49 protein-coding genes (1 of these 49 cut by a window edge) are annotated in these 57671 nt (G+C 66.7%); 25 read left to right on the top strand and 24 right to left on the bottom strand.

What is annotated here, in order from left to right; genetic code table 11:
- Positions 1-291: the 5' end (the start) of an ArsR/SmtB family transcription factor gene (locus ACW11F_RS03560; RefSeq protein ID WP_456995533.1), read on the bottom strand. Its footprint begins 642 nt before the window's first position; only the first 291 of its 933 coding nucleotides appear in the window; the start codon lies at positions 289-291; its stop codon lies off the left edge, out of view.
- Positions 292-383: 92 nt separating this feature from the next.
- Here ACW11F_RS03560 and ACW11F_RS03555 point away from each other — a divergent pair, with 92 nt between their 5' ends.
- The 4 genes from ACW11F_RS03555 to ACW11F_RS03540 all read left to right on the top strand — a co-directional run bounded on the left by ACW11F_RS03555 (position 384) and on the right by ACW11F_RS03540 (position 8541).
- Positions 384-1562, top strand: a complete 1179-nt coding sequence (locus ACW11F_RS03555; protein WP_456995532.1) for an acyl-CoA dehydrogenase family protein — start codon at positions 384-386, stop codon at positions 1560-1562.
- Between the two features lie 229 nt (positions 1563-1791).
- Complete coding sequence (locus ACW11F_RS03550) at positions 1792-6696, top strand: NAD-glutamate dehydrogenase (RefSeq protein ID WP_456995531.1); 4905 nt, start codon at positions 1792-1794, stop codon at positions 6694-6696.
- A gap of 107 nt (positions 6697-6803) precedes the next feature.
- On the top strand, positions 6804-7565 hold the full coding sequence (locus ACW11F_RS03545) for an NAD kinase (protein ID WP_456995530.1): 762 nt from the start codon (positions 6804-6806) through the stop codon (positions 7563-7565).
- A 58-nt stretch (positions 7566-7623) separates the two neighbouring features.
- Positions 7624-8541 carry a 5'-nucleotidase gene (locus ACW11F_RS03540; protein WP_456995529.1) on the top strand — a complete coding sequence of 306 codons (918 nt, stop codon included), beginning with the start codon at positions 7624-7626 and terminating at the stop codon, positions 8539-8541.
- Positions 8542-8586: 45 nt separating this feature from the next.
- On the opposite strand, the gene dnaE is transcribed toward ACW11F_RS03540, so the two are convergent.
- The 16 genes from dnaE to rpsB all read right to left on the bottom strand — a co-directional run bounded on the left by dnaE (position 8587) and on the right by rpsB (position 27487).
- Positions 8587-12120, bottom strand: a complete 3534-nt coding sequence (dnaE, locus tag ACW11F_RS03535) for a DNA polymerase III subunit alpha (RefSeq protein WP_456995528.1) — start codon at positions 12118-12120, stop codon at positions 8587-8589.
- A 35-nt stretch (positions 12121-12155) separates the two neighbouring features.
- Positions 12156-12803, bottom strand: coding sequence for a ribonuclease HII (gene rnhB / locus ACW11F_RS03530; RefSeq protein WP_456995527.1), 648 nt, complete (start codon positions 12801-12803; stop codon positions 12156-12158).
- Positions 12804-12808: 5 nt separating this feature from the next.
- On the bottom strand, positions 12809-14029 hold the full coding sequence (gene lpxB, locus ACW11F_RS03525; protein WP_456995526.1) for a lipid-A-disaccharide synthase: 1221 nt from the start codon (positions 14027-14029) through the stop codon (positions 12809-12811).
- Positions 14026-14805 carry an acyl-ACP--UDP-N-acetylglucosamine O-acyltransferase gene (gene lpxA / locus ACW11F_RS03520; protein ID WP_456995525.1) on the bottom strand — a complete coding sequence of 260 codons (780 nt, stop codon included), beginning with the start codon at positions 14803-14805 and terminating at the stop codon, positions 14026-14028. The genes lpxB and lpxA overlap by 4 nt, the downstream gene beginning before the upstream one ends.
- A 2-nt stretch (positions 14806-14807) precedes the next feature.
- On the bottom strand, positions 14808-15263 hold the full coding sequence (gene fabZ / locus ACW11F_RS03515; protein WP_456995524.1) for a 3-hydroxyacyl-ACP dehydratase FabZ: 456 nt from the start codon (positions 15261-15263) through the stop codon (positions 14808-14810).
- Positions 15260-16273 carry a UDP-3-O-(3-hydroxymyristoyl)glucosamine N-acyltransferase gene (lpxD, locus tag ACW11F_RS03510; protein ID WP_456995879.1) on the bottom strand — a complete coding sequence of 338 codons (1014 nt, stop codon included), beginning with the start codon at positions 16271-16273 and terminating at the stop codon, positions 15260-15262. Before lpxD ends, fabZ begins: the two co-directional genes overlap by 4 nt.
- Positions 16274-16289: 16 nt before the next feature.
- A complete protein-coding gene (gene bamA / locus ACW11F_RS03505; protein ID WP_456995523.1) occupies positions 16290-18737 on the bottom strand; it encodes an outer membrane protein assembly factor BamA in 2448 nt (815 codons plus the stop codon).
- A gap of 44 nt (positions 18738-18781) precedes the next feature.
- On the bottom strand, positions 18782-20137 hold the full coding sequence (gene rseP / locus ACW11F_RS03500) for an RIP metalloprotease RseP (RefSeq protein WP_456995522.1): 1356 nt from the start codon (positions 20135-20137) through the stop codon (positions 18782-18784).
- Positions 20138-20147: 10 nt separating this feature from the next.
- Positions 20148-21329: a 1-deoxy-D-xylulose-5-phosphate reductoisomerase gene (locus ACW11F_RS03495; protein ID WP_456995521.1), complete on the bottom strand. Its 1182-nt coding sequence runs from the start codon at positions 21327-21329 to the stop codon at positions 20148-20150.
- A gap of 2 nt (positions 21330-21331) precedes the next feature.
- Entirely contained in the window at positions 21332-22195 is an 864-nt protein-coding gene (locus ACW11F_RS03490) for a phosphatidate cytidylyltransferase (protein ID WP_456995520.1), read from the bottom strand.
- Complete coding sequence (uppS, locus tag ACW11F_RS03485) at positions 22192-22959, bottom strand: polyprenyl diphosphate synthase (protein WP_456995519.1); 768 nt, start codon at positions 22957-22959, stop codon at positions 22192-22194. The genes ACW11F_RS03490 and uppS overlap by 4 nt, the downstream gene beginning before the upstream one ends.
- A gap of 60 nt (positions 22960-23019) precedes the next feature.
- Complete coding sequence (frr, locus tag ACW11F_RS03480; RefSeq protein ID WP_456995518.1) at positions 23020-23577, bottom strand: ribosome recycling factor; 558 nt, start codon at positions 23575-23577, stop codon at positions 23020-23022.
- A 130-nt stretch (positions 23578-23707) separates the two neighbouring features.
- A complete protein-coding gene (locus ACW11F_RS03475; protein WP_456995517.1) occupies positions 23708-24646 on the bottom strand; it encodes a cation diffusion facilitator family transporter in 939 nt (312 codons plus the stop codon).
- A 64-nt stretch (positions 24647-24710) separates the two neighbouring features.
- Positions 24711-25436 (bottom strand): UMP kinase, encoded by a 726-nt coding sequence (pyrH, locus tag ACW11F_RS03470; protein ID WP_456995516.1) that lies wholly within the window; start codon positions 25434-25436, stop codon positions 24711-24713.
- 184 nt (positions 25437-25620) lie between these two features.
- A complete protein-coding gene (gene tsf / locus ACW11F_RS03465; RefSeq protein WP_456995515.1) occupies positions 25621-26487 on the bottom strand; it encodes a translation elongation factor Ts in 867 nt (288 codons plus the stop codon).
- Positions 26488-26617: 130 nt separating this feature from the next.
- Positions 26618-27487, bottom strand: a complete 870-nt coding sequence (gene rpsB, locus ACW11F_RS03460; protein WP_456995514.1) for a 30S ribosomal protein S2 — start codon at positions 27485-27487, stop codon at positions 26618-26620.
- A gap of 429 nt (positions 27488-27916) precedes the next feature.
- On the opposite strand from rpsB, the gene ACW11F_RS03455 reads away from it, so the two are divergent.
- The 12 genes from ACW11F_RS03455 (at position 27917) to asnB (ending at position 44648) form a co-directional block, all read left to right on the top strand.
- A complete protein-coding gene (locus tag ACW11F_RS03455) occupies positions 27917-31042 on the top strand; it encodes a YadA-like family protein (RefSeq protein ID WP_456995513.1) in 3126 nt (1041 codons plus the stop codon).
- 29 nt (positions 31043-31071) lie between these two features.
- On the top strand, positions 31072-31872 hold the full coding sequence (locus tag ACW11F_RS03450; RefSeq protein ID WP_456995512.1) for an OmpA family protein: 801 nt from the start codon (positions 31072-31074) through the stop codon (positions 31870-31872).
- A 17-nt stretch (positions 31873-31889) separates the two neighbouring features.
- Positions 31890-32393 carry a DUF4019 domain-containing protein gene (locus tag ACW11F_RS03445; protein WP_456995511.1) on the top strand — a complete coding sequence of 168 codons (504 nt, stop codon included), beginning with the start codon at positions 31890-31892 and terminating at the stop codon, positions 32391-32393.
- 106 nt (positions 32394-32499) lie between these two features.
- Entirely contained in the window at positions 32500-33276 is a 777-nt protein-coding gene (gene map / locus ACW11F_RS03440) for a type I methionyl aminopeptidase (protein ID WP_456995510.1), read from the top strand.
- Entirely contained in the window at positions 33273-35858 is a 2586-nt protein-coding gene (gene glnD, locus ACW11F_RS03435) for a [protein-PII] uridylyltransferase (RefSeq protein WP_456995509.1), read from the top strand. The genes map and glnD overlap by 4 nt, the downstream gene beginning before the upstream one ends.
- 3 nt (positions 35859-35861) lie before the next feature.
- Positions 35862-36701, top strand: coding sequence for a 2,3,4,5-tetrahydropyridine-2,6-dicarboxylate N-succinyltransferase (dapD, locus tag ACW11F_RS03430; protein WP_456995508.1), 840 nt, complete (start codon positions 35862-35864; stop codon positions 36699-36701).
- 113 nt (positions 36702-36814) lie between these two features.
- Positions 36815-38794: a CocE/NonD family hydrolase gene (locus ACW11F_RS03425; protein WP_456995507.1), complete on the top strand. Its 1980-nt coding sequence runs from the start codon at positions 36815-36817 to the stop codon at positions 38792-38794.
- A gap of 104 nt (positions 38795-38898) precedes the next feature.
- Positions 38899-40053, top strand: coding sequence for a metallophosphoesterase (locus ACW11F_RS03420; protein ID WP_456995506.1), 1155 nt, complete (start codon positions 38899-38901; stop codon positions 40051-40053).
- Between the two features lie 25 nt (positions 40054-40078).
- Entirely contained in the window at positions 40079-40438 is a 360-nt protein-coding gene (locus tag ACW11F_RS03415) for a Spx/MgsR family RNA polymerase-binding regulatory protein (RefSeq protein WP_456995505.1), read from the top strand.
- Positions 40439-40445: 7 nt separating this feature from the next.
- Positions 40446-41633: a succinyl-diaminopimelate desuccinylase gene (dapE, locus tag ACW11F_RS03410; protein WP_456995504.1), complete on the top strand. Its 1188-nt coding sequence runs from the start codon at positions 40446-40448 to the stop codon at positions 41631-41633.
- Positions 41634-42686: an NAD(P)-dependent alcohol dehydrogenase gene (locus ACW11F_RS03405; RefSeq protein WP_456995503.1), complete on the top strand. Its 1053-nt coding sequence runs from the start codon at positions 41634-41636 to the stop codon at positions 42684-42686.
- A 273-nt stretch (positions 42687-42959) separates the two neighbouring features.
- Positions 42960-44648 (top strand): asparagine synthase B, encoded by a 1689-nt coding sequence (gene asnB / locus ACW11F_RS03400; protein WP_456995502.1) that lies wholly within the window; start codon positions 42960-42962, stop codon positions 44646-44648.
- A gap of 33 nt (positions 44649-44681) precedes the next feature.
- On the opposite strand, the gene ACW11F_RS03395 is transcribed toward asnB, so the two are convergent.
- The 4 genes from ACW11F_RS03395 to ACW11F_RS03380 are packed head-to-tail and all read right to left on the bottom strand — an operon-like array spanning position 44682 to position 50763.
- Entirely contained in the window at positions 44682-45341 is a 660-nt protein-coding gene (locus ACW11F_RS03395; RefSeq protein WP_456995501.1) for a thiopurine S-methyltransferase, read from the bottom strand.
- 24 nt (positions 45342-45365) lie between these two features.
- Positions 45366-47615, bottom strand: coding sequence for a DNA topoisomerase IV subunit A (gene parC, locus ACW11F_RS03390; protein WP_456995500.1), 2250 nt, complete (start codon positions 47613-47615; stop codon positions 45366-45368).
- A gap of 57 nt (positions 47616-47672) precedes the next feature.
- The gene (locus ACW11F_RS03385; protein WP_456995499.1) at positions 47673-49118 is read right to left on the bottom strand and encodes a coniferyl aldehyde dehydrogenase; all 1446 of its coding nucleotides are present in this window, start codon (positions 49116-49118) and stop codon (positions 47673-47675) included.
- Complete coding sequence (locus ACW11F_RS03380; protein WP_456995498.1) at positions 49105-50763, bottom strand: GMC oxidoreductase; 1659 nt, start codon at positions 50761-50763, stop codon at positions 49105-49107. Before ACW11F_RS03380 ends, ACW11F_RS03385 begins: the two co-directional genes overlap by 14 nt.
- Positions 50764-50937: 174 nt before the next feature.
- On the opposite strand from ACW11F_RS03380, the gene lysM reads away from it, so the two are divergent.
- The gene (gene lysM / locus ACW11F_RS03375; protein WP_456995497.1) at positions 50938-51450 is read left to right on the top strand and encodes a peptidoglycan-binding protein LysM; all 513 of its coding nucleotides are present in this window, start codon (positions 50938-50940) and stop codon (positions 51448-51450) included.
- Between the two features lie 112 nt (positions 51451-51562).
- Here the strand turns inward: lysM and ACW11F_RS03370 are convergent, their stop codons facing one another.
- Together ACW11F_RS03370 and ACW11F_RS03365 are read right to left on the bottom strand one after the other, a co-directional pair.
- On the bottom strand, positions 51563-52261 hold the full coding sequence (locus tag ACW11F_RS03370) for an RES family NAD+ phosphorylase (protein ID WP_456995496.1): 699 nt from the start codon (positions 52259-52261) through the stop codon (positions 51563-51565).
- Positions 52261-52659: an MbcA/ParS/Xre antitoxin family protein gene (locus ACW11F_RS03365; protein ID WP_456995495.1), complete on the bottom strand. Its 399-nt coding sequence runs from the start codon at positions 52657-52659 to the stop codon at positions 52261-52263. Before ACW11F_RS03365 ends, ACW11F_RS03370 begins: the two co-directional genes overlap by 1 nt.
- Positions 52660-52800: 141 nt before the next feature.
- On the opposite strand from ACW11F_RS03365, the gene ACW11F_RS03360 reads away from it, so the two are divergent.
- Together ACW11F_RS03360 and ACW11F_RS03355 are read left to right on the top strand one after the other, a co-directional pair.
- Positions 52801-53019: a hypothetical protein gene (locus tag ACW11F_RS03360; protein WP_456995494.1), complete on the top strand. Its 219-nt coding sequence runs from the start codon at positions 52801-52803 to the stop codon at positions 53017-53019.
- 138 nt (positions 53020-53157) lie between these two features.
- Positions 53158-54390, top strand: coding sequence for a phage integrase (locus tag ACW11F_RS03355; protein ID WP_456995493.1), 1233 nt, complete (start codon positions 53158-53160; stop codon positions 54388-54390).
- On the opposite strand, the gene ACW11F_RS03350 is transcribed toward ACW11F_RS03355, so the two are convergent.
- Positions 54387-54872: a hypothetical protein gene (locus tag ACW11F_RS03350; protein ID WP_456995492.1), complete on the bottom strand. Its 486-nt coding sequence runs from the start codon at positions 54870-54872 to the stop codon at positions 54387-54389. The genes ACW11F_RS03355 and ACW11F_RS03350 overlap by 4 nt on opposite strands.
- A gap of 130 nt (positions 54873-55002) precedes the next feature.
- Between ACW11F_RS03350 and ACW11F_RS03345 the strand changes: the two genes are divergently transcribed.
- The 6 genes from ACW11F_RS03345 (at position 55003) to ACW11F_RS03320 (ending at position 56894) form a co-directional block, all read left to right on the top strand.
- Positions 55003-55206, top strand: coding sequence for a helix-turn-helix domain-containing protein (locus tag ACW11F_RS03345; protein WP_456995491.1), 204 nt, complete (start codon positions 55003-55005; stop codon positions 55204-55206).
- On the top strand, positions 55203-55388 hold the full coding sequence (locus ACW11F_RS03340) for a hypothetical protein (protein WP_456995490.1): 186 nt from the start codon (positions 55203-55205) through the stop codon (positions 55386-55388). The genes ACW11F_RS03345 and ACW11F_RS03340 overlap by 4 nt, the downstream gene beginning before the upstream one ends.
- Positions 55388-55681 carry a head-tail connector protein gene (locus ACW11F_RS03335; protein ID WP_456995489.1) on the top strand — a complete coding sequence of 98 codons (294 nt, stop codon included), beginning with the start codon at positions 55388-55390 and terminating at the stop codon, positions 55679-55681. Before ACW11F_RS03340 ends, ACW11F_RS03335 begins: the two co-directional genes overlap by 1 nt.
- The gene (locus ACW11F_RS03330) at positions 55678-55944 is read left to right on the top strand and encodes a hypothetical protein (RefSeq protein ID WP_456995488.1); all 267 of its coding nucleotides are present in this window, start codon (positions 55678-55680) and stop codon (positions 55942-55944) included. The genes ACW11F_RS03335 and ACW11F_RS03330 overlap by 4 nt, the downstream gene beginning before the upstream one ends.
- Before the next feature lie 99 nt (positions 55945-56043).
- Positions 56044-56544: a hypothetical protein gene (locus tag ACW11F_RS03325; protein ID WP_456995487.1), complete on the top strand. Its 501-nt coding sequence runs from the start codon at positions 56044-56046 to the stop codon at positions 56542-56544.
- 137 nt (positions 56545-56681) lie between these two features.
- Positions 56682-56894: a helix-turn-helix domain-containing protein gene (locus ACW11F_RS03320; protein ID WP_456995486.1), complete on the top strand. Its 213-nt coding sequence runs from the start codon at positions 56682-56684 to the stop codon at positions 56892-56894.
- The last annotated feature ends 777 nt before the right edge of the window (positions 56895-57671 follow it).

Here is a 57671-nt window from a genome sequence, read left to right as displayed (position 1 = left end):
CAGCAGCGGATCCTGACTGCCCTCGCGCAGCAGTGCCCACAGCGCCCGCTGACCGGGCTCCAGCGCATCCTCGTCGAAGCGGTAATAGGCCGATACACCGGCGCGCCGGTCGCGCACGAATCCGGCTTCCTTGAGCCGCGCCAGGTGGGTGGAGACCCGCGGCTGGGCAAGGCCGGTGATCGCGGCCAGTTCCGCCACGGTCAGCTCTTCGCGCTCGAGCAGCGCCATCAGACGCGCGCGGGTCACGTCGGCGAATACCTTGAGCCGGCTCGACCAGGCTTCCAGGTCCATGCTTATCCTTTTATCCGCATTGAAAGATAAGTGTGAGGGGCTGCCGTCATGCGGTCAAGCAGCGTGAGTCCGCACACGGCTCCGGGCTACAATTGGCGTTTCTTAAACGCAAGGCATGCCCCGTGGATTTCAGCTTCAGTGAAGAGCAGTTGATGCTGCAGGATGTGGCCCGGCGGATCGCCAGGGAAAAGATCGCGCCGTCGGCCGAGGCATTCGACCAAAGCGGCGATTTCCCGTTGGAAAACATCCGCGTGCTGGGCGAAAGCGGTCTGATGGGTATCGAGGTGCCGACCGAATACGGCGGTGCCGGCATGGACCCGGTTGCCTATGTGCTGGCGATGGTCGAGGTGGCTGCCGCCGATGCCGCGCACAGCACCATCATGTCGGTCAACAACTCGCTGTTCTGCAACGGCATCCTGACCCATGGCAGCGAAGAGCAGAAACAGAAGTACGTGCGCGCGATTGCCGAAGGCCGCGAAATCGGCGCCTTTGCGCTGACCGAGCCGCAGTCCGGCTCCGATGCCACCGCGATGCGTTGCCGCGCGGTCAAACAGGAGGATGGCAGCTACCTGGTCAACGGCAAGAAGAGCTGGATCACCTCCGGCCCGGTGGCCAAATACATCGTGTTGTTCGCGATGACCGACCCCGAGCAGGGCGCGCGCGGCATCACCGCCTTCCTGATCGACACCGAGCGCGAAGGGTTCCACCGTGGCAAGACCGAGCCCAAGCTCGGCATCCGCGCTTCGGCCACCTGCGAGATCGAGTTCAGTGACTACCGGGTCCAGCCCGAGGAAGTGCTGGGCGCCGAAGGGCAGGGCTTCAAGATCGCGATGAGCGTGCTCGATGCCGGCCGCATCGGCATCGCCAGCCAGGCCATCGGCATCGCCCGCGCCGCCTACGAGGCCACGCTGGACTACGTCAAGGAGCGCAAGGCCTTCGGCCAGCCGATCGGTGCGTTCCAGATGACTCAGGCCAAGATCGCCGACATGAAGTGCAAGCTGGATGCCTCGCTGCTGCTGACCCTGCGCGCGGCCTGGCTCAAGGGCCAGGGCCAGCGTTTCACCACCGAAGCCTCGGTGGCCAAGCTGACCGCCTCGGAAGCGTGCATGTGGATCGCCCACCAGGCGGTGCAGATCCACGCCGGCATGGGATACAGCAAGGAAATGCCGATCGAACGGTACTTCCGCGATGCCAAGATCACCGAGATCTACGAAGGCACCAGCGAGATCCAGCGCCTGGTCATTGCCCGCAACGAGACCGGATTGCGGTAAGCGCGATGCAGGCGTATCGGCCCGCCGTTGGCCATGGCCCGCGCCGACGCGGGGCCGCAGCATGAGCCTGATGCCCTCGCATGTCCGTGCCCCTGTCCGTGTTCCGCGGGCGGGGGCGATCCACATGTTTCCCTGTCCGTCATTCCACTCCCACGCCGCGTTCCGCAGCGGCATCCGCAACACCGGGCGTTGAGCAGCTCGCTCACCCGCATTCCAGAGGTTTGATGCCATGACCCGCAAGATTTCCTCCAAGCGCGCCACCCTGTCCAAGTCCCTGCAGGAGGCGCTGGGCAAGGATGAGGCCCTGCGCAATTTCACCGCCACGCTGCTCGGCCGACTGAGCGCCGACGAGATCAAGGCGCGGCCGGCGGCGCATTGGGCCGCGCTGGCACGCGATGCACTGGCCTTCATCCGCAACCGCAAGCCGGGAGCGGCGGCGGTGCGGGTATTCAATCCGAGCGAAGGCAAGCAGGGTTGGGAATCACCGCGCAGCGTGTTGCAGGTGGTCAACGACGACATGCCGTTCCTGGTCGATTCGATCACCAATGCGCTGGGCGAGCGCGGCATCGGCGTGCATGGCCTGATGCACCCGGTGCTGGCGATCGAGCGTGACAAGGCCGGCAAGCTCAAGCAGCTGGGCAGCGGTGCGCCCGAATCGTTCATTCACATCGAACTTGATCGCCAGGATCCGGCCGGTCAGCGTGCGCTGGAACAGGTGCTGGGCGACGTGCTCGGCGAGGTGCGTCTGGCGGTCGAAGACTGGCCGCGCATGCGCGAGCGCATGGACCAGGCCGCGTCCGCCATCGGCGGCGCCGCATTGGATGCGCAGAGCGTGGCCGAGGCGCAGGAGTTCCTGCGTTGGGCCGCGGACGATCATTTCACCTTCCTCGGCTACCGCGAATACAAGGTCGAGAAGCGCGGCAAGGAAGACATGCTGGTGGCGGTCGAGGGCAGTGGTCTTGGCCTGCTGCGCGAGGACGATGCCAGCAAGCCGCGGCCGATGAAGTCGCTCGATGCGCATGCGGTGCAGAAGGCCGGCCTGCGCGAGCCGGTGGTGGTGACCAAGACCAACGCACGTTCGCGTGTGCACCGTCGCGGCTACATGGACTACATCGGCGTGGTGGAATATGACGCCAAGGGCCGTCCGTTGGGCGAGAAGCGCTTCATCGGCCTGTTCACGTCGAGCGCTTACCGCCGCCGTCCGTGGGACATCCCGATGGTGCGTTCGCGCTTCGAGCGGGTGATGCAGGCCTCGGGCCTTCCCGAAGCCGGGCACAGTGCGAAGGCGTTGCGGCATATTCTCGAATCGCTGCCGCGTGACGAGCTGTTCCAGTCCAGCCATGACGAACTGCTGGCGCTGGGCGAAGGCGTGCTCGGCCTGCAGGAACGGGTGGAAAGCCGCCTGTTCATCCGCCGTGACCGCTATGGCCGCTTCTATTCGGTGCTGGTATACGTGCCACGCGAGCGCTTCAACACCGACATGCGCCTGCGCATCGAGCAGATGCTGAAGCAGACGCTGGCTGCCGACCACCTCGAAAGCCATGTGCTGATGGGCGATTCGCCGCTGGCTCAGCTGCACATGATCGTGCGCCCGCGCGACGAGGCCGAAGCCGATACCGACATCGCCGCGCTGGAAGCGCAACTGGTCGAGATCGTGCGCAACTGGCACGACCGCCTCAATGACGTGCTGGTGGCACGCCACGGCGAGGAAGACGGCTTGCGTCTGGCGCGCAGTTTCGCGCGTGCGCTGAGCCCGGCCTATGTCGAGGAGGCCGGCCCCGAGGCCGCCGCCAATGACGTCGAACAACTGGCCGCGCTCGAAGGCGAGGATGACCTGCGCATCAGCCTGCGCACCGATCCGCGCGCCAGCCACTGCAGCGATTGCATCGAAGTCAAGCTGTTCCGCCATGGAGCCAGCCTGCCGCTGTCCGAAGTGTTGCCGATGCTCGACAACATGGGCTTGCAGGTGATCACCGAATACCCCAACGAGGTCCGCGTCGACGGTCGCAGCATGTCGATCCAGGATCTGGAAGTGCGCCCGTTGGGTGGCGTGGTGCCCAGCGAAGACGCGATCGCACATTTCATCGAGGCGTTCGGGAAGGCCTGGCGCGGCGAGCTGGAGGACGACGGTTTCAACCGCCTGCTGCTCGGTGCCGGCCTGCGCTGGAGACAGGTCGCCATGCTGCGCGCCTACAGCAAGTATCTGCACCAGATCTGTGCACCGTTCTCGCAGAGCTACGTCGAAGACACGCTGACCCGCTATCCGTTGCTGGCGCGCCTCCTGGTGGCGTATTTCGAGGCACGATTCGATCCCGTGACCGGCAGCAAGGCACGGGGCAAGGCGCTGCTGGTCGAGCTTGAAGCACTGGCCGGCGACAATGCCGCCGCGAAGGCGGCGCTCAAGCCGATCGCCGATGCCGCCGGCAAGGCGCGCGCGACCCAGGTCGAGGCGGTGCATGGTGCCATCACCGTGCTGCTGGATGCGGTCGAGAGCCTTGACGAGGACCGCATCCTGCGCAGCTTCATCGGCGTGATGGATGCCACCCTGCGCACCAACTACTTCATCGACTACGTCGACGGCAAGCGCAAGGACGGCGGCCCGGCCGACTATCTCGCGTTCAAGATCGACTGCAACGCGGTGCCGGATTCGCCCAAGCCGCGCCCCTACCGCGAAATCTGGGTGTGCGGGCCGCGGGTGGAGGGCGTGCACCTGCGCTACGGCCCGGTGGCGCGTGGCGGCCTGCGCTGGTCGGATCGCCGCGAGGACTTCCGTACCGAGGTGCTGGGCCTGGTCAAGGCGCAGATGGTGAAGAACACGGTGATCGTGCCGGTCGGCTCCAAGGGCGGCTTCTATGCCAAGCGTCTGCCCGATCCGGCCAAGGATCGCGATGCGTGGTTCGAGGAAGGCCGCGATTGCTACAAGCGCTTCATCAACGGCCTGCTCGACATCACCGACAACCTCGACGACAACGGCAAGGTGCTGCCGCCGGCCGGTGTCGTGCGCCATGACGGCGACGACCCGTACATGGTGGTCGCCGCCGACAAGGGCACCGCGACCTTCTCCGACACCGCCAACGCGATTTCCGAGGCGCATGGCTACTGGCTCGGCGATGCGTTCGCCTCCGGCGGCTCGGTCGGTTACGACCACAAGGGCATGGGCATCACCGCGCGCGGCGCCTGGGAATCGGTCAAGCGCCACTTCCGTGCGCTCGGTCACGACACCCAGAAGCAGGACTTCACCGTGGCTGGCATCGGCGACATGTCCGGCGACGTGTTCGGCAACGGCATGCTGCTGTCCCGGCACATCCGTCTGGTTGCCGCGTTCGATCATCGCCACGTGTTCCTCGATCCATCGCCGGATGCGGCGACTTCGTTCAAGGAACGCCAGCGCCTGTTCAAGCTGCCGCGTTCCTCGTGGGCGGACTACGACGCCAAGCTGATCAGCAAGGGCGGCGGCGTGCACTCGCGCGCCGAGAAGTCGATCAAGCTGACCCCGGAAGTCAAGCAGGTGCTCGGCATCGACGCCGGCGTGGATGCGCTCAGCCCGACCGATCTGATCTCGGCCATCCTGCGCGCACCGGTCGATCTGCTGTGGAACGGCGGCATCGGTACCTACGTCAAGGGCAGTGCGCAGAGCCATGCCGAGGTCGGCGACCGTGCCAACAACGCGCTGCGCGTCAATGGCGGCGAGCTGCGCTGCAAGGTGGTGGGCGAGGGCGGCAACCTCGGTTTCACCCAGCCCGGCCGCATCGAGGCGGCGCAGGCCGGGGTGCTGATCAATACCGACTTCATCGACAACTCGGCCGGCGTGGATACCTCCGACCATGAGGTCAACATCAAGATCCTGCTCAATGGCGAGGTGCAGAAGGGCACGTTGAAGACGCCGGCGCGCAACAAGCTGCTGGCGGACATGACCGACGAAGTGGCCGCGCTGGTGCTGAAGGACAACTACCGCCAGAACCAGGCGATTTCGCTGATGGAGCGCATGAACGTGCCGCGCCTGGGTTCGAAGCTGCACTTCATCCACACCCTGGAGCAGGCCGGCAAGCTCGATCGCCAGATCGAGGACCTGCCCAGCGATGCCGAGATGGCCGAGCGCAAGTCGCGTGGCCAGGGCTTCACCCGGCCGGAGCTGGCGGTGCTGCTGTCCTACGCCAAGCTCGATGCTTATCCGCGGTTGCTGGAAAGCGATGTGCCGGAAGACCCGTACCTGTCCAGGGAACTGGTCGCCTATTTCCCGCAGCCGCTGCAGGCCAAGTACGCCAAGGCGATGGAAGACCACCGTCTGAAACGCGAGATCATCGCCACTGCGGTGACCAATTCCACCATCAACCGCATGGGTGCCACTTTCCTGATGCGCATGGAGGAAGACAGCGGGCGCAGCCTGGGTGAAATCGCCAAGGCCTACACCATCACCCGCGAGACGCTGGATGCGCGCGAGCTGTGGACGCAGATCGATGCACTCGATGGCAAGGTGCCCGATTCGGTGCAGATCGACGCGCTGGAAGTGATCTGGGAAGCGCAGCGCGGCTTCACCCGCTGGCTGCTGTCGCGCCCGGGCGCGATCCCCGGCATCCAGCAGGCGGTCGAGCGCTACCACGATGGTTTCCGCGACGTGCGCGCCGGCGAGGGCATCCTGCCGGCCTCGCAACGGCCGGCCTACGAGGCCAGCCGCAAGCAATGGCGTGCCAAGGGCGTACCCGCCGCACTGGCCGACCAGCTGGCGGCGCTGCCCTACCTCGAGCCGAGCCCGAACATCATCGAACTGGCGCGCGAGCGCAAGCTGCGCGCGGTCGAAGTGGCCAAGGTCTACTTCCGTCTGGGCGATGCCTTGCACGAGCCGTGGCTGCGCGAGCAGATCGCCGCGCTCAACGTCGAAGGCCGCTGGCATGCGGTCGCGCGCGGCGTGTTGCGCGACGAACTGGCCACGCAGATGAGCAAGCTGACCGAGCAGGTGCTGGCGATGCCGGGCAAGGATGCCGAAGCCAAGGTGGATGCCTGGCTGCGGCGTGACGATCCCGCGCTGCGCTTCACCCTGGGCATGCTGCACGAGCTGGCCACGCAGAAGAGCCTGGACTACCCGACGGTGTCGGTGGCGGTGCAGCGCCTGGCGCAGCTGGCCTCGCGCGGCTGAGGGCGGCAACAGGGCAGCGCAGCGGGAGACGGGGAACGGGTACAGTAGGGCCGTGAGGCCGTAGCTTGTCCGTTCCCCGACTCATCCACTCGCTCAAGGCTCAGTGCATGCCCCGCATTGCCTTTCTCGCCAGCCCAGCCCCCGATGCCCAGGCGGCATTGCAGACACTGAGTGCACGCCACGGGCAGCATGAGGCCGAGGATGCGGATGTGCTGGTGGCGCTGGGTGGTGACGGTTTCATGCTGCAGACCCTGCACCGGCTGGGCGCATTGGGCCGACCGGTGTACGGCATGAAGCTCGGCACCATCGGTTTCCTGATGAACCAGCACCGCGTGGACGCGCTCGTCGAGCGCCTGGCCAAGGCCGAGCCGGCGGTATTGCGTCCGCTGGAAATGCAGGCGCAGACCGAATCGGGCGCCAGCGTCAGTTCGCTTGCCTACAACGAAGTCTCGCTGCTGCGGCAGACCCGTCAGGCCGCGCACATCGCGATCGATCTCAGTGCCGAGGAGCGCCTGGATGAGCTGATCTGCGACGGGGTGATGGTTTCCACTGCTGCCGGCAGCACCGCCTACAACTTCTCCGCCGGCGGGCCGATCCTGCCGCTTGGCGCCAATGTGCTGGCGCTGACGCCGATCGCGCCATTCCGGCCACGGCGCTGGCGCGGGGCGGTGCTCAAGGCCGGCACCGAGGTGCGTTTTCGCGTGCTCGACCCGTACAAGCGGCCGGTCAGTGCCACCGCCGACTCGCATGAAGTGCGGGACGTGGTCGAAGTCACCATTCGTGAATCCGACTCGCGCACGGTGACCCTGCTGTTCGATCCCGAGCACAATCTGGAAGAGCGCATCCTCGCCGAGCAGTTCGTCGCCTGAAGCCGGGGCACATGTGGCCGTCTCGCCTGCTGCGACACCGATCTGCGATGCTGGTGGCATGAGCCCGCCAAGCCCCCGCCATCCGCCACCGCTGGTGATCGCGATCACCGCGCGTGCCCTGTTCGACATGGAAGAAAGCCATCAGTTGTTCGAGCGCGAAGGGCTGGTCGCATTCCGTGCCTACCAGCGTGCGCGCGAGGACCAGCCGCTGGCGCCCGGCATCGCCTTTCCGCTGGTGCGCAAGCTGCTGGCACTGAACCAGTTGACGCCCGACCACGCGCCGCATGTCGAGGTGATCCTGCTCTCGCGCAATTCCGCCGACACCGGCCTGCGCGTGTTCAATTCGATCCAGCACCATGGCCTGGACATCAGCCGCGCCACGTTCACCTCCGGTGCGCCAGTATGGCCCTACATCAAGCCGTTCGGTGCGCAACTGTTCCTTTCCGCCAACCCCGAATCGGTGAAGCAGGCGCTGGAGGCCGGCATCGGCGCGGCGATGATCCTGCCCGGTGGTGCCAGCGAAAGTCCGCATGAGGACATCCGCATCGCGTTCGACGGTGATGCGGTGATCTTCGGAGACGAAGGCGAGCGCGTGTCGCGCGAGCGCGGGCTGGAGGCATTCGGTGCGCACGAGCGCGAGAAGGCGCACGAGCCGCTTTCCGGCGGCCCGTTCCGCGGTTTCCTGCAATCACTGCATGATCTGCAGGAGAGTTGGCCGGCGGATGCACCGCCACCGATCCGCACCGCGCTGGTCACCGCGCGCTCGGCACCGGCACACGAGCGGGTGATCCGCACCCTGCGCGAATGGGGGGTGCGCCTGGACGAGGCATTGTTCCTTGGCGGCCGCGACAAGGGCGAGTTCCTGCGTGCGTTCGGCGCCGACATCTTCTTCGACGATTCGTTGCACAACATCGATTCGGCGCGCCATCACGTCGCCGCCGGACACGTGCTGCACGGCATCGCCAACCTGCCCTGAGGCCGACTGCAGTCGGCATAGACAATCAATGCGCGTGCCGGGCGCTCAGCCTTGTGCCCAGGGCTTGCCCAGCGCCAGCTTCACCGTGCGCACGCCGGGCGTGGCACGCAAGGTGGCGGCGAGGTCCTGATCGATGCGCACGCCCTGCTTGCCATTGAGGTCGAGTTGCCCGCTGGCGCCTTCGCGCAGCAGCTCGAAGCGGATCGGCGTCGCACCCGGGCGGTGCGCATCGAGCACCTCATCGACTTTTTCCAGTGCACCGGGCACGCGCAGGTCCAGGCGCAGGCCAAGGTGCAGCGCATGCGTCGAGCAGACTTGCTGGTAATCCCAGCAGCGTCGCGCACGCAGGCTGAAGCCGCCGGAAAACTCGTCCTCGCGCAGGCCACCTTCGATGATCAGGATGCGTTCGCGAGCGAGCAGGGCGGCGTACTCGGTGAATGTCTCGGCGAAGAAGGCGCATTCGATGCGGCCGCGGCCGTCTTCCAGCGTCACGAAGGCCTGTGATTCGCCCTTGCGCCGCATCGCGGTCACCTGGCCGGCCAACACCACCGTCTTCTCCGGCCGCCAGCCACCCTTGCGGTCTTCGGCGCGCTCGCCCCAGACTTTTTCCAGTTGGCCTAGGTGGAAGCCGATCACCTCGACCAGATCGTCGCGGTAAGGGTCCATCGGGTGGCCGGACAGGTAGAAGCCCAGCGTGTCGCGCTCGTGGCGCAGCTTTTCCGCCAGAGGCCAGTCGTCGGTCTCGGGCAACTCGATGTGCAGTGCCGGGCCGGCAGCGTCATCCGGTCCGGCAAGACCGAACAGCGACGACTGCCCGGCTTCGCGTTCGCGCGCCAGCTGGTCGGTGGCCTTCAACGCTTCGGGCACCTGCAGCAGCAGTGAGGGGCGGTTGGTGCCGAGTGCGTCCAGCGCGCCGGCATGCACCAGTGCTTCCAGCGTGCGCCGGTTGAGCTTGCTCGATTCCACCCGCCGGCAGAAATCGAGCAGATCGGAAAACGTGCCACCCTGCATGCGCGCTGCGATGATCGCTTCGCAGGCACCGCGACCCACGCCCTTGACCGCGCCCAGGCCATAGACCAGCGTTTGCGCGTCGGCGGCCTCGAACAGGTAGCCGGAGGCATTGACGTCGGGCGGGCGCACTTCCAGCCCGAGTGCGCGTGCCTCGTCGAGGAAGGCCACCACCTTGTCGGTGGAATCCATGTCCGAGGACAGCACCGCGGCCATGAATTGCGCCGGGTAATGCGTTTTCAGCCAGGCGGTCTGGTAGCTGACCAATGCATACGCGGCGGCATGCGACTTGTTGAAGCCGTAGCCGGCGAACTTTTCCAGCAGGTCGAAGATCGGCCCGGACACGCGCGCCTCGATGCCATGCGTGGCCAGCGCACCGGCTTCGAACTTGGCCCGTTCGCGGGCCATTTCCTCGACCTTCTTCTTGCCCATCGCACGGCGCAGCAGGTCGGCGCCGCCGAGTGAATAGCCGGCGAGGATCTGCGCGGTCTGCATCACCTGTTCCTGATACACCACCACGCCATAGGTCGGTTCCAGCACCGGCTCCAGCAGCGGATGCGGGTAACTGACCTCGGCCTCGCCATGCTTGCGCGCGACGAAGTCGGGAATCAGGTCCATCGGCCCGGGCCGGTACAGCGATACCAGCGCGATCAGGTCCTCGAAGCGATCGGGCAGGGCGCGGCGCAGCAGCTCGCGCATGCCGCGCGATTCGAACTGGAACACCGCCACCGTGTCGCCGCGGGCGAAGAGTTCGTACGTGCGCGCGTCATCCAGCGCGATCGCGGCGATGTCCAGCGGCGCCTGGCCCGGCTCGGCGGCCGCATTGATCGCCTTCACCGCCCAGTCGATGATGGTCAATGTGCGCAGGCCGAGGAAGTCGAACTTGACCAGGCCGATCGCTTCGACGTCATCCTTGTCGAACTGGGTGACCGGATTCTTGCCAAGGCCCTCGCTGTCGTGTTCGGCGAACAGCGGGCAGAACTCGGCCAGCGGTTCGGGCGCGATGACCACGCCGCCGGCATGCTTGCCGGCGTTGCGAGTGAGGTTTTCCAGCTGCAACGCGAGATCGATCAGCTCGCGCACGTCCTCCTCGTCGCGGTAGCGCGCGATCAGCTCGTCGCTGCGCCAGGCCTCGTCCTTCTTCGATTTTTCGGTGCGGCCAAGCGCATCGGACAGGCTGATGCCGAGCGTCATCGGCACCAGCTTGGCGACGCCGTCGACGAAACCGTAGGGATGGCCGAGCACGCGCCCGGCGTCACGCACCACCGCCTTGGCGGCCATGGTGCCGTAGGTGATGATCTGGCTGACCCGGTCGCGGCCATACTTGCGCGCGACGTATTCGATCACCTCGTCGCGGCGGTCCATGCAGAAGTCGATGTCGAAGTCCGGCATCGACACGCGTTCGGGGTTGAGGAAGCGCTCGAACAGCAGGTCGTAGGGCAGCGGGTCGAGGTCGGTGATGCCCAGTGCCCAGGCCACCAGCGAGCCGGCACCCGAGCCGCGACCGGGGCCGACCGGGATGCCCTGGGCCTTGCCCCAGTTGATGAAGTCGGCCACGATCAGGAAGTAGCCGGGGAAGCCCATCTGGATGATCACGTCCAGCTCGCGCTGCAGCCGCTGCTGGTAGTCCTCGAGCGTCCTGCCTTCGGCCATCGGCTGCCTGGCCAGGCGCGCCTCGAGTCCTGCCGCGGCCTGTTGGCGGATCCAGCTGGACAGCGTGTGCTCGTCCGGCACCGGAAACTCGGGCAGGTAGTAGGTGCCCAGGCGCAGGCTGACGTTGCAGCGCTCGGCCAGTGCCAGGCTGTTGTCGAGCGCGTCCGGCACGTCGGCGAACAGCTCGTGCATCTCGCTGGCCGAACGCAGGTACTGCTGCGCGCTGTAATCGCGCGGGCGCTTGGGATCATCCAGCACGCGACCGGCGGCGATGCACACCCGGGCCTCGTGTGCGTCGAAGCCTTCGGCATCGACGAAGCGCACGTCATTGCTCGCCACCAGCGGGATGCCGAGTTCGCTGGACATGGCCATGGCGAAGCGGTTGAACGGCTCCTCGCCCTCGCGCCCGGTGCGGGTGATGGCAAGGTTGAGGCGGTCGCCGAAGCGGCCGAGGAGATCCTGCAGGTGGGCCTGGGCGTGGTCGGCGCGGTTCATCGCCAGCAACTGGCCGGCGGCGCTGGCCCGCCCGGCGATGGCGATCAGGCCATCCAGCGATTCCTCGTCCAGCCAGTGCGGGTGCAGCGCCACGCCTTCCTGGCGATGGCCTTCCAGCCATGCCCGTGACACCAGACGCGACAATGCCTTGTAGCCGGCATGGTCGCGGCACAGCAGGGTCAGCCAGTGCAGGGGTTCACCGGGCAGTCCGATGGCAAGGTCGGCGCCGGCGATCGGCTTGATGCCGGCGGCTTCCGCGGCACGGAAGAACTTGACCAGCGCGAACAGATTGTTGCGGTCGGTGACCGCGAGCGCCGGGATGCCACGCGCCGCCGCGGCCGCGGTCAATTCCCTGATGCGCACGGTGGAATCGGCCAGCGAGTACTCGCTGTGCAGCTGCAGGTGGGCGAAACGATCGGACATGCGTTCCCGTGGGGCGTCGCGCGGGACGTGTGGCTTCAGGGTAGGGTCGGGGCGCGATGCGGGCAAGGCTTGACAGCGGCCTGCGCAGGCGCGCGGGCCTGCAATGCCCGTTGCACCGGGGCGAAGCTGCGGCGATGTTCCGCGCACGGGCCGTGCTGCTGCAGCGCCGCCAGGTGCGCGGCGCTGGGATAGCCCTTGTGGCGGGCAAAGCCGTATTCGGGATGGCGCAGGTCCAGCTCGCGCATGCGCGCATCACGCGCGGTCTTGGCCAGGACCGAGGCGGCCATGATCGCGGCATCGCGCGCATCGCCGCCGACCAGCGCTTCGGCCGGGCAGGGCAGGCCCGGTGGCAGGCGGTTGCCGTCGATGCGGGCGAATGCCGGCGCCGGCTGCAATTCGCACAACGCACGTGCCATGCCGGCGAGGGTCGCCTGCAGGATGTTGAGGCGGTCGATTTCCTCGGCCTCGACGAATACCACGCGCCATGCCAGCGCCTGTTCGCGGATGCGCGGTGCGAGCGCCTCACGCCGCACTTCGGTGAGCTTCTTGGAGTCATCCAGCCCCGGTACCGGCCGTGCCGGATCAAGGATCACCGCGGCCACCGCCACCGGGCCGGCCAGCGGCCCGCGCCCGGCCTCGTCCACCCCGGCGACGAGGCCGGCAGGCGCGTGGAACAGGTCCATGGCTCTCATCGTCGGCCGTCCGCGTGCGTGATCAGCGCGGCCACCGCCTCCGCCGCGCGCGCCGAGGCATCGCGACGCAGTTCCTGGTGGAGGGCACGGAAGCGCGGCAGCAGCGCGTCACGTGCGGCGGAATCGGAAAACCAGTGCCACAGGGCTTCGGCAAGGGCATCCGCGGTGCAGGCATCCTGCAGCAGTTCGGGCACCAGGGTTTCGCCGGCAAGCACGTTCGGCAGACTGACGTGCTCGCTCTTGAGCAGGCCCAGGCCGCGCACGATGGCATGCGTAAGCGGTGCGATGCGGTGGCCGATCACCATCGGCCGCTTGCACAGCATCGCCTCCAGTGCGGCGGTGCCGGAGGCGAGCAGGACCGCATCGCTGGCGATCATCGCCGCCTGCGCACGGCCATCGAGTATCCGTGGCGGACTGGCGCCGGCCTCCGCGGAAGCCAGCGGATGCTGTGCCAGCGTCTGCTCGATGGCGCGGCGACAGTCCGGATTGGCTGCCGGAATCAGCACGTGCAGCCGTGGCAGGCGTTGGCGCAAGCGCTGTGCGGCGTCGAGGAACAGCGGCAACATGCGCTCGATTTCGCCCAGGCGGGAGCCGGGCAGGACTGCCAGCACTGGCCCCTGCGCCGGCAATTGCAGTTCCGTGCGCGCGGCCGCGCGGTCGGGCTCGAGCGCGATCGCATCGGCCAGCGGATGGCCGACGAATACCGCGTCCACGCCATGCCGGCCGTAGATCGGTGGTTCCATCGGGAACAGGCACAGCACACGATCGGCGCTTTCGCCCATCTTCGCCGCACGCGATTCGCGCCAGGCCCACACGCTCGGGCTGACGTAATGCACGGTGGAGACGCCGCGCTGCCTGAGCCAGCGTTCGACGCCGAGGTTGAAGTCGGGTGCGTCGATGCCGATGTAAATCTGCGGCCGCCAGTCCAGACTGCGCTGGCGGAATGCGCGGCGCAGGCGCAGCAAACGCGGCAGGTGCGCGAGCACTTCGGTCAGGCCCATCACCGCCAGTTCCTGCGCCTCGTGCCAGAGTTCCATCCCCGCCGCCTGCATCGACGGGCCGCCGATGCCGGCGAAACACGCATCGGGGAAGTGCCGGCGCAGGGCATGGATCAGGCCGGCACCGAGCAGGTCGCCGGAGGCCTCGCCGGCACACAGCACGATCCGCGGCGCCGCCGGCGCTGAAGGATCGGCGGGCGCGGCAGGCGCGGGATTCACCGCAGCAGGGGCCGTTCGCCGGCCTCGATGAAGTCTAGGAAGGCGCGAACGTCGTCGCTGTCGTGCGCGATCTCGGCCAATTCCGCCTTGGCCTCGTCCAGCCGTGCCTCGCCAAGGTAGAGCGCGCGATACGCGCGTTTGATCGCGCCGATACGCGTGCCGTCGAAACCGCGGCGCTTGAGCCCTTCGCTGTTGATGCCGCGTGCGCGCGCGTACTTGTCCTGCGCCACCATCAGGAACGGCGGCACGTCGCCGTTGACGAACGCGCCCATGCCGATGAAGGCGTGCGCGCCGATGCGGCAGAACTGGTGCACGCCGGCGAAGCCGGACAGGATCACGTGGTCGCCGATGGTGACGTGGCCGGCCAGCGTGGCGTTGTTGGAGAACACGCAATGGCTGCCGACATCGCAGTCGTGGGCGATGTGCACGTAGGCCAGCAGCCAGTTGTCGTCGCCGATGCGGGTCACGCCACCACCGCCGGTGGTGCCGCGGTTGATGGTGACGAACTCGCGGATCACGTTGCCGTCGCCGATTTCCAGACGCACGTCTTCGCCGCCGAACTTCTTGTCCTGCGGATCACCGCCGATGGCGGCATGTCCGTGGATGCGGTTGTCGCGTCCGATGCGGGTGGGTCCGAGGATGCTGCAATGCGCGCCGACCACGCTGCCGGCACCGATTTCCACCCCGTCGCCGATCACGCAGAAGGGGCCGATCTGGACGTCATCGGCCAGCCTGGCGTCTGCCGCGACCACCGCGGTGGGGTGGATGTGCGCCATGCTCAGGCGTCCACCTCGGCGCACAGGATTTCGGCACAGGCCACTTGCTGGCCGTCCACCCGCGCCTGGCAGGCGTACAGCGTCATGTTGCGGATTTCGCGCTTGATCTCGACTTCCAGCTCCAGCCGGTCGCCCGGCACCACCATGCGCGAGAACTTGGCTGCGTCGACCTTGACCAGATAGGAAATCTTGCCGGCATCCGCGCCGCCACGGCTGAGGTGGCTGAGCAGGCCGCCGGCCTGGGCCATTGCCTCGATCACCAATACCCCTGGCATCACCGCATGCGTCGGGAAATGGCCGTTGAAATACGGTTCGTTGATGCTGACGTTCTTCCACGCCAGCACCCGCTTGCCGGCCTCGAACTCGATCAGCCGATCCACCAGCAGAAACGGATAGCGGTGGGGCAGCAGGGCGCGGATGTGTTCCACATCCATCGGCATTGTTTGGCTGGTACTCATTCCCGATCCTTGTTGTGGCCACCGCGCACGTCGCGGAACAGCCTGTCCAGTTGCTTGAATCGCGCGGCGCTTCTGCGCCATGCGCGGTTGTCCATCAGGGGTGTCCCCGAAGAATACTCGCCCGGCTCGCGGATGGAGTGGGTGACCAGGCTCATCGCAGTGATCACCGCCTGATCGCAGACCTCCAGATGGCCGAGCACGCCGGCACCGCCGCCGATCAGGCAATAGCGGCCGATGCGTGCGCTGCCTGCGGCTGCCGAGCAGCCGGCCATCGCGGTATGCGCGCCGATATGCACGTTGTGGCCGATCTGGATGAGGTTGTCCAGACGTACATCCTCTTCCAGCACGGTATCGTCCAATGCGCCGCGGTCGATGCAGGTATTGGCGCCGATCTCGCAGTCGTCGCCGACCACCACGCCGCCCAGTTGCGGCACCTTGATCCAGCGGCCTTCGGCCATCGCCAGGCCGAAGCCGTCCGCACCGAGTACCGCGCCGGGATGGATGCGCACGCGCTCGCCAAGGCGCACCCGGGTGACCAGGGTGACGCGTGCAACGAGTTCGCAGCCGGCACCGACCACGCAATCCTCGCCGATCACCGAACCCGGGCCGATCACCGCGCCGGCGCCGATCCGCGAGCGCGCGCCGATGCTGACGAAGGCAGCGATGTGCGCCGACGGATCGATCACCGCGTCGGCCGCGATGTCGGCACTTGGATGGATGCCGGGCGCATGCGTGCTGCGCGGTTCGAACAGGGCGGCGATGCGCGCGAATGCCGCATACGGATCCGCCGCGATGAGGGCGGTCATCGGTGCATCCTCGGCATCTGCAGCGCGCATCACCACCACCGATGCCGTGCTCGCGGCCAATTGCGCGCGATAGCGCGGGTTGGCAAGGAACGCGAGCTGGCCCGGCGCCGCGGCGGCCAGCGTGGCCACCCCGTGCACCTGCGCATCTGCATCGCCGACCAGCTGCAGCCCGAACTTCTCCGCCAGTTGCGCGGCGGTGAACATCGTGGCCATGGCCGAATCAGAAGCCGCCGGCAAAGGTGAACTGCAGGCGCTCGATGCGGTCGTCGGGCTGCTTGCGCAGCGGCAGCGCGTAGCTGATGGTGATCGGACCCATCGGCGAGCGCCACATCAACGCCACGCCGGCGGAGGCGCGCAGTTCCTTGGTCTGCCACGAGTCGTAGTCCTTGAACACGTTGCCGAAATCGATGAACGCGGAAGCACGCGCCGCCGGACTCTTGATCAGCTGCGGGAAGAACATCTCGATGGTGCCGGTGGTCTTGAACGCACCGCCCAAGGGCTGCAGGTAGCCGTAGGCATTGGGCACGCGCGGACCGAGCGTGTTGTCGACGAAACCGCGCACCTTGCCCGAGGACATCACGCCGCCGGCGTAGAAATTCTCGAAGAACGGCAGGCCGTTCGCGTTCACCGTCTTCACGTAGTCGGGCGAATCCGGCAGGCAGGGCTCGGTCGGCGGTGGCGGATTGGGGTTGTCCTCGGTCGGCGCGGTCCAGCAGATGTTGCGCACGAAGTCCTTGCCGTAGGCATCGCCATAGCCGATGGAGGCACTGGTATTGAGCACCAGTGCGGGGCTGATCGGCCAGAACTTCGAGATCTGGTAGTCCAGCTTCCAGTACTCCACGGTGGAGCCGGGCAGCGTCGCCTCAAGGCCGATGCGCTGGTAGGTGCCGCGGGTGGGGGTGAGCGCGTGGTCACGGGTATCGCGAGCGAATGCCAGCTGGGTGCGCCAGGAGTGGAAGGTGCGACGGCCCACCGCGTCGATGTAGTCGACGATGACATCCGGGGTGGAGCCGGGGATCGCCAGCACCTTCTTGCTGTCGATGCCGAGCATCCAGCTCAGCGTGTCCACCTCGGTGATCGGCAGGCCGAGGAACATCTGCGCCGCGCCGGAACTGGTCGAGTACTGCGCGACGTTGAAGTTCGAGTAGTCGAACTCGTTCCAGAACAGGTTGTAGCCGAGCGACACCCCGTTGTCGGTGAAGTACGGGTTCACGAAGGAGAAGTCGTAGCGCTTCTGGTAGGTGCTGCGCATCGCCGCGACCGATACCCGGTTGCCGCTGCCGAGGAAGTTCGACTCGGACAGCTGGCCGCTGATCTGCATGCCGGAGAGCTGCGAATAGCCCAGCGCCAGCATCACCTGGCCGGAATTGGTTTCCTTGACCTTGACCTCGAGATCGACCTGATCATTGCTTCCCGGCACCGGGGTGCTTTCGATGTCCACGGTCTCGAAGTAGCCAAGCTGCTGCAGGCGGATCTTGGAGCGATCGATCGCCGCTTGCGAGTACCAGGCACCCTCGAACTGGCGCATCTCGCGGCGCAGCACCTCGTCCTTGGTGCGGTTGTTGTCCTTGAACACGATGCGGCGCACGTTGACGCGCGGCCCTGGCACCACCTGCATGTCGATCGCGATGGTGCGTGCATCGCGGTCCACGCTGGGGTTGGGCGTGACCTGGGCGAAGGCGTAACCGACGTTGCTGAGCGAGGCGACGATGCTCTCGCTGGCCATTTCCAGGCGCGCGCGGGAGAACACCTGTTCCGGGCGCACGAACAGCGCCAGGCGTTGCTCGACCTCTTCCTTCGGCAGCACGGTATCGCCGCTGACGCTGACCGAGGACACGGTGTACTGCTCGCCCTCGCTGATGCCGGCGGTGATGTAGATGTCGCGCTTGTCCGGGCTGATGCTGACCTGGGTGTTGTCCGGGCCGACCTCGGCATCGATGTAGCCGCGGTCGAGGTACCAGGATTGCAGCTTTTCAAGGTCGCCGGAGAGTTTTTCCTTGGAATACTGGTCGTCGCGGCGGTACCAGCTGAGCCAGTTCGAGGGGCGCGATTCCCAGCCGCGCAGCAGTTCCTTGTCGCTGAAGATCTCGTTGCCGATCACGTTGACATGGCGGATCTTCGCGGCCTTGCCTTCCTTGACCTCGATCGCAATGTCGATGCGATTGCGGTCCAGGCGGCTGACCGTGGGTTCGATCTCGACGTTGTACTTGCCGCGGTTCTGATAGGCGCGGGTCAATTCCTGCTGCACCCGGTCCAAGCTCATGCGGTCGTAGGTTTCGCCTTCGGAAAGACCGATTTCCTTCAGGCTCTGCATCAACTGCTCGGTCTGGATGTCCTTGTTGCCGCTGACGGTGAGGCGGTTGATGGCCGGGCGCTCGACCACGGTGACCACCAGGATGTCGCCCTGGCGGTCGAGGCGGATGTCCTCGAAGAAGCCGGTGCGGTACAGCGCGCGGATGGCATCGCCGGCGCGTGCCTGGTCGACCACGTCGCCACGTTCCACCGGCAGGTAGGTGAACACGGTGCCGGCGGAGATGCGCTGCAGACCATCGACCCGGATGTCGCTGACGGTGAACGGCGACAGCGTCTGCGCCAGCGCGGCCGGTGTGCTGAGCGTGGCGGCGAGGGCGAGGGCAAGCAGGCGGCGACGATGAGGGCTACGCGTCATGGGGTGGTTCCGGTTGTCACAAGGAAAGGGCTGTACGCGATGGCTCATCGCAACAGCCCGAGGATGTCATTGTAGAACGCCAGGCCCATCAAGCCGGCCAGCGCAGCCAGGCCGATGTACTGGCCGATGGCGGTGGCGCGTTCGCTCAACGGGCGACCACGCACCAGTTCGATAAGGTAATACAGCAAGTGCCCGCCATCCAGAATCGGGATCGGCATCAGGTTGATGATCGCAAGGCTGAGCGAGATCAGCGCGAGGAAACTCAGGAACCAGGCCGGCCCCATGTCGGCGGAGGCATTGGCGTAGCGGGCGATGGTGATCGGCCCGGAGATGTTTTCCACCGAGGCGCGACCGCTGATCATGCGTCCGATCATGGCCAGCGATTCACGTGTCAGGCGTGACATTTCCCTGAACGCCGCCGGAACCGCCTGCAACGGACCGTGGCGCAGGATCGCGTCCGGGGGCGGCATTTCCACCGCCGCGGCGACAATGCCGATGCCCCAGTAATCGCCACGCTCGGGCGCATGCAGGCGCCGCGGCATGAGTTCGACCTCGAGGGTGCGGCCTTCGCGCTCGATGCGCATCCGCGCCGGCTCGCCGGCCTGGCCGGCGGCTTCGAACAGGGCGGAAAGGCGGTCGAAGGCGTCGACCTCGATTCCGTCGACGGCAAGAATGCGGTCACCGGGCTGGAGGCGACCCGCCGCGGGGCCGTCCGCAGCCACTTCGCCGACCACCGGCGGGGCAAGCAGGTGCGCCGGCAGCAGGCCGCTGGCCGCCAGTGCCTGGCGCTCGCGCACGCCTTCGGGCAGGCGCTCCAGGTGCAGCACGCGCTGCCGGCTCACGCCATCGGCATCGCGCACCTCGATCGGCAGTGGTTCGCGGTCGAGCGCGCCGGCGACCAGCGCCAATCCGGCTTCGCTCCAGGTCGGCGTCTCCTGACCACCGATGCGCAGCAGGCGGTCGCCATTGCGGAAGCCCGATTCGGCGGCGATGCCCTGCACCCGTCCGACTTCGGCGGCATAGTCGGGCCGACCGACGACGAACATCGCCCACAGCAGGGCCAGGCACAGCAACAGGTTGGCCACCGGGCCGGCGGCAACGATGACGATGCGCTTCCACACCGATTGCCGATTGAAGGCCTGCGGCGCTTCGCTCGCGTCCACCTCGCCTTCGCGCTCGTCGAGCATCTTCACGTAGCCACCCAGCGGGATCGCGGCGACCATGTATTCCACGCCGTCGCGGCCACGGCGCAGCCACAGCGGGCGCCCGAAGCCGACCGAGAAGCGCAGCACCTTGACCCCGCAGCGACGTGCGACCCAGAAATGGCCGAACTCGTGGAAAGTCACCAGGATGCCGAGGCTGACGATCAGCCAGAACAGCGAACCCGCAAAATCGCCCATCACGCAGAGGTCATCGGTTCATGCGCGAAATCGCGGCACGGGCCTGGGCGCGTGCCTGTGCATCGGCGGCCAGCAGTGCCTCGAGCGATTGCGCAGGGGTGGAAGGGAGCGCGGCCAATCCGGATTCGACCAGCGCGGGAATGTCCAAGAAAGCAATTCGGCCCTGAAGAAAGGCTGAAACGGCTTCTTCGTTGAGCGCGTTGAGCTGCGCTGGAGCGCTGCCGCCGGCCTCCAATGCCGCGTAAGCGAGCCGCAGGCACGGGAATGCCTCATGGTCGGGCGCTTCGAATTCGAGCCGACCGCCCTGTGCCAGCAGGTCGAGTCCGGCCACGCCGGAGTGGATGCGACGCGGCCACGCCAGGCCAACCGCCAGGCTGGTGCGCATGTCCGGCAAGCCGAGCTGGGCGAGGGTGGAACCGTCGATGAACTCGACCAGCGAATGCACCAGCGATTGCGGGTGCACCAGCACTTCGATGCGTGCTCCGGGCAGGCCGAACAGGTGATGCGCCTCGATCACCTCCAGGCCCTTGTTCATCAGCGTCGCCGAATCGACCGAGATCTTCGGCCCCATCGACCACTTCGGGTGCGCCACCGCCTGTTCGGGCGTGACGTTGGCCAGCTCGTCGCGGCGGCGGCCGCGGAACGGGCCGCCCGAAGCGGTCAGCACCAGGCGTGCCAGGGAATCGTCGACGCGGCCCTCCGGCAGGCACTGGAAGATCGCGTTGTGCTCGCTGTCGATCGGGATCAGGCGTGCGCCCGAGGCCTCGATTTCACGCATCAGCAGGTCGCCGGCCATGACCAGCGATTCCTTGTTCGCCAGCAGCAAGCGCTTGCCGGCGCGTGCCGCCGCCAGGGTCGATGACAGGCCGGCGGCGCCGACGATGGCCGCAATCACGCAGTCGTTGCCGGCGTCGGCCGCCAGTGCATCCAGCGCCGCGGTGCCCGCGTGGGCACGGGTCGGCAGACCGGCCGCGCGCAGGCCATCGCGCAGCGCCGGGTACGCCGCCTCGTCGGCGATCACCGCATCCTCGGGGCGGTGTTGGCGGCACAGTTCGAGCAAGGCATCCACGCGGCTGCCGGCGGCCAGCACGGTGGCGCGGTACAGCTCGGGATGGCGCGTGATCACATCCAGCGCCGAGGTGCCGATCGAACCGGTTGCCCCGAATATCGCGATGCGCTGTGCCGCCGGCATGCTCAGAACCCGAACACGGCCTTGCACAGCGCGAACACCGGCAAGGCCGCGAGCACGCTGTCGATGCGGTCGAGAATGCCGCCGTGGCCGGGGATCAGGGCACCGGAATCCTTCACTCCCGCCTGGCGCTTGAGCAGGCTTTCGAACAGATCGCCGACCAGCGAGGCCAGCACGGTCAGCACGATCGCGAGGGCCACCCAGCCCAGCGCCACACCGCCTGCCCCGGCCAGCATGGCGAAGCCGAGCCCGAACACCAGCGCCGCCAGCAGCCCGCCAACGAGGCCTTCCACGGTCTTGTTCGGGCTGATCCTGGGCGAGAGCTTGTGGCGGCCGAACTTGCGTCCGGCGAAATAGGCACCGGAGTCCGCCATCCACACCACCATCAAGGCAGCCAGCAGCCAAAGGTGGTTGCGCGCGATGGGCCCGATCAGGCCGTTGTCATCAGGATCGCCATGGATGATGGCCAGTGCACACCAGGCCGGCACCACCGCGAGGCTGCCGGCCAGCAGTTTGAGCCCGCGGGACACGCCGCTGTGGTTGGCGCCGAAGCGCCAGGCGCGCAGCCACAGCACGGCCAACAGCCACCACACCACGCCGAGCACCACCATCAATTCGAACAGCGCAGTGGAGCCGCCACGCTCGGTACGCGAGCCCCATACCAGCATCGCCATCCACAACAGATTGGCGGCGAGCAGGAAGGTCCGCGGAAGGGTGTCCTCGACCCCGGCCAGCTTGAACCATTCCCACAGCCCGCCGAGGAACACGATGGCGGCAAGCACCATCATCCACGGCGTGGGCAGGAACAGCACCGCGGCAATCGCCAGCGGCCCCATCACCAGGGCGGCAAGAATTCGGGTTCGGGTCATGCGTGCGGCGGATCCTGGTCGGGAGTGGGGCGGGAGCTCACCTGCGCCCCGGTCAATCCGAAACGGCGCTGGCGGCTCGCGTAATCGGCGAAAGCATCGGCCAGTGTCGCCCGATCCAGTTCGGGCCACAACTTCGGGGTGAACCACAATTCGGCATAGGCCAGCTGCCACAGCAGGAAATTGCTGATGCGCTGGTCGCCACCGGTGCGGATCATCAGGTCCGGCGGCGGCAGGTCGGCGAGGGCCAGCTGGCGTGCAAACGCGGCTTCGTCGATGTCTTCGGGTTGCAGACGCCCGGCAACGGCCTCGCGCGCCAACGCGCGTGCCGCCTGCACGATGTCCTGGCGCCCGCCATAGCTGGCGGCGATGGACAGGGTCATGCCGCGATTGCCGGCGGTCAGGGCTTCGGCCTCGCCCATGCGACGCTGGATGTCCGACGAGAAACGCGCACGCTCGCCGATGAAACGCAGGCGCACACCGCGGCGGTGCAGTTCACCGGCTTCGCGGTCGATCACGCCGGCGAACAGCTTCATCAGCCCGCGCACTTCGTCTTCCGGGCGCCCCCAGTTCTCGCTGGAAAACGCGAACAGGGTCAGTGCCTCGACGCCGCGGTCGAGACAGAATTCGACACATTGCTGCACCGCGCGGGCACCGACGCGGTGACCGATCAGGCGCGGTCGGCGGCGTTGTTCGGCCCAGCGCCCGTTGCCGTCCATGATCACGGCAAGGTGGCGCGGTGCGGATGGCGGGGTCGGTTCACTCATGGCAGGGGACAGGCCCGGGCACGTCGTGTGCGTGGGCCGCAGGCAGCCGCAGCAAGCGGCTCAAACCGCCATCAGTTCCTGTTCCTTGACCTTGACCACCTCGTCGACGTCCTTGATCGCCTTGTCGGTCAACTTCTGGATGTCCTCTTCGCCACGCCGCGCCTCGTCCTCGGAAATCTCCTTTTCCTTGAGCAGGTCCTTGACCTGCTGGTTGGCGTCGCGGCGGATGTTGCGGATCGCCACCTTGGCGTTCTCGCCCTCGCCATGCACCACCTTGCTCAGTTCGCGGCGGCGCTCTTCGGTCAGCGGCGGGATGTTGATGCGAATGGTCAGGCCCGCGGTGTTCGGGGTCAGGCCGAGGTCGGAATTGATGATCGCCTTTTCCACCGCGGCCACCAGCTGCTTGTCCCACGGGGTGATGGTCAGCGAGCGCGCATCGCTGACCGCGACGCTGGCAACCTGCGACAGCGGCATCTCCGAGCCGTAGCTGTCGACCTTGATGTGATCGACCAGCGCGGTGCTGGCACGACCGGTGCGGACCTTGGACAGATCGTGGCGCAACGATTCGATGCTCTTTTGCATGCGCGTCTGCGCATCTTTCTGGATGTCCTTGATCATGTGGCCGGGCCCTTGGCGAAAAACAAGGTTGAAAGTATAGGGCGAAGCGAGCCCGCGCGGCCGCATGCAAGGCGTTTTCAAGCCGCTCGTGCGGCCAGCGGGGCGTGCCTGGCAGCGACCACCCGCCGCTTCAGCCGCCGTGCGGCGCGCGCTCGTGCAGGTCGTGTTCGCTGTCGGGCGCGCGCTCGATCTGCAAAGTGGGATGATTGATGCCGAAACGCTCGTCGAGTTCATGCACCACCGCGTCGATGAACGCGTCATGGTCGTCGGTACGTGGTCGCACCAGATGCGCGGTCATCGCCACCTCGCCCGCGCCCAGTGCCCAGATATGCACGTGATGCACTTCCTGCACGCCCGGCCGGCCGGCCAGGAATGTCTCGACTTGGTGACGGTCGATGTGGCGCGGCACCGCGTCCATCGCCGCATCGAAGCTGTCGCGCAGCAGGGCCCAGGCGCCCAACGCGATCACCACCGAAATCAGCAGCGCGGTGGCCGGGTCGAGCCAGGCCCAGCCGAACTTCCACATGCCAAGGCCGGCCAGCACCGCCGCCACCGAAACGGCCGCATCGGCGAGCAGGTGCAGGTAGGCGCCGCGGCGATTGAGGTCGTGCTCGTGGCCGCCGCGCACCATCCACGCGCCGACGAGGTTCACCGCGATGCCGATGGCGGCGACCACCATCACCACGGTCGCGGGGATTTCCGGTGGCTGCGCGAAGCGTCGCATCGCCTCCCAGGCCAGCGCGCCGGAGAACACCACCAGCAGCAATGCATTGCCCAGCGGCGAGAGCAGCGTGGCACGGCGCCAGCCGTAGGTATGGCGTCCACGCGGCGGGCGGCGCGCCAGCGCGGCGGCGCCCCAGGCCAGCGCCAGGCCGAGCACGTCACCCAGGTTGTGCAGGGCGTCGGTGAGCAGGGCCAGCGAATTGCTCAGGAACCCGTACACCGCCTCCACCACGGTGAAGGCGAGGTTGAGCAGGGTCACGATCGCGAAGGTGCGGACGCTGGAAAAGGCTTCCGGCCCGTGTGCATGGCCGGGGCCATGCGAATGATCGTGGGAATGTCCGTGCATCAGTGCAGTCTGGCAGAAACGGATGCGGCCCGCGCCCGCTGCGCGGGTGAGGCCGGTCGCGTGATCAGTCGCGCCCGGCGTGCACCAGGGTGCCGATGTCCTCGCCGCGCAGGATGCCCAGCAGCGCGCCGGGGCGGTCCATGTCGAACACGCGCATCGACATGCCGGCATCGCGGCACAGCGCGAACGCGGTGGTATCCATCACCTGCAGGTTGCGCGCGATCACCTCGTCGTAATCGAGCTGTTCGAAGCGCTTGGCATCGGCATGTTTCTTCGGATCCTTGTCGTACACCCCGTCGACCTTGGTCGCCTTGAGCAGCAGATCGGCGCCGATCTCGATCGCGCGCAGCGCGGCGCCGGAATCGGTGGTGAAGAACGGGCTGCCCACGCCGGCGGCGAAGATGGTGATGCGGCCTTTTTCAAGGTGGCGTACCGCGCGGCGGCGGATGTAGTCCTCGCACACGTCATTGATCTTGATCGCGCTCATCACCCGCGCCTTGCCGCCGCGCTTTTCCAGCGCGTCCTGCATCGCCAGCGCGTTGATCACGGTGGCCAGCATGCCCATCTGGTCGCCGGTGACGCGATCCATGCCGCTGGCGGCCAGGCCCGCACCGCGGAAGATGTTGCCGCCGCCGATGACCAGCGCGATTTCGGCCCCGGCCGCGTGTGCTTCCATCACTTCGTCGGCGATGCGTGCCAGCACCTTGGGATCGATCCCGTAGTCCTCGTCACCCATCAGCGCCTCGCCGGAAAGTTTGAGCAGGACACGACGAAGGGCGAGCTGGGACATGGCGGCTCCGGCAGGATGGCGGGGGAGGGTTCATTCTAGCGTCCCGGCCATGCGTGGTGGCGCCTGTGCAGCGCGTGCGTGATGCGCCGTGCACCGGGGCGGGACAGTGCCCGGCCGCCGTGGCCCGAAAAGCGGAAAACCCGCCTTGCGGCGGGTTTCCGGGGTGTTGCGCGAGGACGATGGATCAGGCCAGGCCAGCCTGCTTCATCACTTCGGCAGCGTAATCTTCCTGCACCTTCTCGATGCCTTCGCCGACCGCCATGCGCTCGAAGCCGAGCACTTCGGCGCCGGCGGCCTTGAGTGCAGCTTCCACCGTCTGCTCGGTGTTGAGCACGTAGGGCTGGCCGGTCAGACACATTTCGTTGACCGTCTTGGCGACCTTGCCGGAGACCATCTTCTCGAGGATTTCGGCCGGCTTGCCCGAGTCCTTGACCTGGGCCATGGCGATTTCCTTCTCGCGCTCGACGAACTCGGCCGGCACGTGCGCGGGCGAGATGTACGGGGGGTTCATCGCCGCGATGTGCATGGCCAGGCCGCGCGCCAGTTCGGCATCGCCGCCCTTGACGTCGACCAGCACGCCGATGCGGCCGCCGTGCACGTAGGCACCGATGGTGTTGCCGCTGTCGATGCGCGCCATGCGCCGCACCTGCACGTTCTCACCGACCTTGGCGACCACGGCCGCACGCGCGTCTTCCACGCTGTCGGCGCCGATCTTCTGCGACTTCAGCGCCTCGATGTCGCTGGCCTCGAGTGCGGCCTGCGCGACCTGGTCGACGAAATTGGTGAAGTTCTCGTCCTTGGCCACGAAGTCGGTTTCGGAGTTGACTTCGACCAGCACGGCCTTGCCGTCAGTCTGGGCCATGCCGATGCGGCCTTCGGCGGTGACGCGGTCGGCCTTCTTGTCGGCCTTGGCAAGGCCGGACTTGCGCAGCCAGTCGGCGGCCGTTTCGATGTCGCCGTTGTTCTCGACCAGCGCCTTCTTGCACTCCATCATGCCGGCGCCGGTGCGCTCGCGCAGTTCCTTGACCTGGGATGCGGTGATTTCAGCCATTGGAAATTCCTTGGGTTTCACGGGTGGCGTGTCGCGGCGGCGTCAGGCGCGCGCCAACGACACGGGGCAGGCGGGTCGCCTGCGGGGGGAGAGGGGCCATGCACGCTGACATGGCCCGGTGACGCGCCGGTTACTCGGCCGCTTCCGATTCGGCCTTGGGGGCGTCGTCGGCTTCTGCAGGCTCATCGGGCTTGGCGGCGTCATCGGCCTTGGCCGGGGCGTCCGCCTTGGCGGCCTTGCGCGCGGACTTCTTCGCCGGCTTGGCCTCACCGGCCTCGGCGACGAAGTCCTCCTCGCTCACCACCGCGGCGTTCGGCGCGGCGGCCTTGCCCTCGAGCACCGCGTCGGCGGCGACGCGGGCATACAGCTGCACGGCACGGATCGCGTCATCGTTGCCGGGGATCGCGTAATCGACCAGATTCGGGTCGTAGTTGGTGTCCACCACCGCCACCACCGGGATGCCGAGGGTCTTGGCTTCCTTGATCGCGATGTTCTCGTGGCCGATGTCGATCACGAACAGCGCGTCCGGCAGACGCGGCATGTCCTTGATGCCGCCCAGGCTCGCTTCCAGCTTGTCGCGCTCGCGGCGCAGACCCAGCACCTCGTGCTTGACCAGCTTTTCGAAGGTGCCGTCGGTTTCAGCGGCTTCCAGTTCCTTGAGGCGGCCGATCGACTTCTTGATGGTGGCGAAGTTGGTCAGCGTGCCGCCCAGCCAGCGCTGGGTCATGAACGGCATGCCGCAACGCTCGGCTTCTTCCTTGATCGCGTCACGCGCGCTGCGCTTGGTGCCGACGAACAGCACGATGCCGCGCTTCTGCGCGATCTTCGACAGGAAGTTCATCGCGTCGTCCAGCAGCGGGACGGTCTTTTCCAGGTTGATGATGTGGATCTTGCCGCGGGCGCCGAAGATGTACGGGCCCATCTTGGGGTTCCAGTAGCGGGTCTGGTGGCCGAAGTGGACGCCGGCTTCCAGCATCTGGCGCATGGTGATCTGGGGCATTGCTTGATTTCCTTGGATGTGGAGCACGTGGCGCGCCGCACCATCGAGGGTGGGGTGCTTTTCCCGACGCCGTGGCGCAATGCGCGCGGGACGGGGACTCGCCTTGATGCTCCGGGGTTGGGCCTCCCCGCCGTCACTGCCACCGAACCCGCTTGCGCGGGCACCCCGGAGCAGGGATTGTCGACAGGTGTGGATTCGCCAATGACGCTTGACGTGGGCGTTGCCGGTGAGGGCAAGCATACAAGTATAGGGAGCATGCGGATTCGCGGCAAGCACCCAAATCGAGCAGGGTGTGCCGCAAGTGAAGCTGAGCTGTTCATGTGACCGTGTGCACGGTTTTTTTGCGCGCCCTTCACATTTTTTTTGCAAGTATCCGGCATCCATCCGTGGGCTGTCGGTCATTGCAATGATTTCAAAGGGGCTTCGTACATGAACAAGATTTATCGCCTGATCTGGAACCGGGAATTGGGTCAACTGGTAGTCGCATCAGAGTTGGCAAGGGCAGGCACAGTCGCGGGCGGTCGGATCGGCACTCATCGTCCGATGCCATATCGCGCAGGATTGGCATTGGCGATCCTGTTTGGCTTGGGTGCAAGCAGTGCCTGGGCGGCGGACGTGGTCTGTGTGGATGCAGCAACCGGCGCGCCCATCCCGGCGCAGCAGGCGGCGGCAGCTGCCGCGGCCGGCAACCAGGTGATTTGTGGTGATGGCGCCATTGCCAGCGGGGAAGGTGCCATCGCCGTGGGTCAGCAAGCATCGGCTACGGCCGACCATGCCACCGCCATTGGCACTTCCGCTGCTGCATCCGGCGTGGGCAGCAATGCCATTGGCCGAGGCGCCAAGGCGCCAGGCCCGAACACCATCGCCATCGGTACCAATGCCGATACCACCGTTTGGGCACCCATTGCCGAAAACGGTCAGCCGCTTGCCGGCCGCGATGCCATCGCCATCGGTCAAAACAGCCGCGCCGGGAACAACTTTTCCACCGCCATCGGCTTCAGCGCACGCGCCAATCAACGTTTTGGCATCGCCATTGGCTCCGGCGCCCGCGTTGATTGGGACGGTACTCCCACGCTGGACAGGAACGCCTCCAGCATCGCGATTGGACACAACGCGTATGTCGCGTATCTGGCGAACGGCGGGATCGCGATCGGAAACGGGGCCGGGGTCGACTCTGGAAATCCCAACATTGCGATCGGCTCCGGCGCGCGTGGCATTGGCACGTTGAGCATCGCCATGGGCATCAACTCCCGTGGCGGCGGGGATACCGCTATGGCAATTGGCGCCGGAGCGCAGACCGACGGCTTTGACAGTATCGCGCTGGGTCCACACGCCACGGCCGGTCGATACCAGAATGGCAATGGTGTCATGTCCGCCACCGCAGTAGGCGCTGGCGCCGTGGCCCAGGGACGCGCGTCCACCGCGCTGGGCGCAGGATCCATCGTCTTCGGCCAAGGCTCTGCCTCGTTGTCATCCAACAGTCCGCTGAATGCCCGTTTTTACGACGATCCCAAGGACAACACCGCCTTCAGCGTGATCGGCGGCAGAAACAACTTCTCCATCGGCAACCACAATGCCATCGGCGATACCTCCAACAACAACCTGGCCATCGGCAATGACATCCTGATCGGCACCACCGGCGTCAGTTTCGTCCAGCAAACCAAGTCCGGTGGCAGTGCCAACGACCTGCGCTACTTCGTGCCGACCTACCAAGGCCGGGTGGCGATCAACAACGCCATTGCCGTTGGCCAGGCGGCGCATGTGGGTGCCAGCGATACCGTTGCGCTTGGCTCCGCAAGCCAGGCCAACAATGCCAATGACGTGGCGTTGGGAAGTGGCTCCAGCACTTCGGCGCCGGTCGCCACCGCCGGTGGCAGTGTTGGTGGCATCGACTACGCCTACGCCGGCACCAACCCAGGCAGCACCGTGTCGATCGGCAGTGCAGGCGCGGAACGCCAGTTGCAAAAGGTGGCCGCCGGCCAGGTCAGTGCCACCAGCACTGACGCCATCAACGGCAGCCAGTTGTTTGCCACCCAAACCGCGATCGGCAACCTGGCGCAATCCAGTGCCGACAACTTCGGTGGTGGCGTCGTGGTGAATCCGGATGGCAGCTTGTCCGCCCCGAGTTACGTCACCACCACCGGCACGTACTCCAACGTGGGCGATGCACTCGTCGCGAACAATCAGCAGACCAACGTGCTGGGTGCTTCGGTGGCGGCGGGCCTGGGTGGCAGTTCCACGTACGACCCGGTGACTGGTTCGGTCACTACGGCGCTCACGGTCGGCGGTACCACGTACAACGACGTGAATTCGGCTTTGAACGCGATCAACGCCTTGGCCGGCGCGGGTTGGCACCTGCAAGCCAATGGCGGAGCGGCAACTGATATTCAGCCAGGCAGCTCGGTCAATGTCGTGGATGGCAGCAATACCCGCGTCACCCTCAATGGCAACGAGTTGAAGGTGGATGTGGTGGATGCGCCGACCTTCGCCGGTCAGGTCACCATGAATGGTGGGTTCGTGGTGGGTGCCAACCAGCTTGTCGACATGGGCGGCAATGTGATTCGCAATGTCGGTGCCGGTGACGTCAGTGCCACCAGCACGGATGCAGTCAACGGCAGCCAGCTCTACCAGACCAACCAGGCGGTGCAAGCCGTCGACGACCGGGTCACCAACCTGGCGGGCGACGTGAGCAATCTGGGCAGTCGCGTGGATGCCAACGAAATCAACATCTCGGCCATACAGCAGGGCGCGGCCGGCATGTTCCAGGTCAACCAGCCCGGTGGCGCTGCGCCGGCGCCGACCGGGACCAATTCGGCTGCCGGCGGCAGCGATGCGGTGGCAAGTGGCGACAACAGCACCGCGGTCGGCAACCAGTCCGTCGCCAGCGGCAACAACAGTACGGCGCTGGGTCAGGGTGCGGTGGCCAGTGGCAACAGCAGCATCGCGATCGGTGCCGGTTCGACGGCGGTGGAGGACAACGTCGTCTCGGTGGGCAGCATTGGCGCCGAGCGCCGGATCACCAACGTTGCTCCCGGTGTCAATGGCACCGACGCGGTCAACCTCAACCAGTTGCAAGGCATGAGCGCCGGTGGCGTGCAGTACGACAAGAATGCGGACGGCAGCGTCAACTACAACAGCGTCACGCTCAACCCGGGTGGTTCCGGACCCGCCACGATCCACAACGTGGCGGCCGGCGTAGCGCCGACCGATGCGGTCAATGTCGGCCAGTTGAATGCCGGCCTGACCAACACGCTGAACGAGGCCAACGCCTATACGGATGCGCGCCTGATCGACATCAACAACGACATCTGGACCATGCGCAAGGATTTCCGCGGCGCCACCGCCTCGGCGATGGCGATGGCTGGCCTGCCGCAGGCGTACCTGCCCGGCAAGAGCATGCTGGCGGCAGGCGTGGGTGGCTACCAGGGTCAATACGGCATAGCGGTCGGTTTGTCGGGGATCACGGAGAACGGCAAGTGGGTGTACAAGGCGCAGGCCAGTGGAAACACCGCGAGTGATTGGGGCTTCTCTGCCGGCATCGGCATCCAGTGGTGAGCAAGCAAGGGAGAACCAAGGAAATGAGCATGAAAATCAACACTTCGCTGCTTGCCGTCGCCACCACGCTGTTGCTTGCCGGATGCGCAACGCATGTCAGCCGCGACATCTCGCCCGACGGTGTGGCAGGCGAGGTTGTATTCCCGCAGGCCGAGGGTGCAACCCTGTCAGGGGGCACCTTCCCGGACCCGAACCATGTGCGTTTGGTGAAATCCGGCGTCAGCAAGGATCAGCTTTATGAGCTGCTGGGACGCCCGCATTTTCGCGAAGGTTTTGCACGTGTGCGCGAATGGGACTATCTGTTCAATTTCCGCGAGGGCGATGTGGTTCGAGTCTGCCAGTTCAAGGTGATTTTCGATCGGAAATACCTTGGACGCAGCTTCCATTGGCAGCCCGAAGACTGCAAGCGCTTCGCCCTCGCCGAAGCCCCCGGCATTGCTGCGGAGCCCTTTTTGCTGGAAACCGACGCCTTGTTCGCTTTTGATCGCTCCGGCATCGACGACATGAGTGCGGAAGGACGTGCCCGCGTACGCGATGTGGCTTCGCAGATCGCCGCCATGCCGGCACCTCCCCACAGCGTGGAAGTATTGGCCTATACCGATCGCTTGGGTTCATCTGCCTACAACCTGGGACTGTCCCAGGCGCGTGCGGAGACCGTGCGTGCGTTGTTGATCGATGCCGGCGTCTCGCCCGCGCGTATTCGTGCGGTCGGAATGGGCTCGGCCAATCCGGTAAAAACTTGCGATGATGGCGGTAACCGTTCCAACCTGATCGCTTGTCTGGCCCCGAACCGTCGCGTGGAGGTTCGCGCAGTGGGCACGGCTCCTTGATCGCTTGGGGATTTCACATGTCAATGAAAAAGATTGTTGTCGGCTTGGTTGTTGCAGCCGGCATGGCAGGCACGGCTTACGCGCAGCAGGCGAGGCAGCAGTCGGCACAGAATGCCGTGGTGAGTGCGCAGGCCGCACAACAACGATCTCCTCAGAGCGTGGACCCCAACAGCATGGTGATGGCGGCGTTGCAGGCGGTTCAGCTGGTGGATGCCGGCAGGAGTGCGGAAGTCTGGGATGGCAGTGCCGAGGTGTCGAAGCGCGCATTGAGCAGGAACGCGTTCGTGCAACAAGTGACCGCGACGCGTGCGCCGCTCGGTCAGCCGGTTTCGCGGGTCTGGCTTTCCGTGATCCGCCAGAGTGCACCCGAACCGGGCAGCAATGGAGGGCCACCGCAGGGTGATTACATCAGCGTGCGCTTCGCTACGCGCTTTTCCGGTGGGAACACGGTCGCCGAGTTGGTCACGTTTCGCCTCGAGAGCAACGGCATCTGGCGTGTCGCAGGTTATGCCATCCAATAGTCAATCGTGCTTGGCAGGGTTGATGCAGCGAAGGCCGGGCAACCGGCCTTCGTCGTTTCTGCTTGGTGGCGCGCCCGCGGCGATGCGCATCGGCGATAATGCGCGGATGAGCATTTCCCTGAAAAGCCGCGAAGAGATCGAGAAGATGCGCGAGGCCGGCCGCTTGGCGGCCGAGGTGCTGGACCTGATGACCGGGCACGTGCGTCCGGGCATCAGCACCGAAGAGCTGGACCGCATCGCCCACGAGCACATCGTCAACGTGCAGCAGGCGACCCCGGCCAACGTCGGTTACCGCGGCTATCCGAAGACCCTGTGCACCTCGGTCAACAACGTGATCTGCCACGGGATTCCCAATGAATCCAAGGTGTTGAAGGATGGCGACATCATCAACATCGATGTCACCGTGATCAAGGACGGCTGGCATGGCGACACCAGCCGCATGTATTTCGTCGGCAGCCCGTCGGTGATGGCGCGGCGGCTGGTCGAGACCACCTATCGCGCGATGTGGGCGGGCATCCGCCAGGTGCGCCCCGGCGCGACCTTGGGCGACATCGGCGAGGCGATCCAGAAGCTGGCCGAGGCCGAGCGTTTCAGCGTGGTGCGCGAATACTGCGGCCACGGCATCGGCCGCGTGTACCACGAGGACCCGCAGGTGCTGCACTACGGCCGTGCCGGCGAGGGTCTGGTGCTGGAGCCGGGCATGACCTTCACCATCGAGCCGATGATCAACGAGGGCGCGCGCCACTCCAAGCTGCTGCCCGATGGCTGGACCGTGGTCACCCGCGACCGCAAGCTGTCGGCGCAGTGGGAGCACATGATCGCGGTCACCGACGACGGCTTCGACGTGCTGACCCTGTCCGCCGGCTCGCCGCCGCCGGCGTGAACCCGGCCGCGTCCACCCAGGCGTGGGCACAGGCCGCGCGCGGGCGCATCCAGGCGCTGGACGCCGAGCTGTCGAAGCGTTTCGACGCCGGCGAGGCGGCCGCGCAACTGGCGGCGGCGCGTGCCGAGGGGGTTGATGCCCTGATCCTGCAAGCCTGGCAGCAGGCGCTGCCGCAGGACGCGGATCTGGGCCTGTTCGGCGTCGGCGGTTACGGCCGGCGCAGCCTGTACCCGCAGTCCGACGTGGACCTGTTGATCCTCGGCAGCGAGGCGCAGCAGGACGCCCGGCGCGAGGCGATCGCCAGCTTCATCGCCATGCTCTGGGATGCCGGGATCGAGGTCTCGCATGCGGTGCGTTCGCTGGCGCAATGCCGCGAGGCTGCTGCTGCCGACATCACCGTGCACACCGCGCTGATGGATGCGCGCGCGCTGGCAGCGGACCCGGCGCAGGCACGCGCCCTGGCCGAGGCGGTGGATTCGGCTTGGCCGGCGCGCGAGTATTTCCTCGCCAAGCGTGAGGAGCTGCGCCAGCGCCACGCGCGTTTCGGCGATACCGCCGACAACCTCGAACCCAACATCAAGGAAGGCCCCGGCGGGCTGCGCGATCTGCAGACCCTGCGCTGGATGGCGATGCGCGTGCATGGCGTGTCCGATCTGGACACGCTGCAGGCGATGGACCGCATCGGCGCCGACGAGAACGCGACCCTGCGCCGCGCCGCCGCGCATCTGCAGACCCTGCGCTGGGGCCTGCATCTGATCGCCGGCCGCCGCGAGGAGCGCCTGCGCTTCGATCATCAGCGCCAGCTGGCGACACGCCTGTACGGGCTGGACGAGGCCGACAATGCCGATGTCGAGCGCATGATGCAGGGCTTCTACCGCAGTGCCGGGCTGGTGCTGCGCATCGGCGAGCGCCTGTTGCAGCGCTTCGAGGAGGAACTGGAAGGCGAGGCCACGCCGCAGCCGCTGGGCGCGGGCTTCGAGCTGCGCGGGCGCTGGCTGGCGGCGAGCGATGCGCAGTGGCCGCATGGCGATCCGGGCGCGATCTTCGCCCTGTTCGAAACCTGGGCGCAGCAGCCACCGGGCATCGGCCTGCATTCGCAGACCGCGCGGGCGCTGGCCGAAAGCCTGCCCTTGGTGCCGGACTATGCCAGCGCACCGCAGGCGCTACGCGAGCGTTTCATCGACCTGCTGCGCGCCGACAGCGCGGTCACCAGCCTGCGGCGGATGTCGCAACTGGGCGTGCTGGCGCGCTGGATTCCGGCCTTTGCACGGGTCACCGGGCGCATGCAGTTCGATCTGTTCCACGTCTACACCGTCGACCAGCACACGCTGGCGTTGCTGGCGAACCTCGACCGCTTCCGCGAGGGCAGCGCCGGCGAGCGTTTTTCCATGGCCCACGAGGTCTGGCCGCGGTTGCGCAAGCCGCAGCTGCTGCGTCTGGCCGGGCTGTTCCATGACATCGCCAAGGGCCGCGGCGGCGATCATTCGCTGCTCGGCGAAATCGACGCGCGCGAGTTCTGCCAGGCGCATGGCCTGTCCGCCGCCGACACCGAACTGGTGGCCTGGCTGGTGCGCCAGCACCTGCTGATGTCGATCACCGCGCAGAAGCAGGACATTTCCGATCCCGAGGTGGTGCAGCGCTTCGCCGCCGCGGTGGCCGACCGCGAACGCCTCGACCATCTGTACCTGCTGACCTGCGCCGACATCGACGCGACCTCGCCCAAGCTGTGGAATGCGTGGAAGGACCGGCTGCTCAGCGATCTGTACGTCGCCACCCGGCTGGCGCTGCGGCGCGGGCTGGAGAACCCGCAGGCGGCGGCCGAGCGCATTGCCGAAACCCGCGCCTCGACCCGCGAACTGCTGCGCGTGCACGGGGTCACCGAAGAAGCCGCCGACGCGCTGTTCCTGACCATGCCCGAGGACAGCTTCCTGCGCGGGCACCCGGACCAGGTGGCGTGGCAGGCCGGGGTGCTGGCACGGCAGGCCGGGCAGGAACTGCAGGTCGCGGTGCGCCGGGTCGGCGAGGATGCTGGCGGGGTGCTGGAGGTGTTCGTGTGCTCGCCCGACCGCGACGGGCTGTTTGCCGCGATCGCGGCGACGCTGGATCGCGCCGGCCTCGCCATCCAGCAGGCGCGGCTGCTGCACGGGCCGCAGGGCCGGGTGTTCGACACTTTTCAGGTGCTGCCGATCGACCCGCAGCGGCCACCGGGGCCGGCCGAGGTCGAAGCGCGCCTGCGGCAGGCGCTGGCGCGCGAGGACCTGTCGCAGCTGCGTCCGCCGCGGCGCGTGCAGCCGCGCCACCTGCAGCATTTCCGCATCACCCCGCAGGTCGAGTTCGTGCCCGGCAGCCATGGCCGGCGCACCCTGATGAGCCTGGTCGGCAGCGACCGGCCCGGCCTGTTGGCCGATGTTGCGCGGATCCTGCGCGAGCAACGCCTGCGCGTGCATGATGCGCGCATCGCCACCTTCGGCGTGCGTGCCGAAGACGTGTTCCTGTTGAGCGACGAGCGCGACCAGGCGCTCGATGCGGAGCGTCAGGAAGCTCTGCGCGCCGCGCTGCTCACCGCTTCCATGGAGAGTTGAGAAATGTCGACGTTCGATCCTGCCCTGAAATCCCGCATCGAGGACGCCTTTGCCCGCCGCGCGGAGTTGTCGGACGAGGCGCTGGCCGCGCTGCACCCGGACATCGAGGCGTGCATGGCCGGGCTGGAGTCCGGCCAGCTGCGCGTGGCCGAGCCGGACGGGCAGGGCGGCTGGCAGGTCAACCAGTGGCTGAAGATGGCGGTGCTTCTGTTCTTCCGCACCCACGAAATGCAGGTGATGTCCGGTGCGCCGGCGCCGTTCTGGGACAAGGTGCCGCTGCGCTATGCCGGGCATGATGCCGAGGCGTTCCGCCGCGAGGGCGTGCGCGTGGTGCCGGGCACGGTGGCCCGCCGTGGCTGCCACATCGGCCGCGACGTGGTGCTGATGCCGAGCTTCATCAACATCGGCGCGCACGTCGGCGAAGGCACCATGGTCGACACCTGGGCTACGGTCGGCTCCTGCGCCCAGGTCGGCCGGCATTGCCACATTTCCGGTGGTGCCGGCATCGGCGGCGTGCTGGAGCCGCTGCAGGCGGCGCCGACCATCATCGAGGACCACTGCTTCATCGGCGCGCGCTCGGAAGTGGTCGAAGGCGTCATCGTCGGCCATCACAGCGTGATCGGCATGGGCGTGTTCCTGGGCCAGTCCACGCGCATCTACAACCGCGCCACCGGCGAGATTTCCTATGGCGTGGTGCCGCCGGGCAGCGTGGTGGTGTCCGGCTCGCTGCCGGCCGAGGACGGCTCGCACTCGCTGTATTGCGCGGTCATCGTCAAGCAGGTCGACGAAAAGACCCGCGCCAAGACCTCGGTCAATGAACTGTTGCGCGGATTGGCCGGCTGAGCCGGCAATGTCCCCGCGCCGGGCAGGGTGCGGGCCGGCGGCATGACTTCCGGCAGGGGCATGATCGCGCGTGGCATGCGACAAGCAGGGAACCTGCACCCGGAAATCCTGCCATGCGCGCCATGATTCGCCTTTCCGTCCCCCTGCTGGCCTTGTCGCTGCTGCTGGCGGCCCCGCTGGAGGCGCAGCAGGCGCGGCGGGTCGATACGTCGACCGCCAAGGCGGCGGATACGGCCACGGCGCCGCTGACCCGCGCCGAGCGCATGCGCCGCGCGATGCAGGAGAGCGCGGCGCGTGGCGAGTACGTGCGCGCCAATTACCGCAAGAGCGAAGTACGAATCCCGATGCGCGATGGCGTGCAGTTGTTCGCCACGGTGTACACGCCCAACGATGCCGCACCCGGCAATACCTATCCGATCCTGATGCAACGCACGCCGTATTCGGCGGGCCCGTACGGCCTTGAGCCGGCCAAGTACCGCCGCGGTCTGGGCCAGACCATGGAGATGGACCGCGAGGGCTACATCTTCGTGTTCCAGGACGTGCGCGGCAAATACATGTCGGAAGGGGAATTCGTCAACATGCGCCCGGTGGGCGGCGAGGTGGACGAAACCACCGACACCTGGGACACGGTGGACTGGCTGGTGAAGAACCTGCCGCACAACAATGGCCGTGTCGGCCTGTGGGGCATCTCTTATCCCGGCTTCTATGCCGCGGCCGGCGCGATCAACGGGCACCCGGCGCTGGTCGCGGTGTCGCCGCAGGCGCCGATCGCCAACTGGTTCCTCGGCGATGACATGCATCGCAACGGCGCCTTCAACCTCAACCTGTCGCTGGGCTTCTTCAATGGCTTCGGCTTCGGTTATCCGCGTCCGCAGCCGACGCCCGACGCGCCGAAGGGCGTGCCGATGGGCACCCCGGACGGTTACCAGTACTACCTCGACCTCGGCGGGCTGGCCAATGCCCCCTCGCGCTTCCGCGAGCCGATCCCGTTCTGGGACGAAATCGTCGCGCATCCGGATTACGACGAGTTCTGGCAGTCGCGCGACCTGCCTTCCAGGCTCGACAACGTGCGCGCCGCGGTGCTGACCGTGGGCGGCTGGTACGACACCGAGGATCTGTACGGCCCGCTGCATGTGTACCGCGCGATGGAGGAGCGCAACCCGGGCATCCGCAATACCCTGGTGATGGGGCCGTGGACGCATGGCGGCTGGTTGCGCGGCGAGGGCCGCCATGTCGGCGACAGCGATTTCGGCAGCGATACCGCGCGCCATTACCAGCCGCTCGAGTTCGCCTTCTTCAAGCACCACCTCAAGGGCGGACCGGCGCCGGACCTGCCCGAGGTGCTGGCGTTCCAGACCGGGCGCAACCAGTGGCGCCGATTCGAGCAATGGCCGCCGCGGCAGCTGCAAACACGGGTGCTGTATTTCCAGCCCGAGGGCGGTCTGGCGCTGGATCGGCGCCCGCAGGCACGCTCGTCCTTCGCCGAATTCCCCAGCGACCCGATGAAGCCGGTGCCCTACAGCGAGGAGATCATGCCCAACTGGAGCCGCGACTACATGGGTGCGGACCAGCGCTTCGCCGGGCGTCGCCCCGACGTCGTGGTCTACCGCAGCGAGCCGCTGGCCGAGGACATCACCCTGGCCGGCCCGCTGGCGGTCAAGCTGTGGGTCTCGACCAGCGCCGGCGATGCCGACTGGATCGTCAAGCTGATCGACGAGTACCCGCCGGACATGCCGGGGCAGGACGATTTCGACGGCGGCATGACCAATCGCGGCGGGCAACAGACGCTGGTGCGCGGTGAACCGATGCGCGGGCGCTACCGCAACAGCTTCGAGCATCCCGAACCGTTCGTGCCGAACCGGCCGACCGCGGTCAACTTCCGCATGAACGACGTGCTGCATACCTTCAAAAAGGGGCACCGCATCATGGTCCAGGTGCAGTCGACCTGGTTCCCCTACATCGACCGCAACCCGCAGAAATACGTGCCGAACATCTACCTTGCGCGCGACGAGGACTTCATCAAGGCGACCCATCGCGTGTATCAGGACGCACGCCATCCCAGCGCGATCGAAGTCGGCGTGCTCACCGACTGAATCGCACCGATGCGCCGGCAGCGGTGCGAGGGTGACGCGCAGATGGCTCGCCGGTAGCATGGCGCGCCATCGCGCCCGACAGGGGCGCCGGACGGGAGTCACAGGTGTCGGTGTTGTTGTCGGTGATGTTGCTGATCGGGCTGTACGTGGCCTGGCGCGGGCTGCGGCCATGGCGCCTGCCGCGGCTGGCATGGCTGGCGGCAGCGCTGCTGGTCTGGCTGCTGTTGCTGCAGTACCCGCTGATCAGCATGATCTCCGGCAGCTTCGCCTCGCCCGAAGTGCCGCGCTGGATACAGGTCGTGCTTGCCATCGGCATGCATGCGCTGATGATCCTCGCCGTGTTGCTGTTGCTGCGCGATGTCGTCGGCATCGTGATCGCGCTGCCGGCGCGTGCGCGTGCACGTGCGTGGTGGGCATCGCGCAAGCTGGTTGCAGGGCTGGCCGTGGGCGCGCTCGCGCTGTCGGTTTTTGGCGTGTGGCAGGCGATCAAGGTGCCATCGCTGCGCCGGGTGGAGATCGGGATCGCCGGACTGCCGGCGGCATTCGACGGCTACCGCATCGCCCACCTCACCGACATCCATGCCAGCCGGCTGCTGCCGCGCAAGCGGGTCGAGCAGGTGGTGGCGCGCAGCAATGCCATCGGTGCCGACGTGATCCTGATATCGGGCGACATCGTCGATGGCAGCGTGGCCGCGCGTGCCGATGATTACCCGCCGCTGGCCGGGCTCGCGGCGCCCGATGGCGTGATCGCGGTGCCCGGCAACCACGAGTATTACTCCGGCCATGCCGAATGGATGCCGACCTTCCAGCGCATCGGGATAACCATGCTGCAGAACGACCATGTGCGCATCGTGCGCGATGGCCAGTCGCTGGTCATCGCCGGCCTCACCGATGACACCGCCAGGGATTTCGGCCTGCCGGCGCCGGACCTGGCGCAGGCGCTGGCCGGCGTCGAGCCGGACAGTCGGGTGATCCTGCTCGAACATCGCCCGGCCAGTGCCCGCGAGAACCTTGCCCGCGGCGTGGATCTGCAGCTTTCCGGGCATACCCATGGCGGCCACGTCATCGGGCTGCACTGGCTGGTGGCGCGCTTCAACGCCGGGTTCGTATCCGGCCTGTACAGGGTAGGCGGAGGCACGCTGTACGTCAGCAACGGTGCCGGCCTGTGGCCGGGCTATGCGATCCGCATCGGTCGTCCCGCGGAAATCACCGAGATCATACTGCGTTCGACCACCGCGCCCGCGCATCCGTCATCATGAGCACTGGTCCATCTCGAGCCCAGCCATGCCCACCGTTTACGGACTGAAGAATTGCGACAGCTGCCGCAAGGCGCGCAAATGGCTGCAGCGATTCGACATCACCCATGACTTCGTCGATGTGCGCGAGACGCTGCCCGCGCCGCAACAACTGCTCGAATGGAAGCAGGCGGTCGGCGGTTGGGACGCGCTGGTCAATCGCGCTTCGACCACCTGGCGGCAGTTGCCGCCCAATCGCAAGGCGCCGGGTTCGGATGCCGAGTGGAAACTGCTGCTGCGCGAATACCCGGCCCTGATCAAGCGCCCGCTGCTGGTGCTGGACGATGGCCGCGTGCAGCAAGGCTTCAGTGACAACGGCTACAAGAAGCTGTTCGGCGTCGATGCCTGAGCGGGCCATGACGAGTCCGGTACTGCAACTGACCCGCGAGCTGATTTCACGGGCCTCGATCACTCCGGACGATGCCGGCTGCCAGCCGTTGATCGCCGAGCGCCTGGCGCGTGCCGGCTTTGCCATCGAGCATCTGCGCTTTGGCGAAGTCGACAATCTGTGGGCGACGCATGGCAGCGGCGGCCCGGTGTTGGTGCTGCTGGGGCATACCGACGTGGTGCCGCCCGGCCCGCGCGAAGCCTGGACCAGCGATCCGTTCGTACCCGAGATCCGCGATGGCGTGCTGTACGGCCGTGGCGCGGCCGACATGAAGGGCAGCGTGGCGGCGTTCGTGGTCGCGCTGGAACAGTTCGTCGCCGCGCATCCGGGGCATGCCGGAACCGTGGCGCTGCTGCTGACCTCGGACGAGGAGGGCGCGGCCATCGACGGCGTGCGCAAGGTCGCCGAGCTGTTCCGCGAGCGTGGCCAGCGCATCGATTGGTGCATCACCGGCGAGCCTTCGTCGAAGACGCGGCTTGGCGATCTGCTGCGGGTGGGCCGCCGTGGTTCGCTCTCGGCGCGGCTGCAGGTGCTCGGCGTGCAGGGCCATGTCGCCTATCCGGACAAGGCACGCAACCCGATCCATCAGGCGCTGCCGGCGCTGGCGGAACTGGCCGCGCAGCAGTGGGACGAGGGCTTCGACAGCTTTCCACCGACCAGCCTGCAGATCACCGATACCCATGCCGGCGAGCACGCCAACAACGTGATCCCGGGGCAGCTGGAGGTGCTGTTCAACCTGCGCTACAACCCGAACTGGGAGGCATCGCGGCTGCAGGCCGAATGCGAGGCGATCCTCACCCGCCATGGCCTGGACTACCGCATCGACTGGCACCACAGCGGAGCGCCGTTCCACACCCCGGAAGGGCGTCTGCGCAGTGTCGCCCGCGAGGTTCTGGCCGGCTTTGCCGGCGCCGCGCCCGAGGAAAGCACCGGCGGCGGCACCTCCGATGCGCGTTTCATCGCACCGCTGGGGGCGCAGTGCATCGAAGTCGGCCCGGTCAATGCCTCGATCCACAAGGTGGACGAGCACGTGCGCGTGGCCGACTTGGAAGCCTTGCCGGCGCTGTACCTGCAATTGATCCAGCGCCTGCTGCTGGGTGACGATGAGGCCGCTGACGCAGCATCCGTGACCGACGACTCGCCAGGAGATCGATGAATGAACGTGCATGCCTGGGGCGCCACCGGCGCCGATGCGCCACTGACCGCGATGCAGATCCGGCGCCGCGAGCCGGGGCCGCGCGACGTGCAGATCGAGATCGACTGGTGCGGGGTCTGCCATTCCGACCTGCACACGGTGCGCTCGGAGTGGGCCGGCACCCTGTATCCCTGCGTGCCCGGCCACGAGATCGTCGGCCGGGTGTCGGCGGTGGGCAATGAAGTGACGCGCTTTGCGCCGGGCGACGTGGTCGGCGTCGGCTGCATGGTCGACAGCTGCCGCCAATGCCCGTCCTGCGCCGAAGGGCTGGAGCAGTATTGCGATGCCGGCATGGTCGGCACCTACAACGGCCGCAGCGACGATGCGCCCGGGCATACGCTGGGCGGCTATTCGCAGCGCATCGTGGTCGATCAGGATTTCGTGCTGGCGATCCGCCACCGGCCCGAACAACTGGCCGCGGTCGCGCCGCTGCTGTGCGCCGGCATCACCACCTGGTCGCCGCTGCGGCACTGGCAGGCCGGGCCGGGCAAGCGCGTCGGCGTGGTCGGCATCGGCGGCCTCGGCCACATGGGCATTCGTCTGGCCAAGGCGCTGGGCGCCGAGGTGGTGGCATTCACCACCTCCGAGGGCAAGCGCGCCGATGCGCTGGCCCTGGGCGCGGACGAGGTAGTGATCTCGCGCGATCGCGCGCAAATGAAGGCGCACCGCGGCAGTCTGGATCTGATCATCGACACCGTGGCCGCCAGCCACAATCTGGACGATTACAGCGCGCTGCTGCGCCGCGACGGCACCCTGGTGCTGGTCGGCCTGCCCGAGCATCCGCACCCGGCGCCGAACATCGGCCGTTTGATCGGCGCACGTCGGGCGATTGCCGGCTCGCTGATCGGCGGCATCGCCGAAACCCAGCAGATGCTGGATTTCTGCGCCGAGAACGACATCGTCTCGGAAGTCGAACTGATCCGTGCCGACGAGATCGACCAGGCCTACGAACGCATGCTGCGCGGCGAGGTCAAATACCGCTTCGTGATCGATTGCAGCACGCTGGGTGCCTGATTCCCGCCTTGCAGCGAGGCACTTGCGCAACGGCACGAAACATGGGCACACTCGGGGCATGAGCCTTCCGCGCCCACCGCTGTCGATCTGCCGCCGCCATCCGGTGCCGGTGGGCCGTGCCGTGGCCATGATCAACAATCGCAACGCCAACTCCTGCCGCCCGCGGGCCAGCGGTTGACGCGCGTACATCACGTCCAACCTCTCTGAAGCCCGCCTCCCAGGCGGGCTTTTTCGTTTCAGTCCACCGACATCATCAAGCCCAGGAGTTCCGCGATGTGTTCCATCCTTTCGATCATCGACCCGCGCCCCGGCGCCGACCTGCGTCCGCTGCGGCCGTTGGCGCTGGCCTGTTCCGCGCGCCAGCGCCATCGCGGCCCGGACTGGAGCGGAGTGCATGCGCATGCCAATGCGCTGCTGGTGCACGAGCGTCTGGCGATCGTCGATGTCGGCGGCGGCGCACAACCGCTGTGTTCGGCGGACGGACAGCTGGCGCTGGCAGTGAATGGCGAGATCTACAACCATCGCGAACTGCGCGGGGAGATCGCCGACGATTACGCTTGGCAAAGCGGTTCGGACTGCGAGGTGATCAATGCGCTGTACCGCGCCGCGGGCGGTGAGCGGGCCGGAGACTGGTTGCGCCGCCTCAATGGCATGTTCGCCTTCGTGCTGTGGGATGCGCAGCAGGGCCGGGCACTGATCGCGCGCGACCCGATCGGCATCGTGCCGCTGTACTGGGGCCGCGATGGCGAAGGCCGCGTGTGGGTCGCATCGGAGATGAAAGCGCTTGTTGGCCACTGCGACGATGTCGCGCAGTTTCCGCCCGGACATGTGTTCGATAGCGCCAGTGGCGAGCTGCAGCGTTATTACCAGCCGGCCTGGCGCGAGGTCGAGGCCACGCATGGCGTCGAAGTCACGCCTGCGGTGCTGCGTCAGGGCCTGGAGGAGGCGGTGCACCGCCAACTGATGAGCGACGTGCCCTATGGCGTGCTGCTGTCCGGCGGGCTGGATTCGTCGCTGATCGCCGCCTGCGTCGCGCGCTTCGCGCGGCAGCGGATCGAGGATGATGACCGCAGCGAAGCTTGGTGGCCGCGCCTGCACTCGTTCGCCATCGGCCTGGAAGGTGCGCCGGATCTCGCCGCGGCGCAGGTGGTCGCCGATGCCATCGGCACCGTGCACCACGGCTTCACCTACAGCGTGCAGGAAGGGCTGGATGCCTTGCCCGAGGTGATCCGCCACATCGAAACCCATGACGTCACCACCGTGCGTGCCTCCACGCCGATGTACCTGCTGGCGCGACGCATCAAGGCGATGGGGGTGAAGATGGTGCTGTCGGGCGAGGGCAGTGACGAGCTGTTCGGGGGCTACCTGTATTTCCACAAGGCACCGGATGCCGACGAGTTCCACCGCGAACTGGTGCGCAAACTCGATGCCCTGCACCAGTACGACTGCCTGCGCGCGAACAAGTCGATGATGGCCTGGGGCGTGGAGCCGCGGGTGCCGTTCCTCGACCACGAATTCGTCGATCTGGTGATGGGCATCGATGCCAGCGCGAAGATGGTCGCACCGGGGCGGATCGAGAAGCACGTGCTGCGCGAAGCCTTTGCCGGCGTGCTGCCCGAATCGATCCTGTGGCGACAGAAGGAGCAGTTTTCCGATGGTGTGGGCTATGCCTGGATCGACAGCCTGAAGGCACATGCCGAGGCTGAGGTCAGCGATGCCGAGCTTGCCGCGGCCGCGCAGCGCTTCCCGCACGACCCGCCGCAAAGCAAGGAGGCGTATCTGTATCGGCGCTTGTTCGAGCAGGCGTTTCCCGGTGAGGCCTGTGCACGCACCGTACCCGCGGGCAAGTCGATCGCCTGTTCTTCGCCGGCAGCCATTGCCTGGGATGCGGCATTCGCCGCCAGTGCCGACCCGTCAGGGCGTGCGGTGCAGGGTGTGCACCGGGCCGCGCTGGCGAGCTGAGCGGGCTTCGCGGCTGCAGGTTTGCCGAAGTGCTCAGGCCTGACGCGTCATCCGGTACACCGCGGTGGCCAGTGCACTGACGCCTTCGGCGATGAAGGAGGGCTGCTGGGCGAGGATGTCGCGACGCTCCAGCAGTTCCACCTCCCACCGCGGCGAGAACAGCGCGCGCACCTCGTCCTCATGCACCGCGAACGGCGGGCCGGCCTTCTGCGACTGCGGGTATTCGAGGGTGATCAGCAGCGCGCGGCAACCGGCCGGCAGCCGCGCATACAGCTCGTTGGCGTAGCGCTGGCGCATCCCGGGTGGCAGCGCGATCAACGCGGCACGGTCGTACACCAGGCTGCAGTCGGCGAGGGTGGATCCGTCCAGCGCGAAGGCATCGGCCTCGAGGATGGCGATATCACCTGCGCGGTGCAGCCGGCCATCGGGCTGTGGCTGGCACTGCGCGTACAGACCTTGTTCGTGGAAGAACGCATCGATGCCGGTGCGCGAGATCTCGATGCCCAGCACGCGCTGGCCCTGGGCCGCCAGCCACGGCATGTCGAGGGTCTTGCCGCACAGCGGCACCAGCACCTGTTCGCCTTGGCGCGGCTGCAATGCCGACCAGTGCCTGGCCAGCAACGGCATCACTTCCTCGCGATGCCAGCCGGTTTCGCCGCGTGTCCAGCGGCCCTGCCAGTAATCGATCTCCATCTCAGGCGGCTCCGTCGGCGCGGCTCATGCCTCGCTTTCCAGCGCATCGACCTTCTGCCAGCCGCGCGGCAGCAGGCTGCCACGGCTGGCCCGTGCACCCAGATAGGCGTCCAGTTCCTTCCAGCCCAGGGTCATGGTGCGCGCACCCGAGCGCACCAGCAGCTTTCCGCCTTCAGGCACCACCGCCACCGCGACCACCTTTTCCGTGCCGCGTTTGGCCTTGGGAATCTCGATCAGCTTGTTGCCCTTGCCCTTGTCCAGTTCCGGCAGCTCGGCCAGCGGAAAGGCCAGCACATGGCCGGCACTGGTGGCGATGACGATGCGGTCGCTGGCGACATCGCCCACCGGCGCCGGGGCCAGAACCCGGGCGTCGGCTGCCAGCGAAAGCATCGCCTTGCCCGCCTTGTTGCGGCTGGTCAGGTTCTCGAAGCGGGTGACGAAGCCGTAGCCGGCGCTGGAGGCCAGCACGAAGCGTGCCTCGTTGTCGCCGCTGGCAAGCGCCTGGAAGCTGGCCCCGGCGGCCGGCGTGAAGCGCCCGGTCAGCGGCTCGCCATTGCCGCGCGCGCTGGGCAGGGTGTGCGCCAGCGTGGAGTAGCTGCGGCCGGCCGAATCGAGGAACGCGACTTGCATGTTGCTGCGTGAGCGCACCGCGGCGAGCAGCGCATCGCCATCGCGATAGGACAGGCCGGCGGCATCGATGTCGTGCCCCTTGGCCGCGCGCACCCAGCCCTTGCGGCTGAGCACCACGGTGACCGGTTCGCTGGCGACGAGGTCGGTTTCGGCCAGCGCCTGTGCCGCCGCGCGCGGCACCAGCGGCGAGCGGCGCTCGTCGCCGAACTTTCGCGCATCGGCCAGCAACTCGTCCTTGATCAGTTTCTTCAGCTTGGCCTTGCTGCCGAGGGTGGCGATCAGGCGGTCGCGCTCGCTGTCGAGGTCGTCCTGCTCGCCGCGGATCTTCATTTCCTCCAGCCGCGCCAGCTGCTTGAGGCGGGTGTCGAGGATGTAGTCGGCCTGTTCCTCGCTGAGTTCGAAGCGCGCGATCAGCACCGCGCGGGGTTCGTCCTCGGTGCGGATGATGTGGATCACTTCATCCAGATTGAGGAAGGCGATCAGCAGGCCTTCCAGCAGGTGCAGGCGGCGCTCGACCCGCTCCAGGCGGTGGCGCAGGCGGCGGACCACCGTGTCCTGGCGGAAGGTCAGCCATTCGGCCAGCAGCATCTTCAGGTTTTTCACCTGCGGACGGCCATCCAGGCCAATCACGTTGAGATTGACGCGGAAGCTCTTTTCCAGATCGGTCGTCGCGAACAGGTGGCCCATCAACTGTTCGACATCGACCCGGTTGCTGCGTGGCATCAGCGCGATGCGCACCGGATTGGCATGGTCGGATTCGTCGCGCAGGTCCTCGATCCAGGGCAGCTTCTTGGCGCGCATCTGCGCGGCGATCTGCTCGATCACCTTGGACGGCGAAACCTGGTAGGGAAGTGCGGTGATGATGATCTGCCCGCCCTCGCGCACCCAGGTCGCACGTGCACGCACGCCACCGCTGCCGGTTTCGTAGATCGCGCGCAGATCGGCGGCGGGGGTGATGATCTCGGCCCGGGTCGGGTAGTCCGGGCCGAGCACGTGTTCGCACAGGTCTTCGACGCTGGCATCGGGGTCGTCGAGCAGGCGGATGCAGGCGCTGACCACTTCATTGAGGTTGTGCGGCGGCACGTCGGTGGCCATGCCCACGGCAATTCCGGTGGCGCCATTGAGCAGCAGGTGCGGCAGGCGCGCCGGCAGCCAGCTCGGCTCTTCCAGGGTGCCGTCGAAGTTCGGATCCCAGTCCACCGTGCCCTGGCCCAGCTCGGCCAGCAGCACCTCGGCGATCGGGGTCAGCCGCGATTCGGTGTAGCGCATCGCGGCGAACGACTTGGGGTCGTCGCTGGAGCCGAAATTGCCCTGGCCGTCGACCAAGGGATAGCGCCAGGAGAACGGCTGTGCCATCAGCACCATCGCCTCGTAGCAGGCGAAATCGCCATGCGGGTGGTACTTGCCGATCACGTCACCCACCGTGCGCGCCGACTTCTTCGGCTTGGCGCTGGCCGACAGGCCCAGCTCGCTCATCGCATACACGATGCGCCGCTGCACCGGCTTCAGGCCATCGCCGATGAAGGGCAGGGCGCGATCGAGCACCACGTACATCGAATAGTCGAGGTAGGCGCGTTCGGCGTATTCGCGCAGCGGGATCTGTTCAAAACCGTGGAAAGCGGCGCGGGCGAAATCCTGGGTCATGGATGCATCGGCTTGGGGCAACCGCTTATTTTACGCTGCCGGCCTGGTGTGGCGTCTTCAGTCATCGGCCTTGCTGCCGGCCAGCCAGCGCAGCAGGCGCCGGCTGCGCGCGCCGTAGGGCGGCTTGGTCAGCCAGGTCAGCAGGCGTGCCACCGCGCCGGCCTGCAGCAGCACCGGTTTCATGTGCGAGAAACGCTCGAAGCCCGCCTTGCCGTGGTAGGCGCCGATGCCGCTGGCGCCGACGCCGCCGAAGGGCAGGCGCAACTGCACGAAGTGGTACATGCAATCGTTGACGGTGACTCCGCCGGCATGGCTGCGTGCCAGCACTTCGTCGATGCGATGCCGGTCATGGTCGAAGTAGTACAGCGACAGCGGGCGCTCGTCGGCGGCGATGAACTCCAGTGCCTGGTCGAGATCGCGATAGCCGACCAGCGGCAGCACGGGGCCGAAGATCTCCTCCTGCATCAGGCGCATGTCGCGGTGCGCATCCAGCACCAGTGTCGGCGGGAACGCGCGACCGGCGGTCCCGCTCTCGGGTACCGCGTCGTCACCCGGCTGCAGGATGCGCGCACCCTGCGTCCGCGCATCCTCCAGCAACGCCTGCATGCGCTCATGGCCGGCCTCGCTCGCCATGTGCGCATAGTCCGGATTGCGCAACGGCTGTGGCCAATGCCGTGCGATCACCGCTTCGCAGTGGCGCGCAAATTCCTCCATGCGCGCCTGCGGCAGCAGCACATGGTCCGGTGCGATGCAGGTCTGGCCCGCGTTCCAGAACTTGGCGGTGCAGATGCGTTCGGCGGCCTTGGCCAGGTCGAAGTCGCCATGCACCAGTGCCGGTGACTTGCCGCCCAATTCCAGCGTCACCGGGGTCAGGTTGTCGGCAGCGGCACGCATCACCTCGCGACCGATGCGGGTGGAGCCGGTGAACAGCAGATGGTCGAAGGGCAGGGCGGCGAACGCGGCCGACACCTTCGCGTCACCCGGGCAGACCGCGACCTCCTCCGCGGCGAATGCCTCGTCCAGCATGCGTTCGAGCAAGGCGGCGGTGGCCGGGGCGTGCTCGGAGGGCTTGATCATGGCGTGGTTGCCGGCGGCCAGTGCATTGGCCAGCGGCGAGAGGGTCAGCAACAGCGGATAGTTCCACGCGCCGATGATGCCGACCACGCCCAGCGGTTGCGGCACGATGCGCGCGCGGCTGGGCAGGAAGTTCCAGTTCACCCGCACCCGGCGCGGCCGCATCCAGCGTCGCAGGTGGCGGCGCAGGTGCGCGATCTCGTCGAGCAGGGGCATCCACTCCAGCAGCCGCGTCTCGGTCGCCGGACGTTGGCCGAAGTCCGCCGCGATCGCCTCGACCAGCGCCTGCTCGTTCGCCCGCACGACCTTTTCCAGCGCATCCAGTGCGGCGATGCGGCGCCCGGCATCGCGCCAGTCACGCGCCCGCCAGGCGGCACGCTGGCGCTGCAGCAGGGCGGCAAGATCGGCGGTGGCGTCAGTTTGGGGCATCAGGACTTCCGGGGGTGTCGGCATGCCAGTCGGCGGCATCGGCATGCGGCAGATGATGCATCACATGCTCGGCGAGGGCGGCGATGGTCAGGCTCGGATTGACCCCAAGGTTGGCCGAGATCAGCGAACCATCACAGACCAGCAGATGGCGATAGCCATGCACGCGGCCGTTGGCATCGCAGACTCCCTGCGTGGCATCGGCGCCGATGCAGGCGCCGCCCATGCAATGCGCGGTCAGCGGGATGTCGAGCAGGATTTCCGGCAGGCTGGTCAGTGCCTGGCCGCCAAAGCGCCGCGCCAGTTTTTCGGCGAATGCATTGGCCTCGGGGATGAAGGTGGGGATGCGCGCGCCATGGCTCGCAAGATGCAGCGAGAACGGCCACCACCAGCGCCGTTTGAGGCGCATGTCGAGCCAGCCATCCAGCGTCTGCATGCACAGCAGGATCATCGATTCGCGTGCGAAGCCGCGTGGCTTCAGCAGCCGCCAAAGATGGCGCGGACGGCGCAGCACTTCGCTCAGCATTGCCTGCAGCCAGCTCAGGCGGCGATGCCGGCCACGTGCCATCAGGGTCGCGATCATGCCGATCGCATCCGAGCCCGCCGGATAGCGCGTTGCCTCGACATGCGTATGCGCGTCCAGCCACAAGCCCGAACCGATGGCGATGCCGCGCGAAAGGTCCGCCTCGCTGCCGGGAAAGCGCACTCCGATCAGCGATTCGGCATTGGTGCGCACGCGCTGCCCCAATGCCGGCGACAGGCGCGGCAGCCGGCCTTTGTGCCGCATGCGCAGCAGCAGCTCCTGGGTGCCCAGCGAGGATGCCGCCAGCACCACCCCGCGGCAGCGCAACTCGCGCCCCGCCGCCAGCGGCGAGAAGGTCGGACGCAGGCGCAGCCGATAGCCGTCGCGGCCATCCTCCGCGCCGAGCGGGCGGAGGTCATCGACCCGGGTTTCGGCCAGCACCTGGACGCCACGGCGCTCGGCCAGGTACAGGTAATTCAGATCGAGCGTGTTCTTGGCCCCGTGCCGGCAGCCGACCATGCACGCGCCGCAGCCGATGCAGCTGCGCCGTGGCGGTCCTTCGCCAGCGAAATAGGGGTCGGCATGTGGCGTGCCTTGTGCTTCACCCTCGGCGCCGAAGTAGACGCCCACCTCGGTGGCATGGAAGCCGGCCTCGAGGCCCAGCTCCCGCGCCATCGCCTGCAGGCGGAAGTCGGCTTCGGCCATGCGTCGGTTGACCTCCACGCCGAGCATGCGCCGCACCCGCGCGTAGTGCGGCGGCATGATCGCCGGCCAGTCGGCCAGCCCCGCCCAGCTGCCCTCGTGCCACACCGAATCGGGCGGCTGCAGCAGGGTGTTGGCATACACGATCGATCCGCCGCCCACCGCATTGCCGTGCAGCACCGCGACATGGCCGAAGATGCGCAGGCCGAAGAATCCGCGCAGGCCGAGCGCGGGCCGCCACAGCCAGCGGCGCAGGTTCCAGCTGCTGTGCGGCATGTCCTGCGCATTCCAGCGCCGTCCCTGTTCGATCACCTGCACCCGGTAGCCTTTCTCGGCCAGGCGCAGCGCCGCGACACTGCCGCCGAAGCCCGAGCCGATCACCGCATAGTCGCAGTCGTAGGGTTCATGCCCGTGCACCGGCATGCCATGCATCCGCAGCGCGTCAATCACGCCGCATGATGATGGCATGCGGCGCCAGCCGGGCAAGGCGCGGCCCGCACACACGCGGTTCCGCCGCAACTTCGACCCGGGCCTGTCGCCTTGACCGCGGCATAACACGCGGCCTGCCAAGCTGGCGCCCCCACACAGGAGGAACCCATGGGCATCTTCGATTTCATCAAGGACGCTGGCGAGAAAATCTTCAAGCCCGGCGAAGCCAAGGCCGAAAAGGCCATCATCGACCACATCAACAGCTACGGCCTCGGCGTCAACGGGCTGAAGGTGGAAGTGGACGGCAGCACCGCCCGCATCGAGGGTGAAGCCGCCGACATCGCCACCCGCGAGCGCATCGTGCTGATCGCCGGCAACGTGGACGGCATCGACAAGGTGGACGACCGCATGACGGTCAAGGCGACCGCTGCGGCTGGCGGCGGTGGTGCCGATTTCAGCGGCGTGACCGGCGGTTCCTCCGCCGCGGTCGGTGCCGGTGGCACCGGCGAGTGGAGCTCGCGCACCTACACCGTGGTCAAGGGCGACACGCTGTCCAAGATCGCCAAGGAAATGTATGGCGATGCCAATAAGTACCCGGTGATCTTCGAGGCCAACAAGCCGATGCTGAAGGATCCGGACAAGATCTACCCGGGTCAGGTGCTGCGCATCCCCGCGCAGTGAGCCGGCGTTCCCGGTCATTCACCGGGAATGCCGCAACACATGGAAACCGCCCGCCCGCCGGGCGGTTTTCCTTTGTCCGTGTGCGCTCAAACGGACAGGGCGGCGCCGCTCATCAAGCGCGCCTGACCGGCTCCGGCAACGGGATTTCCTTGCCGGCGATGGTGACGTGGGCGATCGCCGTGCCATCCCAGTGATAGTGGTAATGCTCGGCCTGGCGCACCGGCGCGACGAGGTCGGGATGGAACAGCGCCACGCATTCGCCGCCCGCGGCGCGCACGCTGTCATAGACCAGGCCGTCGCTGCCTGACTGGCGCAATTCCAGGCCTGCGCGCTGGCTGGCCGCATAGCTGTCGGGATCGTGCAGTTCCGGCCAGCCGCCGCGGATGTCGTGCAGGCAGCCGCGCATGTCCGCCAGCAGGCAGCGCATCTCCAGCTTGATCGGCGCCTCGCGCGTGGCGGCGAGGAAGCGTTGCTGGTGGTACACCGTTTCCGCCACCGCGGTTTCGCGCTCGCGCGCGGCGTAATACACACCGAAGCTGCCGGGGCTGAAGCGCGAGCCCATCGGGTTGAGGTGGGTGAACGCGGCCATGATCGGCGTGGTACCCGGCCCGCTGATGCGTCGCGCCTGCGGCACCAGCGAAAGCTCGCCCGCCGATTTGCGCAGGCGCGGATTGGTCAGCCCTTCGAGCAGGAAAACCGCGTCCAGATCCGCCGGGTCGGCAACGCGGTCAAACAAGCCGACCGGCGGATAGCGGCTGGAAACGATGCGGTATGACGGACGCCAGACGACCTCGCGCAGCGGGGTCGCCATCAACCCCAGCCCCGTTGTGCATCCAGGTACTGCCGCACCACGAACAGGTCGGCCACCTGTCCGCCGAGCATGCGCTCCAGCGCGGTCCCGCCGCCAAACAGTGGCGCGCTGTTCTCTCGCCTGATCCAGCCATCGGCTTGCGCCGGCGAGGGGAGCAGGATGTGCAGCGCCTTGTAGATGCCAAGCACATAGCTGATGCGTTCGAGCACATCATGGCTCAGCGGCCCGCTCTGGTTCGCCTTCCAGCGGAAGAAGGTGGAGCGCCCCGGGCTGCCCAGCAGCCGCCGCTCCTGCTCCGCGCTCAAGCCCCAGGCATCGGTGATGCGGAAGAACGTGCGCAGGCCCGGCCCCGCCAGGTCACGGCGTGCATCGGCAGCGAGCGGAGCAGTGGCATTCATGGCGAATCCCGATTTGGCACTTGCAGGAATGATAGTCCCATAATGGGACTTGTGCAACAGGGCATCCCGAAATGCGACCCGGTCACGAGGCAGGCGCATGCAGGCCAGCGACCCGGACGGGGTGGCGTGCGCAAATCATCCATGCAGAACGGCCTGGGCACACGTGTGCGTGCTGAGGATGCCAGATGTTGCGTGATTGCCGATGCCGTCGACATGCGCGGGCATGAGCGCTGCGACCTCGACACCCCTGCCGTGCAGGCACGAAAAACCCGGCACGCCGGCCGGGTTGTTCTGAAGTCCCACGAGAACCTTCCATCTCAGGGGTTCAAGTGGTGGGCGGTACAAGGTTCGAACTTGTGACCCCTACCATGTCAAATTTATTTCTGGCCCTTTCGAATCAAGCACTTGCCGCTAAGTCTTTGATTTTGCGTCCCATTGCGTCCCGTTGGGTGTTACCATTTCGGGCAATTTGCAGTTACGGTGCAGTTACGGGGCCAAATGAAGCTTGCCAAGAGACTATCACCTGCCATCGTTGAGGCGGCCAAGCCGGAAGCCGTCCCGTACCGGATTTGGGACACCGTGGTGCCACAAATGCACCTGCGCATCCAACCTTCGGGCATCAAGTCATGGAACGTGCAATGGTGCCGCACCCGTTCGCGTTCACTGGGCAAGTGGCCGGCTGTGACGGTGGAGGCGGCCCGCACCCGCGCCAAGACGGTGCTGGTGGAGGCCGAGGAACACGGGGCACCTGTGGCCGTCATCGAGGCACAGAAGCCGCTAGAGGCCCGTGCCATCACCCTGGGCGACTTCATCGCCAACCACTACGCGCCATGGGCCAAGAGCGAACAGAAGGCCGCCACGGCCACGCTGGCGTCATTGCAGGTGGTGTTCGCGCACCTGTATGACGTGGAGTTGCGCGAGCTGACCGCGCTGGACGTGGAGCGGGTGAAGTCTGCAAGGCTGAAGGCCGGCATCATGCCGTCAACCGTCAACCGCGATTTGGCCCGCATCCGTGCCGTGTTGTCTCGGGCGATTGACTGGGGATTCCTGGAGGTGCACCCGTTGCGCACGGTGAAGCCTGTGAGGGGCGCGGACGATAGCCGGGCACGCTACCTGAGCGACGAAGAAGAACAGGCGCTGCGGGGCGCACTGGCGGCCCGTGAGGCCCGCCGCAGGGCAAGCCGGGACAGTCACAACCAGTGGCACGCCGAGCGCGGCAGCGAGGGGCAACCAGAATGGCCCGAAGACGGCTTCACCGATCACCTGATGCCCATGGTGCTGCTGGCCATGAACACCGGCATGCGCCGTGGCGAGCTGCTGGGGCTGGAATGGAGCAACGTCAACCTGAAAACCCGGTTGCTGACGATCACCGCAGGCAACGCCAAGTCACGCAAGGCCCGGCACCTGCCGCTGAACGCCGAGGCCATGGACGTGCTGACGCGCTGGAAGAAGCAACGCGGGCGCAACCGGCTGGTGTTCCCGTCACCCAAGACAGGCGGGCGCATGGACAACGTGAACCGCAGTTGGGAACGGCTGATGGCGGACGCCGAGCTGACAGACTTCCGGTTCCATGACTTGCGCCACCACTTTGCCAGCCGGCTGGTAATGGCGGGCGTTGACCTGAACACCGTGCGCGAGCTGTTGGGCCATTCCGACTTGGCGATGACGCTGCGCTATGCGCACCTGGCCCCTGCCAAGCTGGCCGCCGCCGTGGAGCTGCTAGGGGGTTAGAACGGAATCCCTATCGCTTCGGCAACTTCATTGTCGCGCAACCCACTCGGGAAACCATCTTCGGCGCTTGCTTCGATCAAAGGGGTGAGCTCCTCCCAGTGTTCCGTGAGCAATGGCGATAGCTCATTGCCATCCCAGAACGACGTTGTGTGTTCGATGACGTGCCAATAGAGCGATTCGTCGTATGTGAGCAGTGCGGGGAAGTAGCGCCCGAGGTTCGCGACCCGCTCCATGGGGAAAGGGCTCCATGTCTGTGCAATGGCCATTTCAATTGGAACCGGGTCACCGTCCGGGTGAACCATGATCGTCTCGCTTCGCAGTGCGCATTCGATGATCCATTCCACTACACCGGTCACGGAACGCCGTTGCAACCGCGCCAGTAGCTCCAAGCCGTAGCGCATCCGAGGATCAATCCGAATCGATAGCGCGTCCGTTTTCGACTTGCGTGCGGGCGCAGGTGCTGCCTTCTTTTTGGTGGCCATTGTGTGTGTCCGTTTCTCCCGCGACAGACATTAGCGGCCATGTGTTGCATTGTCTATAGGCGTGTGGCACAGTCACACATGCCGCAACTGTACGCACTGCGCGGCTATCGAAACACAACAGGAGACTGCAATGACCATGCCGGGCAAACTTGCCTTCAACGTTGACGAGGCCGCCGCCGCCATTGGCGTGTCGCGCACTCGCATCTTCCAAGCCATCAACAAGGGCGAGCTGCGGAGCTTCAAAGACGGGCGCCGCCGCATCGTGTCGCAACAGGCACTGCGCGACTTCATCGCCAAGCGCGAGCGCGAGAGCCTGAAGGGGGTGGCGCGATGAACCGCAGGGACACCACCAACGCCAACACCGCCGTCATGCGGCAGGAAGAAGTTGTTGAGCGGCTGCAAGAACAGTTGCAAGACGCCATCGACGGCCAGAGCCTGAAGCCGGTGGGCGATACACGCCGCGACCTGAAGGCCGCACAAGCGAAGCTGCGGAAGCTGCGCGGAGGGTTCAACTGATGACCATGCCCAACCTGGAGATGCTGAAGACGCACCTGCGCGTCACGCATGACTACGACGATGCACTGATTGCCGAGATGCTGGCCGCTGCCACCAGCCGCGCCGAGGCGTTCATTTGCATGCCGCTGCACGAGTTCGAGGGCACGCTGCCGCATCCGATTGTGCAGGCAATTTATTTGTTTGCCGAAGCCAACTTCGACGGCAGGGGGAACGAGTCCGGGCCGGAGCTGGAAGGTATGGCCGAACGGATGCTGCGGCCCTACCGCCGGGAAACGGGGGTGCGTGCGGCATGAACACCAAAGACCTGCGCACCTTCACCTTGCGGGCACCCGAACAGGCCATGTTCGCAGTGCTGCCGGGCTTGACCGATGACATGGCCGAAGGCTTCCGAGTCTGTGCGGCTGACTTCCTGCGCAACGCGGCATTGGACGCGATGGCCGGCGATGGCCAGATGGCCCCGCCAGTCGTTTGGGCCGTCCAGTTCATTGCCGAGGCGTTGGAAGCGATCGAGCACACATGCGCCGACACGCGCACGGCATTGGCCAAGGCCAGATAAGGGAAGGCCCAGACGGGGGTGGAACCGTCCGGGCCTAGATGTTCAGTCGAGCGGAGTGAACGGGGCCAGTTTAGCACTGGCCCCTGTAGGAGCCAACCATTGAGCCGACGTTCAAGGGAAAAATTCAAGGGGAGAAAAGAGAGTGGGCGGTTCATGGCCCTGCCCGAGTTCGTGACTGACTCGCCACAGTGGGCGGCACTAGCGCCGTACAGCCTGAAGTTGCTGCTGGAGATTGCGCGGCTGTACCGGGGACACAACAACGGCGACTTGAGCGTGACGCCTAGCACGTTGCGCGAGCGCGGCTTTGCCAGCGAGCAGACGTTTTGGAAGCACCTGGCCCTGCTGGAAGAAGGCGGCTGGATCGTCCGCACGCGCCAAGGTGGCCGGCACATTGGGTGCAACCTGTACGCCGTGACGTGGTGGCCAATCGACGAATCCGAGAAGCACACGCACCCGGCACAGCACAAGCCAAGCCATGCATGGAAAAACGCGATTGGTACTCTAAAAACTGGAGTGCGAAGGCACCAAAAAATGGAGTGCAAGAGGCTCAGACTCCAAAAACTGGAGCGCAAGCCTGTCCCGTTGCGTCCCGTTGCGTAAAGCCGCCGAGTTTTAACACTCCACTTTTCAGCGTGCCTTATTAGATCTAGCCATAGGCCCTGCTGTTGGGCCGTTGCTTTTGACGTTGTTTCAGGCCGTTTGGAGCACGGCGGCCAAATTTGCCCGAGAGGAAAGCCATGTTGACCGGAAAGACCCTGAAGGCCATCCGCGCCATTCGCGGCATGTCGCAAGCGCAACTTGCTGCGGCTGCTGGTGTGAGCCAGAACGCCATTTCCGAGTACGAAACCGGCAACCGTGAGCTGCGGACGACGACGATCCGCAAGCTGTGCGGGGCGCTGGACGTTCGGGTTGCCTACACCGTGGGCGGCACCACGATTAGCGGGCCGTGACGGTTCGCGTTCCTGCTGGCGGCCACTTGGCAGTCAAGTGACGGCCACCTGCCGGCCTGCTGGCAGCTTTGCCCAAAATTGGAGAAAGCTGGCGGCAGAACCGGTTTCTCCAAAATTGGACAAACCGATAGCGGCCCGTTGCTTTGTCCGAATTCAGACGAAGCAAACCGCCTACCCTGCTGCCGGAAAATTCCTAGGGCGAGCATAGGGCAAGCCTGATGCTGCACTCGGATGCTTCCTAGCTGGCGACCTGGCCTAGGTTGCGTCCGCGAGGCTGACACAACCTGCACCCGTTCGGGCATGGGCTAGCTGCACGGTTCAGGCGTCCGCGCATGGGACACCTGAGCGCCGATGCAAAACACGTCCTGGCGTCGGACGCGTTTCCCGCACCCGTCCGGGCATGGGCGGCATCCAGCCGCCGGACACCGCCCGCCAGCCACTCGGGCGAAACCCAAGTGAAACCCAGAAAGAACCCGCTGGGTTTTGGTGCACCCGTTCGCGTGGGGAACCCGAATCCCCGGTGTCCCGCCTGCGGACGTCGGGAGCTGCACCCGCGTGCGCGCGGGGAACCCGTTCAGGTGGGTCAACTTGACCCACCTGAAATCGGTTAGGAGCTGCACCCGCGTGCGCGCGGGGAACCCGCAGGCGCAAATGTCTCCAATCGGAGACAAATCACCGGAGCTGCACCCGCGTGCGCGCGGGGAACCCGTTCAGGTGGGTCAACTTGACCCACCTGAAATCGGTTAGGAGCTGCACCCGCGTGCGCGCGGGGAACCC

The organism is Luteimonas sp. e5, assembly GCF_054031035.1.
The sequence above is the reverse complement of the archived record's forward strand: the minus strand, read 5'-3'. Positions and strand labels throughout refer to the sequence as shown.

Excerpts from the sequence above, each read along its gene's own strand:
- ACW11F_RS03445 (WP_456995511.1), top strand. The coding sequence starts at position 31,890 with ATGTCAATGAAAAAGATTGTTGTCGGCTTGGTTGTTGCAGCCGGCATG.
- ACW11F_RS03405 (WP_456995503.1), top strand. The coding sequence starts at position 41,634 with ATGAACGTGCATGCCTGGGGCGCCACCGGCGCCGATGCGCCACTGACC.
- ACW11F_RS03475 (WP_456995517.1), bottom strand. The coding sequence starts at position 24,646 with ATGCACGGACATTCCCACGATCATTCGCATGGCCCCGGCCATGCACAC.
- dapE (WP_456995504.1), top strand. The coding sequence starts at position 40,446 with ATGACGAGTCCGGTACTGCAACTGACCCGCGAGCTGATTTCACGGGCC.
- ACW11F_RS03330 (WP_456995488.1), top strand. The coding sequence starts at position 55,678 with ATGAACACCAAAGACCTGCGCACCTTCACCTTGCGGGCACCCGAACAG.
- ACW11F_RS03415 (WP_456995505.1), top strand. The coding sequence starts at position 40,079 with ATGCCCACCGTTTACGGACTGAAGAATTGCGACAGCTGCCGCAAGGCG.
- lpxA (WP_456995525.1), bottom strand. The coding sequence starts at position 14,805 with ATGGCGCACATCCACCCCACCGCGGTGGTCGCGGCAGACGCCAGGCTG.
- lysM (WP_456995497.1), top strand. The coding sequence starts at position 50,938 with ATGGGCATCTTCGATTTCATCAAGGACGCTGGCGAGAAAATCTTCAAG.
- ACW11F_RS03380 (WP_456995498.1), bottom strand. The coding sequence starts at position 50,763 with ATGCCGGTGCACGGGCATGAACCCTACGACTGCGACTATGCGGTGATC.
- ACW11F_RS03340 (WP_456995490.1), top strand. The coding sequence starts at position 55,203 with ATGAACCGCAGGGACACCACCAACGCCAACACCGCCGTCATGCGGCAG.
- rseP (WP_456995522.1), bottom strand. The coding sequence starts at position 20,137 with ATGGGCGATTTTGCGGGTTCGCTGTTCTGGCTGATCGTCAGCCTCGGC.
- ACW11F_RS03345 (WP_456995491.1), top strand. The coding sequence starts at position 55,003 with ATGACCATGCCGGGCAAACTTGCCTTCAACGTTGACGAGGCCGCCGCC.
- asnB (WP_456995502.1), top strand. The coding sequence starts at position 42,960 with ATGTGTTCCATCCTTTCGATCATCGACCCGCGCCCCGGCGCCGACCTG.
- ACW11F_RS03490 (WP_456995520.1), bottom strand. The coding sequence starts at position 22,195 with ATGACCCGAACCCGAATTCTTGCCGCCCTGGTGATGGGGCCGCTGGCG.
- lpxD (WP_456995879.1), bottom strand. The coding sequence starts at position 16,273 with ATGTTCACCGCCGCGCAACTGGCGGAGAAGTTCGGGCTGCAGCTGGTC.
- ACW11F_RS03355 (WP_456995493.1), top strand. The coding sequence starts at position 53,158 with ATGAAGCTTGCCAAGAGACTATCACCTGCCATCGTTGAGGCGGCCAAG.
- ACW11F_RS03455 (WP_456995513.1), top strand. The coding sequence starts at position 27,917 with ATGAACAAGATTTATCGCCTGATCTGGAACCGGGAATTGGGTCAACTG.
- ACW11F_RS03540 (WP_456995529.1), top strand. The coding sequence starts at position 7,624 with ATGAGCCCGCCAAGCCCCCGCCATCCGCCACCGCTGGTGATCGCGATC.
- ACW11F_RS03370 (WP_456995496.1), bottom strand. The coding sequence starts at position 52,261 with ATGGCGACCCCGCTGCGCGAGGTCGTCTGGCGTCCGTCATACCGCATC.
- map (WP_456995510.1), top strand. The coding sequence starts at position 32,500 with ATGAGCATTTCCCTGAAAAGCCGCGAAGAGATCGAGAAGATGCGCGAG.
- ACW11F_RS03550 (WP_456995531.1), top strand. The coding sequence starts at position 1,792 with ATGACCCGCAAGATTTCCTCCAAGCGCGCCACCCTGTCCAAGTCCCTG.
- fabZ (WP_456995524.1), bottom strand. The coding sequence starts at position 15,263 with ATGAGTACCAGCCAAACAATGCCGATGGATGTGGAACACATCCGCGCC.
- frr (WP_456995518.1), bottom strand. The coding sequence starts at position 23,577 with ATGATCAAGGACATCCAGAAAGATGCGCAGACGCGCATGCAAAAGAGC.
- ACW11F_RS03545 (WP_456995530.1), top strand. The coding sequence starts at position 6,804 with ATGCCCCGCATTGCCTTTCTCGCCAGCCCAGCCCCCGATGCCCAGGCG.
- rpsB (WP_456995514.1), bottom strand. The coding sequence starts at position 27,487 with ATGCCCCAGATCACCATGCGCCAGATGCTGGAAGCCGGCGTCCACTTC.
- dapD (WP_456995508.1), top strand. The coding sequence starts at position 35,862 with ATGTCGACGTTCGATCCTGCCCTGAAATCCCGCATCGAGGACGCCTTT.
- dnaE (WP_456995528.1), bottom strand. The coding sequence starts at position 12,120 with ATGTCCGATCGTTTCGCCCACCTGCAGCTGCACAGCGAGTACTCGCTG.
- pyrH (WP_456995516.1), bottom strand. The coding sequence starts at position 25,436 with ATGTCCCAGCTCGCCCTTCGTCGTGTCCTGCTCAAACTTTCCGGCGAG.
- rnhB (WP_456995527.1), bottom strand. The coding sequence starts at position 12,803 with ATGGACCTGTTCCACGCGCCTGCCGGCCTCGTCGCCGGGGTGGACGAG.
- parC (WP_456995500.1), bottom strand. The coding sequence starts at position 47,615 with ATGACCCAGGATTTCGCCCGCGCCGCTTTCCACGGTTTTGAACAGATC.
- ACW11F_RS03395 (WP_456995501.1), bottom strand. The coding sequence starts at position 45,341 with ATGGAGATCGATTACTGGCAGGGCCGCTGGACACGCGGCGAAACCGGC.
- ACW11F_RS03350 (WP_456995492.1), bottom strand. The coding sequence starts at position 54,872 with ATGGCCACCAAAAAGAAGGCAGCACCTGCGCCCGCACGCAAGTCGAAA.
- ACW11F_RS03425 (WP_456995507.1), top strand. The coding sequence starts at position 36,815 with ATGCGCGCCATGATTCGCCTTTCCGTCCCCCTGCTGGCCTTGTCGCTG.
- ACW11F_RS03450 (WP_456995512.1), top strand. The coding sequence starts at position 31,072 with ATGAAAATCAACACTTCGCTGCTTGCCGTCGCCACCACGCTGTTGCTT.
- bamA (WP_456995523.1), bottom strand. The coding sequence starts at position 18,737 with ATGACGCGTAGCCCTCATCGTCGCCGCCTGCTTGCCCTCGCCCTCGCC.
- uppS (WP_456995519.1), bottom strand. The coding sequence starts at position 22,959 with ATGAGTGAACCGACCCCGCCATCCGCACCGCGCCACCTTGCCGTGATC.
- ACW11F_RS03385 (WP_456995499.1), bottom strand. The coding sequence starts at position 49,118 with ATGCCCCAAACTGACGCCACCGCCGATCTTGCCGCCCTGCTGCAGCGC.
- tsf (WP_456995515.1), bottom strand. The coding sequence starts at position 26,487 with ATGGCTGAAATCACCGCATCCCAGGTCAAGGAACTGCGCGAGCGCACC.
- ACW11F_RS03335 (WP_456995489.1), top strand. The coding sequence starts at position 55,388 with ATGACCATGCCCAACCTGGAGATGCTGAAGACGCACCTGCGCGTCACG.
- ACW11F_RS03365 (WP_456995495.1), bottom strand. The coding sequence starts at position 52,659 with ATGAATGCCACTGCTCCGCTCGCTGCCGATGCACGCCGTGACCTGGCG.
- ACW11F_RS03320 (WP_456995486.1), top strand. The coding sequence starts at position 56,682 with ATGTTGACCGGAAAGACCCTGAAGGCCATCCGCGCCATTCGCGGCATG.
- ACW11F_RS03495 (WP_456995521.1), bottom strand. The coding sequence starts at position 21,329 with ATGCCGGCGGCACAGCGCATCGCGATATTCGGGGCAACCGGTTCGATC.
- ACW11F_RS03360 (WP_456995494.1), top strand. The coding sequence starts at position 52,801 with ATGCAGAACGGCCTGGGCACACGTGTGCGTGCTGAGGATGCCAGATGT.